We start from the raw sequence: 57,671 nt of genomic DNA on the forward strand, positions 1-57,671 counted from the left end.
TCTCCGACTCGTTGTTGCAATCACCAACTACGAGCGAGGAAACGAACCGGGCTGTGAGAAGCTATGAGATGGATTCTATGACACGCTCAAATAACCAAAGAACGCCGGGCAGCAGTACTTGAGAGCGTCAGTTGGCGAGATCCTTCACAGTGTTCGCGATATCGTTGAGGAGATAAAGCACAGAGAGCCCGATGCCGATCCAGATCCAGGTGACTGCAGTACCCCACTCGTTCGTGAACTCGAGTGCGGCCCATACACCGAAGAAGGTCGATCCGAGAAAAAGGCCAACGACGACGAGAATGTTCTTTATCGGTGGATTCCCCCAGCAATACAGCTCGGTCCTAGTTTCGTTCGCTGTGCTCAACCTGTTGGCCAGCCATACTTTGAACACGTGTGGTGAGCGGTATCTGTCTATTGGTTTTCTTAAACGGACATGGAAGGAAGGGGGGAGCGAAACGCACTGGTAGGTGTTTAATAGGGCTGCACGACCCGAACAGGTGATCGAACATGAACGGGCGTATTCAGCGGTTACGGGCGTTGTAGGGCTACAGCGGTGGAATTGCTTGCTCTGATTCCAACCGGGTAGGAATCGGCTGGCAGTGCATGTGTCGTGTCTCCGTAGCAGCACCTGTCTATGAGTGACCAGGCAGAACTGCCACCTGGCAGGCTTTCACGGCGCGAGGTCGTCCTCGCTACTGGTGTCGCGAGCGTCTCGGCCCTTGCGGGGTGTATGTCCGACGAGACACCGCCACCGGAACAAGAGTCACCATCGGCGTCGACGGTGACAACACACTCCTCGCCTGCGCTCGAACGCTGGGTGGACGAGGTCCCACGGCCGGGTGTCGTCGACCCAACTGACGAGAAAGACGGCCAGCCCTACTACGAGATCGAGATGACCGAAATCGAGCAACAACTCCACCGCGATCTTCCACCAACGACAGTCTGGGGGTACGACGGCCAGTTCCCCGGGCCGACGATCGAGGCTCGACAGGGCGAACCGATCTACGTCCGCTGGCAGAACAAGCTACCCGACGAGCATCTGCTCCCCGTCGACACGACGATTCACAGCGATATTATCCCGTACGAAACGCCCGGCGTCCGCACTGTAACCCACCTCCACGGCGGAAACATCGAGTCGGAAAGCGACGGCAAATCGCAGGCGTGGTACACGCGTGACTTCGCGGCGACCGGCCCCGAATTCGAGCAGAAAGACTACTACTACGTCAACGACCAGCCAGCCGCAACGCTCTGGTACCACGACCACGCGCTCAGTATCACCAGACTCAACGTCTACGCCGGCCTCGCCGGCTTCTATCTCCTCCGAAGCGACGAGGAAGATGCACTCGAGTTACCCCAGGGCGAGTACGAAGTTCCGCTCGTCCTCCAGGACCGGAGCGTCACCGACGACGGCTCCCTGTTCTACCCGGCGGCTATCGCGGACGAACAGAGCGGACGCGGGAAGTCCCATCCAGAGCCAAGCATCGTGCCGGAGTTCTACGGCGACACGTCCGTCGTGAACGGGAAGGCCTGGACGCGCCTCTCCGTCGACCCCACCACCTACCGGTTCCGACTCCTGAACGGGTCGAACAGTCGATACTACACTCTCACGCTACTCGAGTACGATGAATCGACGGGCAAGACCGGCAACGAGGGGCCGGCGCTCGTCCAGATCGGAAACGACGGCGGACTGCTCGCAGAACCGGTTCCCGTCGACGACCGACTCGAGATCGGTTCCGGACAGCGCGCTGATGTTGTCGTCGACTTCTCCGAGTACGCGGGCGAGACGCTGCTCCTTCACAACGACGCGCCCGCGCTGTACCGTGGCGACATGAGTTCGGCCGATGATGACATCGTCCCGCTCCACGAGATTCTGCTCGTCGACGTTGCGGATGGTTCGGGTGCTGCGGACGGTTCGGGCGCTGAAGACGCCACGGGCGGGACGACAGAGGAGAGCGAGGCAGCACCAGAAGGGACGACAGAGGCAGTCCCGAACGAACTGGCGCACGTCCCCGAAATCTCGCTTGAGGATGTCGACACGAAACGGTATCTCACGCTCACGGCAGACGAAGACGAGCACGGGCGGATGGTTCATCTCCTCGGCACGGAGGACGAACCGGACGGGCTTGCGGTCGACGATCCGGTGACCGAGGAGCCGACAGTCGGTGACACCGAACTCTGGAGTTTCGCCAATCTCACGGATATGTCCCACCCGATGCACCTCCACCTCGTCCACTTCCAGCTACTCGGCCGGCAGCCACTCGGGGAGTATCAGTCGACCGAGGACGAGCTCGATCTCGATGCACTCGAGTCCCCGAAGGCGTACGAACAGGGATGGAACGACGTGATCACGGTCCATCCGGCGGAGGTGGTCCATATCCTCGTCCACTTCGGGGAGTACGAAGGGGTGTTCAACGACCAGACGGGGATGTACATGTGGCACTGCCACATGGTCGAGCACGAGGACTACGATATGATGCGTCCGTTTGCGGTTCGGCCGGCATCGGAGTCAGAGAAAGACCCAGCGTCCGAAGCGCAGACTGAAGCTGAGACACGGGTTGCGTCCGAGTCCGACTAGGGATCGGGGCCAACGGGCGCAGCCAGCACGTACTGGACTGGACCGGTTCGAACACTCGCTATCGGTGCAAGGACGGGATGGACGAAGCTGTGGCCCTGACGTATTCCTGGCATCCAGCGAGGCACTGACGCAGCGACTGCTGGGGAACGCGAGCAGCAATGAAGAAGACCCAGCCGACACTCGCTGCTGTCTGTCCCTCCTTCTGGTAGCTCCCGGAGACACCTGACGTCTTCAGTGACCGCTCCCGTGCCGTCGCTCGGTGCGGACCGTCGACGACCGATCGAGCGACAGACTCACGAGTAGCCGGACGCGCTTACACCCCCATTGTGCTGGATTCCTGTGTCGTCTGGAGAGTCGAATCCCTTCTCAGGGCAGTGTGTGACTGCCGCCGACAGTTTCAGCCGTCGACGCCACGTGTCACCGGGCCGTTCCGGTCGTCACAGTCACGTGTTATTGGGCTCTCTCAGTCGTTGCGGCCACGTGTCATCGCGGTGTCCCGGTCGTCACAGCTACGCGTCATCGCGGCGTCCCAGTCATCACAGCCGCTCACCTGGAATCGCCGCATCCACCGGCAACAGGACGCGACGTTCGGTGTACTCGAGTCCGTTCTTTCGCTGGCTGGTGCGCCTGATCGCCAGCCGATTCCGCGAGAGATCGAGCAAGGCGTCGATCGTTCGCGAGACGAGTTTCTTCGCGTATGTGTCGCTGATCCCCGACTCCTGTCTGCGGATCCAGTGTTTCATGTCGCTCGCCGTGACGTACTCGCGGACGTTCTTGCACCCCTGTTTCCACGGGTTGTCACCGACGCCCGGATCGGTGCGCGCCTTCCAGAGCGCCGCCGCGAGCCGGGTGGGAAGCGAGGATGTCGTTGCACGACGCATTTCGTCGTCCATCCTCGCGAGTTGCTGCACCGGGAGCAGATCGCCGTGGGCAACGGCGACGTCGCCACCGCGATCGAGCGGGTCATCGCTCTCAGGCAGGCGGACGTACTGCGCGCCGTCGTCCTTGGTGATCCGCTCGAGACGGCCATCGGTGACGTTGATCGCACTAGGGTCGACGTGGTCCTCAAGCAGGTGGGCACCCTTCTCGAGTTCGCGCGCCTGGAGTTGGCTGACGCGGTCTTTGTTCGCCGCGAGTTTCTTTTCGTGGGCGTCCAGTCGGGCGTCGATTGGCTCAATGGGAGGTCGTGTCTCCTCGAGTTCAGTGACGCGGCTCTCGAGACGTTCGTTTTCCGTCCGGGTGCGGTCGAGTTCTTGCTCAAGGTGCTCGATCCGGGTGGTTTTCTGTTCGAGGGTGGCCTCAAGTGTCTCGAGTCGTTCGCGGAGGGACTCGAGTTCGGCGGCGAGTGAGTTGGTGGTCGATTGGTCGGGGGTTGTGTTGGTGTCGGTGGCGGTGGAGGTGTCGGTGTCAGTGCCGGTGGTGGTGTCGGTGACGGTGCTGGTATTGGTGTCGGTACCGGTGTCTGTGTCAGTGTGGGTGGTGTGCTCGGAGTTGGTGCTCATTGTGATCGTGGATGTATCGTGGGGTGTGTCGGTGGGCAGTTGGAAGGCGAAACAGCGGGCGTGCCGTGGACGACCGTGCGGGCTACTGGCCTCGACGGCGCAGCGCGAACGATAACCGATCTACGTGTACGCAATTGGGGCGTGAGTCGTGGCAGTGGCCCAGTTCGATCGTCGGCACTCAGTGACGGTGGGGCAGGCGTTCTACTGTGGTGAACCACCGTCGGCGAGAGGCGCTGGACGGTCGTCCGTGGCTGTCGTGGCCGAGTTCGGCGGCTGGTAGGCACAGCGCTGGCCGGGATAGTACCGCTGTGCGAGGACCTTCGCGGCGTTGTGATCGGCGGAGACAGTACCGACGAAACAGCCGGGGTTGGTACAGCGGAACGTGGGGCTCTGCGTGCGCTTGCCGATGACGCCGCAGGCGTGACACTCCTGCGAGGAATAGGACACCGGCACGGTCGTCACCTCGATGGCGTACGCGGCGGCGACGGCTCGGAGTCGGAACTGCGCCGCCGGAAGGAGCCACGCCGTGCCGCGGTGGGCGTTGGGATCCGTCAGCCACGCCCAGAGGTCGGGCTCGAAGTGGCTGTTCTCGGTGACCAGCACGGGCCGGTCGTACGCGCTCGCGTAGTCGCAGATGGTTCGCGCGGCGTCGTCGAGACGCTCGAGAAGCGCGGTGCGGCGTTGCTCGACGTACGCAGTGATCGTCTCGCGGTCGTGCTCGCTGCCGAGCAGGTGGGCGACCTGTGCTCGGAGCTCGTCCAGGCGGGTGCAAAGGTCGTCGCCACAGATTGCGTAGGCTCCCTTCCAGTCCGGCATCGTGGCCGGGCAGGCGGTGTAGAGGTTGTACTCGCCGAGGTCGACGCCGATCGCGGTCGCAGTGCGGTCGGCGGCAGTCAGTTCGGGAGCGACCCTAGGCATGGCGATCACCCGCGGACGAGGGGGTGGACTGGGATGGGTACTCGAGTGATGCGTCTCGTCGGTCGGGACCTTGAAGGTCCCGTGGATGCTTGTCGGACATGGCTTCCGTACCGTGATTACGGGAGCCGCTGCGGGCCGGTGTCGCAGCACCGACTCGCGTTTTGCCGCACTTCCCAACGAATAGTTGGACGTACGGAATCTCCCGTTAGCCAATCATTATAGACTCCACTGTAATAAATGTAGCTACGATATCGTAATAGATAGGTTTCGATATAGCAACCAAACTCTGGTATTTCGATGGATGTAAGCACTGGTTCTGCGAGTTCGAACTAATGAGAAAGCCCGGAGGTTGGATGCAGAATCCGACTGACGACAGAGTGTTAGAGATTCTCGACACCGGGTTACTGCTTGGTCCAACTGCAATTGCGAAGAACATCGACAAACATCGTGTTACAGTGAGTGACCGGCTGAGAGAACTCCAGAGATATGGGCTCGTAGAGTGCCCCGAAGAAGGGTATTACGAAATTACTGAGCAAGGGAAGAGGTATCTTGAGGGTGAACTCGACGCCGATGAGTTAGGAGAGTCGACAAATGAAGGTTGATTTGGGATCAATTCGTGTGGTCCAATTTTTGATGGATTGTTGTTCTGGTTGCCGCTATAATTGATGTGATCGGTTGAATCTGCTGTGTTGGTTCTCAGAGGCCAAATAGGTGTTCGTGAACACAGAGCGTTTATATCAAAAGAACCAGTCGTAAAGCAACCCAATACCAGAAACATCATTGGCTAAAATTGTTACTCTCAATGAGTATACAGCACTGTTTCAATATGCACACAACAGATCAGGGTTCGTGTGCATATTCGAGAAACCAATTTTGTCGACGTACAACCCCTGAGTGGAAAAAGATACGTAATTTTGATATAGATGGTAGGTATGATCCCTAATTGATATATAGTCCCGTCAAAATAACCAACTATGACCGGTTCTAAGAACGAAGAAAAGAATGAGTCAGAACACGACCAGAAATCATGCTATAATATAATATCCGTATCTCGAACACCAGAAATATCACCGAATGGTACAATAGAAATTGAATTATATTATACTGGATTTGGTTACCCAGATAAAGGGAAAATATACCTGAATTTTGGAGGAATCAATCCAGATAATGAGGGAAAGATTGTCTCTTCGATGAGAATAGGAGAGACAAATGATGGCTCAAAAGTGGTTGCAACAGGCGAAGATTACTTACACGAAAATGAATTTCCTGATGATGAAATATCAGGGTTTGTACATTTAATGGAACCTAGTCATTTTGCACCTGCTAAGATCCCCGACAGTACTACAATAGAGGATGTAATCGCCCCCAATATGGGAGAAAACAAGCATTCTGGACATCCTCCTTTAGTTGTTCATATTCCGTGTTCAGGTTTGACACCTGGTGACTACAAAATAACAGCTACCCTGACATATGCAGATGGAGAAAAGGTGGAAAATAGCACTGATTTTGTAGAGGTTTATGTTCAAAATTGGGTAGAAAGAAACCAATTTGAACTTCGATTAATTGCAGTGGTTTTAGGTTTAACAGGTCTTTTATTTGCTATCGCTTCTTTCGGGATAGATGTATTGACTTACCTCAATATTGGCTGACTGCCGATCGGGAAAGAGTGCAGGACGTATTAAGTCTGAAAATATCTCCGTTCTGTTCTTTAATTGGAGACACTTGCGCGGAGACAGGATAGAGGCGCTGTGATTTTTGCGCTGTCGCCTTGGAGACAGTGTAGAGGTAGGGCGGTAAGTTGGACGGTTGGCCTTAGCCACAACCTCCGCCCAGCAGTGTGGTTCACCACCCAGTTCGAGTTACTGGGGACTCGATACGGGTGAGTCCACATTGATTCACACCCTTGCCCGCCAGATCGCGTGCGTGTCCTTCCCCGCCCGCACAGCCCCCCAGTAATCCAACCACGGACACTCCCACCACACCGCGCCGCGACCAAACCTATCACCCAGTGAAACACAACCCACTGCAGAAACGGGCTCGACAACTCCCAACACACCACCCACGTCTCAGTTCGGTACTCAAGTCCCGAAGACGCGCTCCGAAATCGAGTGCCAGAGACGAGAGATTCCTGTCACGGACAGCGACTCTATCACCGCGCTAGCCGACAGAATCGTCCCACCTACGTTTCGAGTATACGTCTCACTGAAGAAGGTCGACGCATTCGGTCGCGAATACGCCGTCTACGTCGACGGAGAGTTCGCAGTTGATATCTCGTCTCGCAAACGGAAACCTCAATATTTCGGAGTTATTTCTCGAAAATAGAATACTCTCGTGCGTCCGTTTCGTGCTGAAGAGTCGCGTTATACCCGATCCGTTGCAATTGACGCAAGTACCGTCAATGGTATCACCGTTACCGTAGCTGTTCATGCAGAGCGGAGTGAGGAACTCGAGATTCTCAGTAGCATCTACTCGGCTGCTGAGGACTATCCGTTTTACCCGTTCCGAGACAAGTCGCACGATCTCGAATATCGGAATTCGACTAGCTTCTTCGAGGAAGTGGTTCAGACGAATGCTGAGCGGCTGCGGTCGACTGTCCACCTCGGTGGAGATAACTCCGGCCCAGAGCGTGTCGAAGCTGTGCAGTCTGCCACGCTTGTAAACCAACTTGATCTAACGGATACGCTTGTCATTCTTGATGGCGACGAACAGAAAGCAAAGAGATTCGGGAACGCAATAGCGGGAATTTCAGATGAAGTACCACCGGTTGCAACGTGTATCCAATCGGAACTCTACTACCCGTCTTCGCTGTTGGCCGATCTGTGCGCAACCTGGCTTGCACACGAGATTGATCATCCGCGCCACTGCTCAGAGGTAACGCCAGAGACACCAGTCACCAAAGAGGCACTCAGCTACTACTGGGGTCCTGCGTATAACTCGGTGGTTACTGCATCAGAGTCAGTCGTGGTCGAACCCATCCAACAATATCGTGCAGAGACTGTTAGAACGAGAGTGAACTGCTGGTTCGAAGGCTATATGGGCGGTGGAGAACCGTTTCCGACAGATCGCTCAGTGAATGCTGTCGTAAGATATGCAGAGCGACAGGGGTACGACGAGCTGGCGGCGAAGCTCGCTGAAATTTAGGAAACAGGTGCAGTTCCTGTGCCCACGTCCGTCGTCAACGCCCATTGGTTTGCACCGCCGGGCTTGCGGGCCATGGTCACACAGGCTCCACGCAGCACCTCTGCGCTCGGCTTATTCTATGAGGGGTGGGCGTATATAACTAGCCTTTCGAACGAAGATCGAGTTTAGTTACGGCTGAAGGATGAAGCGGAGTGGTTTGCAGTTGGCCTATCGAAAATCTCCCCCTCAGTTGTTGTAGCGACTCGTTCCACATTGGCTTCAGCTACGTTGATCCAGTTCCCATCAAGGGCGTGCATCCTCCAGTATGGGACCGGTACCAAGGATGAGTCCGTTGAAGAGAGGTGCAAACGTCCCCGATACCGAGTTCCCAGACCGCCTCACTACTCACCAGCTCAATATGCTGGTCCGCGAATTAATATATCTTCGCGGTGTAGGGGTGGACGACCGATGAGCAACGTAAACGAGGAAGCAGAAGCTGACTGGAAGGAGGAAACAACCACCTTTCAGCGAGTAAAATCCGTCGTGAGTCGAGCGTACGACGGACAGACTGCAGGGGAGATCGCAGAGCGTGCGCTCGTTGCTGAAAACACAGCTCGAACCCACCTCGAGGACCTTGCCGAAGATGGGTTCGTTGAAACAGCGACTGACCCAACGACGAAAGCAACGCTGTACGCTCGATCGTGGGCCTCGCTTACGTTCGAGCAAGCCACTGATATCCTCGAGAACACAGATTCGGACACGCTACTCACGAGGGTGCAGGAACTGCAGACCGAGATCGAGGCGTACCGACGGGAGACCGGTCTCGACGATCCAACGGACATCGCCTGGGCCGAGACCGACGCTGATGAGGAGACGATCCAGCAATGGAAAACCACTCGTCGGAATCTAAGCTTCGCAAAAGTCGCCCTTGCGCTGGATCAGGCAGAAGACAACGTCCGAAAAACCGTGACGACATAGATGGCATCGTTCGACGATACTGATGAGTCACACAGCCTCAGAGGAGTGATCGATCGGAAATCCTTGCTCGACGTTCGCGACATCGCCGAGACCCAGGAACCGCTGGCGACAGCTGAACTCGACGACTATATCGATCCCGGTGAACTCACGATCACCCTCGACGACGGGATCGGTGACCACACAACTGGTCGATTCGACGTGCGGTGGTCGACTGAAGACGACTACAATATCCACTACTCGGATCCGTCCCACGACTTCCGATGGGACGTCCACCTCCACAGCTACACCGAACCCAACGATGACGGCCACCATCATCCACCACCGCGTGCATCGAACGATGATGACGACGTAGAAGACTCCTGTATCGACGTGCGAGACGTCGAAACAGTCTCCAGGGCAGTACTCAAGGCCTGGAGGCACGCCTACGAGAACGACTCGTTGGACGTCATAAACGGACTCGAGAATCCTCCGTAACTGTACGTCGTGATAGAACCCTTCTAAGAGACCCTTCTCGAACGAGAGGAAGAGAGTTCCCCGTCCCTTTAGGACCGTACAAGATCGGATACCATCGCGTCACACTACGCTACTACCGGAAGAACGCTACACTACAACCCCCACCCGTGTGGATGCGCACGTTTGAGAGATCAGTATCCACGTGGTCCCTGTTGGCACCCCGAAGCGGGGCGGACATCTATCGGCTGAAGAGGGTGCTTTTGATTTGGTCGTAGAGTGATCCGGATTGAGTCGGGTCAGTCATCCCGCGCAACTCCGCCCAGGTGATCGGGAGGTCGGGCCGGAACTCGTGGGAGTAGCCTGGGATATCGGCCTGGAAATCATGGTACGGTGGGTACAGATCGAAGTTTTCGTACTTGCCGGTAAAGCGGTACTGGCCATGACCAAGCACACGGTACTGTTCAGGCGGTTCCATTCCTCTCATGAGATAGCAGTCCCGAATCTGACAGCGGAGGTTGTAGTCGAGATAGTCTCGGAAGGAGACAGGATCGATTAGCGGCGCTGGGACGACATCGAGGGAGGCGTCAGGATCTCTGTCAGGACTGTCTCCGTGCCAGGTTGTGGTCCGGTCACCTCTTGCGACGTAGTACTCGATTCCGATCCCAGAGACGGACTCAATCGCACCAGTGTCGTCGAGATAGATCTCCTGTTTATATCGGACTGCGTTGTCAGAACCGATCATCTCGGCGGGGAGTTCGTGTGGGCGAGTCGTCTCACCAACGTCGACATCCGGGTCGTCGCGGTAGTGACTCAGACTCTGCTCGAGCAAGTCGCCGAAGAAGTGGTCGATATCGTCAGTCGAAAGCGCCTGAAGTGCCTGACGAACGTCCGCAAAGCGGTCGGCGTTGAGGTCCCACGGAATGGTGTCGTAGTCGGTCTCCTGGGCGATGTAGTACTGGGCATACTTTCGGGCATGCCCGACGTGTTCGCCTTCACTGTGGGTGCGTTCGGCGGCTTTGTCTGGATAGCCGTCTTGATTGTGGGCAGTTATTTGTCCGTCTGACTTTCGAATGTCTATGATATGCTCTGCGCCACCATTATCACGCAGATTTATCCCTATTAACTCGTCTGTCTCACCAGTGATTACGGCTTTCATATTTATACATGCCCTCCTTCACCAGCGACATTGTCGCCCTCGCCAGTATCGTCTTCGAGGTCGAACTCCTGATCGGTTTCGAGACCAAGTTGGTCTCGCAGGATCTCTTGTACTTTGCCGGCGACCTGTTCGCCGAACATCGTACTGAGGAGTGCTCCAAGGGGAGCGCCAACGAGACCACCAGCGACTGCCCCGCCTGGGCCAGCCATTGCTCCAGCCGCCGTCCCAACTGTCCAACCTCTGCTTGCTCCTTTGACCATGCTACTTGTGGAATCCTGCACTCGACTTGCGACATCGACATCGTGGTGCTCGATCCACTGGGCCACCCCTTTCGGAGTCTCGACAGAGTCGACCAGATCCATTAGTTGCTCCTTGCTGAGACGATAGGTTTTGCTCGTCGCCTCGTCAACCTTCTCTTCGCCGGTCTCAAATAACCCGCTAGCCTTTTCGACGACAGCTTCCCCGGGATATCGTTGCACATGCACCTCCGTTCCCATCCGGTTGATCGTCACAGGGCCATCCGCGAGTGCGTCTTTGGCAGCTTCGTCAGCTTCACGCTCTAACTGCGGGTCCGGATCGATCTCGAGGTCAGCGCCCGCCTTGGGCATCATACTGACCGTCGCGCCGCCGTTTTGCTGTTTGACGTGTGCAAGTTCGTGGGCCAGCAAGAACTGTCCCTCCGAACTCTCCGGGTCGTACTCGCCGGAGTTGAACACGACATCGTTCCCACAGGTAAACGCCTTCGCGTCGATCGCGTCAGCGGCCTCCGCCGCTTTCGCACCCGTGTGAATGCGCACGTTCGAAAAGTCAGTGTCCATGCGCTCCTCGAGTGCCCGCTGAATCGGCTGGTCGAGAGGGGTCCCGCTGCCACTACCGAGCACGTCCAACACGGGCTCGGGAATGTCCGAAGGCCTGGTGCCGGTACCCTCGATCGCGCGCTGGATGTGCTGTTGTTCCTCGGGGCCGTAGCCGCGACTTGAAAGTGGTCGCCGGCTCGCGCGCGGAATCGTTGAATCTACTGGGAGATCGGCCAGATCAACGGGCGACCCCAGTTCCGGATAGGGATTCTGGGCCACTGATCCGGTGGCGACTGTCCGTGCTGACGCTCGCTGGATCGACTCCTCGGACCGTCGACGCGACTGTGAGCGCGGCGACTTCTCGGTAGATCGACTCGAAGTGTGCGCTGAGTCCTGCTTCTTTTGATCACGATTCTGGTGCGACGGCATGGTTAGGTCTCCCTCCGATGTACTGTCCAACCCGACCACGTTTCGGTCATTGTGTGAAAGCCTAATCTATACTGCAATAATAATTTCCCTTCCGCTGGAATGTACGATCGAGCGGGACCACCCGCACAAGCAGTCGGGCCAGGACCAGTGCAGTAGTCCTGCTCTTCGGAGTTTGCTCGGAAAATTGTGACCACAAGTTCGGTATTTGGATTTCTACAAACAATCAACAAGGAAACATTTGTGTCAATTCTGAGAGAGCAGTACAAGTGTTGTGAATACGGTTTCTGGGGTTATTGGACACCGACCGCACACCAAACGTGGCGTCATGGAGCAGACCTCGTTGTCACTCTAATGCTGAGTTGGAAGTCCAGCGTCTTGACGAGAGTCTGCGCATCACTCAGTCACTCGAGTTAGCTGTGAGACGTTCGGTTGCCGCTTGATATTCAGGAACGTCTTCAGGAGCAATCCGTTCGATCGACCAGATCAGTGAGTCACCTCCAGGGAGAACGTGTCCGTGTAGTCCGATATAATTACTTTCCTCGGTTGCTTCACCAGCCGTAGAAAACTGTTCATTGACTCCGCTGAGTTCTCCGGTCACTTCGAAATACGCTGCTTCCTCCTCCCAAATAGGAGGGATATACGCTTGGTACGGTGGGGGGGATGTATCATTCGCATCTTGACTGTGTTGATTCGACTCTAGTGTTATCGTTTCAGCTACTGGTTCTGACTCGGCAGCACGAATGGTCACTATTACATCTACACTTCCCTCATGCATGTTCAATACTGACACATATACTAATCCCACATCGTCGGAAGTGAGGGGCGAGGTACACCCAGCAGTACTTGAGACAAGTCCAGCAGCGGCCGTTCCGAGGAGTTTCCGTCGACTAAAATTCATTCAATTAGTGTCTATATCCAACCTAGACTACAATAATGTGGTGGGTATATCCGAAAGGCTAGTTTGGTCTGTTTCCAGTTAGTCAGACTCGCGGCCGGGAACGATACGATTGGGGCCGCCGGAGGAGATTATCAGCGAGCAGTTGCTTGCAAACGTCTTCTATAGTAGCCACTGCAAGTCACTGCACACCTGATCGCACGACGGCAGCGCGGGTCGGAGCGAGTGAACTGAGCGAGAACCGCGAACGTGCGATCAGTGTGTAACTAGTTGCAGTTNCACGACGGCAGCGCGGGTCGGAGCGAGTGAACTGAGCGAGAACCGCGAACGTGCGATCAGTGTGTAACTAGTTGCAGTTGGTACTATAGGCCGGGGGGACCATCACTTACGACGCCGAACTGCAGGTGCTCCCTGAGCAAGCGCTGCAAACTGACGATGAGTAACGACAATATCGGAACACTTTTAAAATTTTAGGCGAGCCTAAAGCGTGATGAGCGACGACAGCCACCGACCGAGGCGAGCGGTACTGCGAACGAGTGTAGCAGTTGCGGGACTGGGTACCATCGCTGGGTGTACGAACGAGGGTAGAAACGAGAACGAAGACACCGAAAACGACACCGGGGGCGGCTCGAGTGGGAGTTACTCCGTAACGATGGAGCCCGTCGGTACCGTCGAGTTCGATTCGGTCCCCGAGACGTGGGCGGCCAACAACGGTAGCTGGGCCGACATGGGCATCGCGCTCGGGCAGGAGCCGCCGGAGTGCGTCTGGCTCACCAACCGATATCGGACGCAGTACTACGACGAGATTCCCAATGTCAGCGTCGACAAAAGCGACATGATCGCATTGTCGGAACAGAACGCCGACAAGGAACTCTTCTATGAAATGATGGCCGACGTTCACGTAATGGATCCAAACTTTCTGATGAATCGGTTCGACGGCTGGGATCAAGACGACGTCGACGAGGTCAAAGAACACATCGGTCCGTTCTTCGGCAATACAATTTTCAATCAGGAATATCCGTGGCACGATTACGAGTACCTTACGCTCTACGAAGCGTTCGAAAAGCTTTCTGAGGTATTTCAAGAACAAGACCGATACAAGGCCTTCGCCGAACTCCACGACGAGTTTCAGGACGAAATTGATGAGATCGTTCCCCCAGAGGGTGAGCGTCCGGACGTCGCAATCCTCTGGCCGACCGAGGCCGAGGCCAACACATTCTATCCCTTCACGATCGACGAGGGAACCAGCTTCAAGCAGTGGCACGACCTCAAGGTCAACGACGCACTGGGGAAAGCAGGAGTTTCGGACTTCGCCAGCGACCGCGGGACGATCGACTACGAGAGCCTGCTCGAGATCGATCCCGACGTGCTCCTGATCCGCGGTCAGGAGGACATGACTGCCGCCGAGTTCCAGGACGAAGTCGTTTCGGAGATGGAGAGCTACAACTTCGCAAGCAGCTTGACGGCCGTCCAGAACGGCGATGTCTATCGCGGCGGCCCGCTCTACCAAGGTCCGATCACAAACCTCGTATTGACCGAACGTGCAGCACAGCAGCTCTACGATGTTGAAGAAGAACTGTTCGACCGGCAGGAAGTCAGCGACATCGTTAACGGAGAGTTCTAACGAGTCACTCCTTCAGTCAACCCTTCGCTACGCATGGATACACTCCACGAACTACGTGATCAGCCGGAGACCACTGAATACGACCTTGTCGTCGTCGGTGGGGGTGCATCGGGGCTTACAGCCGCAATGTTCGCTGCTCGCTACGGGCTCGACACACTCGTATTCGACAGCGGCAGTTCCGCTATCAGGCGGTCGTACTCGATCGAAAACTACCTCGGATTCCTCGCAGTCAAGCCGGAAACGTTCCTCCGTCTCGGCCGTGCACACGCCCGTTACGAAGGTGTCGAACTCGTAGATGACCTCGTGACGGTGATCGAGGAGCGAGACGGGCGATTCCGTGTTCGGACCGAGAACAACACGAGCGTCAACGCATCGTCCATTCTCGCTGCTTCTGCGTACAACGCAGACTATCTCACTGGGCTTAACAACGGCACGTTCCACAACAAAGGGGAGCATCCGGTCGACTGTGATGAGGCTACTGGACGCACATGCGTCGATGGACTCTACGTTGCCGGGTGGCTCTCTGGGCAGCCACATCAAGTACTCATCGCCGCAGGCCACGGTGCCCGCGTCGCGAAATCGGTCATACGCGACCGCCGACTCGAGCAAGGATACTGGGAAGGGATTGCGGATTACTGGGACTGGTCAGTCGAGGTCGGAACATACGGCGACGAGACGTGGCATGACCGCATCGACGAGTGGATCGACTCGACACTCCCGGAAGACCACGCAATTTCCGATGAGCGGATCGAGCGAGTTCGTGAAGCAGTAAAAGAAGAGCGACTGGCATTCGAGTGTTCACCAGCAGAACGCGAGGCTCGAATGGAAGATACCCGACAACTCCGTAAGGTACTGTTTGAGACGGAAGAGCGAGCTCCAAGGACGTCATAGAAGTGTTCTTGTACCGTGATCACGGCCCTTCACAGATTGTCTCCACCAAGACACAAGGCTAGCCCAGAAAGCGAGAAGGGCAATTATTGTTGGAGATTTGATTAGCGGGGAGGGTACCAGTCGGACCATGGTTCGAGCCGTTCGAAAGCAGCACTAGCGGCGATGATGTCACCTTCTCCAAACCTAGGTCCGGCAATCTGCATACCGACAGGAAGTCCATCCGCAACTGTCCCAGCAGGAAGCGACGCAGCTGGGTGTCCGGTAAAATTAAGCAGATATGTTGGACACCACCCGATTCGTGGGTCAACCAGCTCACCGTTGACGCGTTCGGGACCTAATGTTTCCCCATCAGACACGTTCTTGACTGATGGGTGACACACCGTCGGGGAGACAAGCAGGTCATATTCGTCGAAGAGATCTACCAAGGTATCGTGAACTGCAGTCCGGACAACGTTGGCGTGAAGGTATTCGGTTGCGGACGTTCCCTTGCCAGACTCAATCAGATCGACGAGCCCATCACTCACCTGGTCCCTGTGGTCGCCGATCAAGTCGATATCGTCGTGTTCAGTTAGCCACTCGTTCAGTGCGGCCAAATTGGCTCCCACTAAGTCGAGCCAGATCTCGGTCAGTTCGTCATGAGAGTAGCCAGTTGAAATAGATACTTCCTCCACGACCGCGCCAGCACACTCGAGTGTTTGAGCCGCATCAGCGACAGTCTGTTCAACATCATCTCTGACCGGAAACGTTCCGTAATCTGGTGTGTAGGCGATCCGCATACCTTCGATAGAACGCGTGGTAGCCCGAGAAAAGCTTGTATCCATATCAGGGAGACTAGCCGGGTCACGAGGGTGAGAGCCAGCGACCACATCGAGAAACAGGGCAGCGTCACGGACTGTCCGTGTGATTGGACCGTGACTCGACCGGATACCGAGTTCATCCGCAAACGCGTCCGGGCGAGTCGTCTCGGGGACCCGACGGAAGGTTGGTTTGAGTGCGTAGACACCGGACCACGCGGCCGGAATCCTGAGAGATCCCCCGGCGTCTTTCCCGTGGGCGATTGGTACAAGCCCGTCCGCAACCGCAGCGGCACTGCCACCAGATGAGCCACCGGCGTTACGAGTCAGATCGAAGGGGTTTCGGGTCGGTCCTCGGAGCGGGTTATCGGTGATTCCTTTGTGATCTAGTTCCGGCGTGTTCGTGGTTCCAATAACTATTGCACCCGCAGCTTCGAGTCTCTCCACAAACGTTGAATCCGTCTCGCTAACCGACTCTCGAAACGGTTCTATCCCCATCGTGCGGGAGAAGCCGGCTTTCGAGGCTGCTGATTCTTTAAGTGCCACCGGGACGCCAGCAAGCGGCCCAACAGGTGACCCCTGTTCGATGGCATCCTCAATCCTTGTCGCACGGTCTAGAGCTCGGTCAGCAGCGACCTCAGCAAAAGCGTTCAGATCAGAATCCCGGCAATCGATCCTTTCTATAAATTCTTCTACAACTTGTACTGGTGATAGTTCACCCTGCCGGACGTGCCTTGCAATATCTGCTGCGGAGATGAATGATACGTTCATACGTTACGATCGTGCGTATAGAATTTATTTGTTTGTTTCACACTCGGGGCAGGTAATTACACCACCACTAAAAGGGAGCAGTAGGTATTTTACCTCACTGGAATGAATCAGAACTAATGCAAGAATCACTACGCAAACAGTGTACTGATGCTAACGTCGAATTCGTTCGGTTGCTCTGTGTCACGAACGACGGGATGATCCGCGGGCAGGCAGTCAACATTGACCATCTCGACTCGGCTCTTGAATCGGGGATTCCGCTGCCAAAAATGACTCAGTCGTTCAATGCGATCGGCTACCGAGTGAAAGACGCCCAGTTCGACGCTGTTGGGGAGGTCCAACTGATTCCCGATCCGACTACGTTCCGTGTATTACCCCATGAAGATCGGACCGCGGCGGTGCTGTGTGACTTAGTTGAGCACAGCGGCAAACCGTGGGACGCCGATGCACGATCAACGACTAAACAGCTTGTTAGTGAGTTCGAATGCGAGGGGCTCGCACCTACTATTGCGGCTGAACAGGAGTTCCATCTCTACGCTGAACAAGCAAACGGCGACCACGAACCATACGACCCGAGGGGAGAGTATGCGACCGCAAGTATGCGCGCGAGTCGGGCACTTATTCTCAAAATGGTCGACGCGCTGAAAGCACAAGGGATCGACGTGCGGAAACATCACCCAGAGTACACTGCCGGCAAAAACGAAATCGTGGTTGGACACGGCGACGGAATTGCTCCACTTGATGATGCCGTGTTCTGTCGGGAAACAATTGCAGGTGTGGCCGAACAAGAGGGGGTGGCAGCGACGTTCTCACCATATCCGTTCGATGGGGCAACAAATGGCTGTCACTTCCATCTCTCGCTGTGGGACAACGACAAAAACATCTTTGCACCGTCAGACAATAGTGCGGCTCTGAGCCAACGCGGGCGGCATTTTGTCGGCGGTGTGCTCGAGCACATGCCCGCATTACTGGCGTTGACATCGCCGACGGTGAATTCTTTCGCCCGTCTCCAGCCGACCAAGAGTGTCTGTGCGTACAATTGCTGGGGCGTCGGCAACCGAGAAGCAGCCGTGCGTGTCCCAGAAATTCGTCCCGAAAACCGCACGAAGGCGACCCGGATCGAGTTCAGGCCTGCGGACAACACTGCTAATCCATATCTTGCAGTTCTCGGACTGCTCGCTGCCGGACGAGACGGTATCAAACGAGAACTCGATCCCGGTCCGCCAGTCAACAGCGATCCAGAGACCCTTGATGCTTCGACCCGAGATGAGCGCGGGATTGAGCGACTTCCGCGATCGCTCGGCGAGGCGATTGCAGTACTCGCTGCTGACGACGTACTCACTGATGCATTGGGTGAAACGTTGACCAAATCGTATCTAGAAATCAAACGAAGCCAGTGGCATGCCTTCCTAGATCATGCAGACTCATGGCACAGGGAAGTGTATCGCGCGCGATTCTGATTTCTTCTCATCAGAGTCGAAAAATAAAAATGAGCTGCGAACGATATGATGGTTGCTATGACCGACAAGCCCCAGATAGAACGCCTCCAGGTGTTCCCGTTCAAATCACTCGATGGTACCAGTCTGAACCATGTTGAGATCCAGCCGGGTGAGTCTCTCTCGTACGACCGGGAATTCGCACTCTTTGATAGAAACGGTGAGATCTGGAATGCAAAGCGTGACAACCGGCTTCACAAGATTTCCGCCGACTACGATATAGAAGGCGAGAAAATAGCTTTGGACGCCCCATCTGCCGAACCGGCAACTTTTGATTTTAGTGACGAACTCAAAGCGATTGAGACGTGGTTTGAAGAGGTACTTGACGGGCCAGTCAAAATTCGCCGTGACGGTGAACAAGGTTTTCCGGACCGACCAGAGCTCGGTCCATCAGTTGTTAGTACGGCAACCATCGAGACGGTCACATCTTGGTTCAACGATCTTACGGTAGAGGGGACTCGCAGACGGCTCCGAACGAACATCGAGGTATCAGGTGTTCCAGCGTTCTGGGAAGACCGTTTCGTTGGTGACGATGCGCCCGCATTCGAGGTTGGAGGACTCAGATTCGAGGGGGCGATTCCCTGCGGTCGCTGTGTCGTGCCATCACGCGACCCGGATACCGGTGAAGCACTACCGGAGTTTCGAAAACGCTTCATCCAGAAGCGACGCGAATCCTTCCCGAGCTGGGCCGACGAAGACGCCTTCGAACATAAATTTGCACTTACCACAATTACCAGCATCCCGGACGCATCTGCAGGGAGCCAACTCCGTGTCGGCGCGCCAGTTACAGAACAAGATCCGATCTGAATGGCCGTCGCACCACGGACCGGAAACGAGTCGTACTATCAAGTTTGTTTAAACGAATGAAGGCCTTTTGTCGGGACTGTCCGATTATAACCGTTCACCGGCCATATGAGAGAGATATCAAACACATATGAGTGAATCAAATCAACAGAATGAACTTGCGCGGGCAGCAGAAAGCGAACAAGTGTTTGTCGGCGCGAGTGTCGAAACTGCCTCGGAACAGCTCGTGGAACTATATGGGATGCTTGGACTCGATTGGGTGTGGATAGATCTCGAACACAAAAATCCGAGTCCCCGTGACGGAGCGACCATGGAGCGATTGGCCCGTGCCGCTGAGTGTGGCGGGGCCGAACTCGTGGTACGGTTACCCGATGGAGATCCCGCCACGATTCGAAAAGTACTGGACACTGGCGTCCGGAACGTTGCCATCCCGCGTGTCGAAACCGCTGCCGAAGTTGAACGTGCTGTACGCACTAGTCGGTTCGAGTACGACGGTGATCCCGGACGCCGCGGACTCGCACAGGGACGAACAAGCGGTTATGGTGCGGCCTTCGACGGAGAGAAGTCGTACCACGGTATAGAAGACGCGAACGTGCAGGTCGGCGTCCTCGTTGAGAACCGGACAGCCGTTGACAACATCGAAGACATCGCTGCCATAACGGACCTTGGATTTGTCTTTCCTGGTCCAGGGGATCTCGGTGTTTCCATCGGGAAGACACTTGAGTATGAGGATCCAGAGGTCCGCACGCTTTTAGAACGAGTTCGAAAAACATGTGTCCAACATGATGTTCCGCTCATGGGGGTCCACGGCAGTAACTTTGCGGGACCAGAGGGACTCTGCGAGGCGGTCGAACAGGGCTACCAGTTCATAAATCTCGGCAACGAGTTCGGTTTTATCACGAAAATGATTGAAGAACGGTTAGAGTGGATCGAAAAGCCTGGAAACGTATAAAACCAGAATTGTCGCTGTCCTGTCTCGAGTCTTGAAACGCAATAAGTACCTGTTAGATCCCACAGCATCAACGATATAGTACCAACTGCAACTAGTTACACACTGATCGCACGTTCGCGGTTCTCGCTCAGTTCACTCGCTCCGACCCGCGCTGCCGCCGTGCGNCCAACTGCAACTAGTTACACACTGATCGCACGTTCGCGGTTCTCGCTCAGTTCACTCGCTCCGACCCGCGCTGCCGCCGTGCGATCAGGGGTGCAGTGACTTGCAGTGGCTGCTATAGTCGGCCGTCGACTGTGCCCGCTTCCGTTCGACGCGTTGCAGGTAGCCTCGAGTGCATCGATAGTGACCTCGTCCTCGATACTCCACTGCAAGACCCACCAGAATCGGGCACCACGTAGCCGACCGACTCGAGGAACGCGGTCGGGATCATCTCGTAATGTTCCATAGGCGTAGGCAATCCCTCTGGAGGTTGTGTCGACAACCTCCTGATACGGAGGTTAGTTGTCGAAACCGACGCCGTCGCGAGAGAGCGAGAGAGCGATAGTTCGACTTTGGTGTTCCACGCCCGCGAGAGTTTTCAAGAGACAGCCGTGACCAGTGAAGGTAGTCACTCAGACTCTTGTCTGCAATGTCAACTTCAATCCACGGATCCATTTCTTGAGACGGGTCTTCCAACCACGGTACTCAACATCGATATCGATCGATTCGAAGTGATGGTCTTTCGCGTCAATGTAGAGGACAGTGGCGGAGGAGAGCGAGTCAGCGTCGATCCAGAACTGGCTTTTCTCGGCACCACCATCCGCAACTCGTGTCCGCAAATCGCTGTCAAAGGTGTCTGTTCCCTGGCCGCACACAACCGCCTGTTCGTACACAACGAGGTACAGCACTTCGGGAGGTGTCCGAATCACGGCGACATGGTCGCCGTCCTTCGGTGCCGGGAGAAAGACCGTCTGTGGTTGGCGAACCAGCGGGTCTTCGCTGATAACTTCCTTGTTGATATCACCATGGAGGTTCAACTCGATAAAATCTGCGTGCACTCTTTCGCCCGCGTTATCTCCACTCATCCCCACATCCACTCGAGAAGGCCGTGTTCTTCAGGTTGTAATTCGAAGACGATCATTTTCTACGTTCTGCTACAAGCGACTCAGATAAAAAGTACTGTTTACGCAGGTGTCTTGCTCGGACAGATAGATGAAGGATCAGAGCGGCGAATAGTGGGTCGTGTGTAGGGAAGGCAAAGATGAAACGGAGTGATTTTTAGCTGATCTATGGCGAAAATGCCCGACTCAGTGGTTGGAGTGACTCGTTCATCATAGCTTCAGCCCGTCAGTTCAGTGACTACCGAAACATGGCTACAAGCCGTCACCGTCTGGTGAAATTCGCGTCAGTGAACGACCCAGCCTACTTGGAGGCTTGCATCGCCTCGTTGAGAATGGGGGTTAGCGCCCTCTCGTTCAGCGAAACACGATGCGAAAGAGATCCAGCGGTTGCGCTGCCCCGCGAAGAGTTGTGTGCCATAATTCACCACAAGATGTAGTGGTGCTATAGTGGTGCTGAGTGGAACCGTTATCTCCAACAATCGAGATGATCATATGGAACTGAAGTCAGAACATCGCGGGCAAGATGCGACCTGCATTTAGCAGACTGTTCGTATCGACTCTCCAATATCCTGGCAGAACTTTTCCCGTGAATCGCCTCGGGGTCAAGCCCCGAGGCATTCTCCGATGCTGTTTGTAAAACCCACCACAGACAGTCTTCGTTTTGTGTACTTCGACCAGATATTTTCGCGCGAGATGAGGGAGAGGGGCGTAATTTTCGGCACTTCCCCTTGAGTACAGTGTAAAGTGGGCACCACCAGTCACACCACGCTACTACCCAGAGAACGCTACAACCCCCACCCGCACAGTTCCCAAGTAGCCCAAACACGGCCGCCCCCACCACAGACCCGCGAGCAAACCCGCCAACCCAGCGGGACACGACCCCTACAGAAACGTACTCGAGTACCCCCACACCCAAACACCCCGCCGTCGCAGCGTGGTACTCGGATCCGGAAGACGCGTCCAAGGTTGAGTGCCTGAGAGGAAAGATCCCTGGCATGGATAGCGCCACTCTACAGCCAAGCACTAACGACTCGAGGTCTGAGAACGCCACCGGGACCGAGGGAAGTGAGCACCCGTGGCCGGCTTCGATCTCGAGCGCGAGATCTGGATCGTGCTGAACGCCGCGGACGACAGCGACCCGACCACTCGGAAGTGGTTTTTTCGTCGACCGCCAGCCCGGCGAAGCGACGTTGCCGGAGCTGATCACGTGAAAGAACCGAATTCGGGCGACAACCACGAGCAATGACGGACGACTGCGCTCGATTGTAGTCCATACTCACCGGCAATCGCGGGGGACAGCACCCAAGCCGATGTGTTTTGTTCGTGGTCGGCTATCTATAGACTCGCATAGTGGGTTTCAATGGTAATAATTATTTCTAATCAGGACGAGCTCTCTTCAACACAATATCATAATGCCAATCCCCAATAACTGGGTTATGTTCCATGGCAACCAGAGCCAACGGAGAACTACAACAGGTAGAACAGCGAGACGTGGATGTAACGCTCCACGCCACGAACCTCACCAACCCCTCGCACATGGAGTGGACCCACGACGGGCGGTTGCTGGTGGCAGAACGAACCAATGGCCGTCTCGTCGATGCAACCGAGGGTGGCGACTTCGGAGGACTGAGCGACGATGACGACCGCGTTTTTGCCCACGGGATGGAGGGACCCTCCAGTATGGCGATGCTTCCCGATGGCCGAATTCTCGCGAACGAGTGCTGGGCTGGACGGATCGTCGACATCACTGACGGCGGAAACGCTGCCGAGGCTGAGCCGTTTGCCACGAACCTCGCGGGACCGTATAGCATCCTCTACCACGATGCGACTGACTCAGTTTACACCACGGTTAGCCCGTCGAGCAGGCGTAGCCGAATCATCGACGTGACGGGCGGCGGTGATGAGCCAGATGACCATCCAGTACTCGTCGACGACATTCTGGTTCGCGACAAGTTCCCCGGAATGACGCCACGCTCTGCGTGGCCGGACAACTGGGAAGGGCACCAGATCGACTGTGGAAGCTGGGCCGTCCCCGTCGAAAATGACGTACTGTACAGCGTCGGTCCGCTCGGTCAGATGGTACGGGCAGACATCACTGCAGAGGACAGTCCAACAACCCACGCTGAACACCTCGATGCAGAGCGTCTCGTTGCGCGCGGACTCAACCGCGTTGGCGGGTCGGTGTATAACCGGAGCGATGGGCTCGTCTACGCGGCAGAACCCTTCAATGGAAGCGTCGTCGCCGTCGATCCAACCGGCAACCGTCAGTATCGGTTCGATCCCCGCGTTGTAGAAGGGCTCGTTCTCCCGACCTGCGTCCGGTTCGGCCCGGACAACGAGCAGATGTACGTCTGTGGACGCGGTGAAGGAGTCGTGTATAAAATCTCTAACTTCCGGCCATAGACGTGGAACGATAACAGAGAGGAAACGTCCGTCAGAAGCACCTATTTTTGGTAATGAACGTCCCAAAATCTATACCAGACATCCCATCGACTCCGATTTTCAAGTACTATCTGTACAGCATTTTTGCGTGGGGAGGGTTCCATATGCCGGTCGATATCCTGTTGCTTCGCGATCGGGGACTGTCTTTCGGAGAAATTGGGATTGTGGTAGCCGCCGGAACTGGTGCGATGCTGGTCGCTCAGATCCCGAGCGGCTATCTCGCCGATCGAATCGGTCGACGCCGCACGCTGATGCTGTCTGCTGGCCTCATGACACTCGGCGCACTGCTGTTTGGCATTGTTGGAACATTCGCCGCTTTCATCGCCGCGCAGGCGACTTTCACACTCGGAATCGCGTTCAAAGCCGGTGTGTCGGACGCATGGCTCTACGATACGCTCGCCGATCAGGGACGAGAGGACGAGTTTGCACACGTTTCCGGCCGCGCTCGGTTCGCACTGCTAGTGGTGCTCGGTCTCACATCGATCGCAGGCGGATACCTCGGGACAATCGACTACGGAATCGCGTATCTCGCGACAGCGTTGTTCACCGCGTGTGGTCTGTTGATTGCGTTCTCACTCCCGGAACCTGGAAAGGCAAAAGAGGAAGATACGCTTCGAGTGTCGGACGCGATCGCTCTCATACGAAAGGATTTTCTCAGGCCCTCTATCCGTCAGGTGGTTCTGAGTCTCGGCCTGTTTTTCGGCGCGATAACGGCGCTGAACGCGATCTATATTCAGCCCGCCAGCGTTGCGGTCGGGGTACCAGAAGCACATCTTGGCTGGTTTTTCGCCCTCCTGACCGGTGTGGGTGCCATCGCGAGTTATTATGCCGGTGCCATCGAGAAGCGCGTCAGTACAGAGCAATGGCTCTTTTTCGTTACTGGTGGCCTCGGCGTCGTGTTTGTCACAGCACTGATCGTCCCGGTGTTCATTCTTGCTGGCTTCGTGCTCGCACGTGCCGTACACCGAATTACGCAGTCTATCGCGGGCCAGTACATCAATGATCGGGTCGGGACTGCCGGCCGCGCTACCGTTTTAAGCACAGTCGCCATGGTGTACTCGGTGTTTAGCATCCCGATTCGGATCGGCGCTGGTCAGATGGGCAATACGATTCCGCCCGAGACTGCTGGTGCGCTCGTTGGGGGACTTGTACTCCTGCCGACGCTCTATATCGGCAGCTGGATCCTGAAACGGCGCTGGTCGTCGCAATCCGAGAAGCCGACAGAGTTCGTCCCAGAAGGTGAATAAGAACGTGATGATCGATGACGTAGCCAGATAGATGGTTACTCTCACTGCCCGTGGGTCGGCGGTCAGGGTGTTCACGGAGGCCACAGATGACAGCCGATGTCACTCGCTGCCGAAGAGGGCCTGACACAGTTTCAATCGATCACATTGAGACAGTACGAAAGCCTGCTTGGAGAAGTGTAAAACAACAGGTCGTGGTCTATGTTCGCACCTCCGCTGGCGTCTGTCTGTTGAGTGATTGGTGCGGTCGCTGTGTGCTATAGTAGTGTACCAACTGTTCAAGTCATTCTCTGACGCTGGCCCGACTGCCCACCGACGAGTGATGGAAGTGGCCAACCCGCGATACGACAGTGCCGAGGTACCCTCTGGCACCATATTAATAAAACAAAATAGAATACAACAACTCTTATTATATACAACCACAGAATTATTAACATGACCTCGAAATATCGACGGAGGGTCGTTCTTGCGGGAGTAGCCTCGACCGCGATGGGATCGCTCAGTGGGTGTGTCGGTGAGATCACGGACGATGAAGAAACAGACGTCACAGTAACAGACACGGCAGGGAGAACAGTGTCGTTATCGCTACCGCTTGACCGAGTCGTACTAGCACGGATCGGTTTCGAGGAAATTCTTCCCATACTCGGCGTCGGCGACAGAGTAACTGCGATCAGTGAAGGCTATCCACGATATTTGCCACACCACACAGAGATAGCAGGCTGGGAAGACGCACCGTCCGTTGGTTTTGCATTTGACGAAGGAGGGATTAATACTGAAGCGATTCTGAACCAAGATCCAGACGCCGTTCTCGTCTCGCCGGATTTCGTCGACGAACTAAGGGAAACACTCCCAGACAGCAATCACGTCATTGCACTCGATTTCGACAACCCAGATCTTGATGAGACAGCCGAAAACATCGAACTGGCAGGCGAAATTTTCGATCGAGAACAGCAAGCCGAGTCGTTTATTGAGAACCTTCGGTCCTACCAGGACCTCATTCAAGCAGAAACAAAAGGGTTATCGCGGGAAGAAAAACCAACGTTCTATTTGGAAACCTTCGATGAGTACGTCACGTTTGGGACGGAAAATCTTGACGGGAAAGTTGCCGCTAACGCTGGTGGATACAATCTAGTTGAGGACGCCGAAAGTCTCCCACAGGTAGAGTTCGGGGAGTACGAATTAAATCCCGAATGGCTTCTCGAGAACGATCCAGAGTTCATATTTAGACGTGTGTATGCGAACGAAAGCCTAGCTGATGAAGAGAAGGCTCAGAGACGACTCAATGAGTTGATCGATCGACCTGGTTGGGAAAACTTGACAGCGGTCCAAGAGGGGAACGTTTACCTGTTCCACGAGCGACTGGCGTTTTCCATAGCTACGCCGCTCGGGAGGGCTCACTTCGCAAAATGTTTCCAACCAGAACTGTTCACTGACCTGCAGCCCCGGGAACTGTTCAACGAATATCTTGAAGAGTGGCTAGGATCGTCATACCCGGAGCTACTGTTCTATCCAAGACCTGGCGAGACTCTGGAGCGGTGATTGGTGATGAAATCCGAGATTGATTCATACTGGAGCGGCGAGGCCAACGATTACCAGGCCGGAATTAAAACTGAGCTGACGGCTAACAAGAGCGAGTGGCAAGCGATATTTCAGCGTGCACTCGGAGCAACCGATCTTGACGTACTCGATGTAGGAACCGGTCCGGGTGTACTCGCACTCCTCCTTTCGGAACTCGGCCACGACGTGACCGGTATGGATTTCTCACGAGAGATGTTGGAACATGCTGCCGACAACGTAGACGAGTTTGATCCTTCGGTTGGACTAGCGCAGGGAGATGCAGAGAATCTACCATTCAAAAGTGGACAGTTCGATGCCGTCGTGAACCGACACCTCCTATTTACTCTCCCTGATCCCGAATCAGCTCTCACGGAGTGGAAGCGGGTATTGAAGCCAGGTGGAAAACTGGTTTTCGCAGATGGTAATTTCTATGGCAATTTGGATCGGACGCTCAAGCGACGCTTGTGGCGGTATCTAGGTCACTTTCTCGTCCTCTGTACCGAACGTCGGTTGAATGCCAACCTTCGGATGGAAGTCGTGGATGATCTCCCACTCACCGAGGTTCCGCGACCCAAAACAGATGTTCAGCTGCTAGAGCGTGTTGGGTTCGAAGAGATTACTGTGGAGAATCGTATAGATCGACAAACAAAATCAACGTTCGAATATCTGAAGAGTGGCTACTGGGGAGAAGCGTTCCTCGTTGCGGCTACGAAACCATGACCGAAGAGTCGAAGCTGGACTCGAGTTCACATAGCGCTGAATCGGGAGCCACTCATAACCGGCTTCGGGATGGCTATCGGAAAGATGTTTCACGCAAGTTGTCTCGTATCTGGGTATCAGTAGTGGTGCTTGCCGTTCTTACAGTAGCGTCTCTATCTATCGGGTCAGCTGATGTTTCTCCCGTTGAAACGATACGCTCGCTCTTCCAACCGCTCTTTCCGAATTCAGTTCGAGTGTCTGCAGTTACGACGACCATTATTTGGGATCTACGTCTTCCGAGAACGATGATAGGAATTCTTGGTGGTGCGGGCCTCGCCGCTGCAGGAGTAATGCTCCAGGGGATTTTGAAGAATCCACTCGCAAGCCCCTATACGCTAGGGATTGGATCAGGTGCCGGATTTGGCGCAGCTATTGCAATCACTACGGGTATTGGTGCCATCGGTGGGAGCTTTGCCATTGCTGGGAACGCGTTTTTGTTCGCCCTTATTCCTGCAGTCGTTATCTACCTCCTTGTCCATTATAAGGATGCGACGCCGGAAACGATGATTCTTGCCGGGATAGCGATGGTGTATGTCTTCGAAGCAGGAGTGACGCTGATTCAATACTTCGCCCGCCCGGAAGATGTGGAGCAAATCGTCTTCTGGACTGTCGGCGATCTCGGACGGGCAACGGGGACACAAACGGTCCTTGTTTTGATCGTGCTGGTAGTCTGTCTCCCACTGCTATACAAGATGTCGTGGTCACTCAATGCGATGCTCGCAGGAGACCAAACAGCGGCAAGCCTCGGTGTTGACGTAGAACGAAAGCGCATTCAAATAATGGGCTTGGCATCAATAATCACGACGGTCGTCATAAGCTTTACAGGGTCAATAGCGTTTGTTGGATTGGTTGCGCCACATATCGGGCGTATCGCTGTCGGGACCGACCATCGGTATTTGCTACCTGGGTCGTGTATCCTTGGGGCAGTACTGGTGCTCGGGAGCGACATCGTGGCACGAACGGTTCTGGCACCGATCATCATACCGGTTGGAGTAATTACCTCGCTTCTCGGTGGACCGCTGTTCCTGTATTTGGTTCTCAAACGGAGGAAATCGTATTGGTAATGATCGATATTTGTAACATTTCGTATGGGTACGATGACCGAACAGTATTGAAAGATGTTAGTTTGACTGTCGAATCGGGAGAAATAGTAGGAATTCTCGGACCAAACGGATCGGGAAAGTCCACATTGTTGCGATGTGTGAACAACATCCTGCCCCCCGAAACGGGATCGATTTCCATCGACGGAACTGACCTCGACTGTCTCGAGCAGAAAGATATTGCACGAACCATCGGACACGTACAACAAGAGACAGACAGCAGTTTCGAAGCAACTGTGTACGAAACCGTCCTTTTGGGCCGGAAACCATATATTTCATGGAGACCGTCTGAGAAAGATTTTACCGTCGTATCGTCCATCATCGAAAAACTCGGACTCGAACCACTAGCCATGAGGGCTGTCAGCGAGCTAAGTGGTGGGCAAAAGCAGAAAGTGGCCATGGCCAGAGCGTTGGCTCAACAACCGGATGTTCTCCTTTTGGACGAGCCAACGAGCAACCTTGATCTCAAATATCAGGTCGAAGTTCTCGATACCGTTCGAAAGCAAGTAACGGGCGGTATGGCTGCGCTTCTCGTCGTTCACGATTTGAATCTCGCGGCAAGATACAGCGACAAAATACTACTACTGAAAGACGGTGAGAGCTACGCGTTGGGAGGACCTGATGTGTTGAATCAACACAACCTTGAATCCGTGTATGAAGTCGACATCAGCATTTTTGAGCAGGATGAGAAAAAAGTTATTCTACCAAAAAGCACGTCACCAGGCATCTGAGGTGCTATTTCGAGATTTGTCTACTCGAACAGGACCGAATGAGCGACAGTTGCATCAAATGCGTTGCCGCCATCTTTGAGTATGGAAATACCTGCTTGTGCAGCGAGTGGCTGGCTTGTAACAACAATTCCCCGCAGCGCATACACCGTAGATCTCCGGGACGAAAACCTATCGTAGTCAACATCTGTGCCAGTAGTGTCCGATGGCAATTCAGTATAGTCTGAGACAGACAGGCCACAAGTCATCATCCCACATACCAGAATCCTGGTTGTCAAAATACTATTATACTGTTACGGTGGCGTCAAGAGCATGTATCATTGCCAGTGTGGTGTAGAATGTAGGGCCATAAGCATTTATAATCCATCACAGAAAAATGCAAAAGAACGGAGAGAACTGCATGCAGTGGTTGCTCATGTCGCTGCGTCTCAAATCGTGAAGTGGTGTTATTGGTGATGATTCGATATCTACCGCTCCAGTAAACCAGTTTGATCTAACGGGTGCACTTGTCATTTTTCGTGACGACGAACAGAACGCAGAGAGACCCGGGAAAGCAGGAAATATCCCAGATGAAATTTAAGTCCCGAAGATGCATCCACGGTCGGTTACCAGAGAGGATAGGTGTCCTGCCACGGTTGACGGCGCTCTATCGCCGCGCTGGCCGACAGAATCGTCTCCTCGTCGAACCGAGAGGCGATCAGTTGGGCACCAATCGGCAGTCCGTTCTCGGAGAGGCCGGCCGGCACCGAGGCGGCAGGGTGACCACTGAGGTTCAACGGCCACGTGAGGACCCAGTCCAGATACGGATCGATGGGGGTCCCGTCTATCGACGACGGACCGACCTGTCCCGCCTCGAAGGGCGGACACGCGAGTGTCGATGTGAGAAGGAGATCGTACTCGTCTAGCACGTCCTGAATCGCGTCGTATACCTGTGTGCGAACAACATCGGCTTGTTTGAACGCGACAGCGCTGTGGTCGGAGCCGTTCTCGAGGAGGTCGACCAACGTCGGGGTGACCGACTCGCGATGCTCACCCAAGAGATCGACCCCCTCGTTCTGTTTGAGGGTCTCGGCGGTCGACGCCAGTGTGGATTCGAAAAGCAACGTTTCGGCGTCCCGCATGTCCTCGAACGAAATAGGGAACGTGGGGTCGACGCGCTCGACTGTTGCCCCGCCCGCACGAAGGGTCTCGGCTACCTCGTCCACCTGCTTCTCGACCGCGGGTTCGACCTCGAAGAGACCGAAATCGGGACTATACGCGACAGAGAGCGACTCGATCGGCTGACGCGTGGCCGAGAGATACGCACTCCCACTGGGTGGCATACTGACTGGATCACGCGAGTGAACACCAGTGATGATCTCGAGCAGCAATGCTGTATCCGCGACCGTTCGCGTGAGGCCGCCGAGGGCCATGAACGGTGCACTCCCTTCGAGCGCGTCCGGCCTTGACGCCTCGGGAACGATTCCCGCCGTCGGTTTGAGACCGTACACACCACAGGCGCTCGCAGGAATTCGTATCGAACCTGCGGCGTCGGAACCGAGAGCGATTGGAACGGTGCCAGCCGCGACAGCAGCGGCACTCCCGCCGGAGGATCCGCCAGCAGTCTTGCTGGGATCGAAGGGGTTGGTGGTCGTGCCGTGCAGCGGATTCGAGGTGTCGGCAGCGTGGCCGAACTCGGGACTGTTCGTCGACCCGACGACGATTGCGCCCTCGTCCAGCAACCGCTGGACGATCACCGATGTCTCGTCGGCGACCGACTCTGCAAAGACAGCAGAACCGTACGTACAGGGCATCCCCTGGATCGTGGAGTCTAGGTCTTTCAGCGCAATTGGGACGCCGTGAAGACGGCCGAGCGGTTCGCCGGATTGAACTGTTTGCGTCGCCGCTTTCGCTTCCGCACGAGCGCCCGCCTCACGAACGTGGACGAATGCGTTGATCGACTCAGTTGTCCGCTCGATTCGTTCGTACACTGCATCGACGGCGTCCGTTGGCGTGATATCACCGCGTTCGATATCCGTCGCGAGACGTCGTGCGGAGAGAGTAGATTGGTTCGTCATTGGGTCTGTCCCTCGAGAGTTGCTGGGGAGTCGCGTCCACGATGTACCTGAAAATGGCTCGTAGCGCCGGCTCTGAAGCGAGTCGCGGTCAGGTCTCGAGTAGTCTCGACCGTGCTGTCCGAATAGCGTCGCAGTCGTGTCATGGGTGGGACAGCCACTCATAGATACACCGCGATTGAAGCGATACCCGTTTACTAGATCAATGTATTATAAGGAGCCGACTACTCGCTGCAAAGAGTTCAAAAAGTGCAAAGTTCACAGACTTCGAATGAGATTCTGTTGACCACGTCGCAGACGTGTTGAGACTGCCTGCGTCGAAATTGCTAACTCGCCTGCGACCTCGTCCATCGTCACCTGCCGCGGAATGTCGAAGTACCCGAGCTCGAGTGCACACACGAGCGCCTCACGCTGGGTGTCGGTTACACCCGATGCGCCATCACTCATCGCCCCGTCCGCTTCGGAGAGCGTCCGTAAGCGAAACGGGATCCCTCGCTCTTTGCAACCCTCTCGATATCGCCGCAGGCTCTCTCGTGAGGGGAATTGCACCCGCATGTCGAACCCATCTCGCGTCGCCGTTGCGTCTAGCACGACTCCATTATTCTCGAACAGGAGTGGATAGGGCAGCCCGTCTTTCAGATCTTCGATGTGAACGATGGCGTAGAGACGCCGGTCGCCGGTTTGAGCGAGACAGTCGTACTCACGAACCAGGTCGTGGTCGCCGAGCGCGTCGTCGAATGCATCGAAATCGTCTCCCCACGCCCAGATGAGAATCTTCCCTCGGTCACCAGAATCGGGATAGAGCGCCGTATTTCTGATTTCCATTTCCGGGACCGCCTCCAAGACCGGAGGCAGTATCGGGGTCCGTATCGTGTATTCCGCAACAATATTCATGATACCGTTTCTTCGCTGTTCTGCGTTAAAGCTGATTACTCTCGTCGTTCCGAATCGAAAGGAAAGTGGATACTACACGACCATGGAGAGTCTCGGGACCGAAACTACCAAAATCGACGATACTATTGTGCTTTCGCATAACTGGATTCCGACACTGCACAGATTTCCAGTCACAAACCCAGGTGACAAAGGCAGGGAAGGCAGATTGTGAACCAGACTAGGCGTCTGGCACATCGTGTTCGACCACGCTCGACCGAACGACCTCGAGTTCGTCCACGCCAGGAACCTGCTGCCGAGGGTCTGGGAACGAACACTCGGCGACGTCGAACGTGATAGTCTCATCCGTCTGCCGACAGCGGAGATAGACCGGCACGATTTCGATGTCGAGTGGAACGCTGTCCGCGACGGCAAGGATTGGATAGACCAGCTTGTGTTTGGCGAGCGTTGCCCGCGGCCCGGTTTTCGCTTCAACCACGAACAGCGTCGGGTCGCCGTCACGGCGCTCGACGAAGAGCGTGTCAGTTTCGACCTGCCCGGTTCGATGTGTGACGGTGGGCTCGAGTACACTGTGCGGACGGAGATCAAACGTGAACGTCGACCGGCCGGTGGCGGGTGGGGTGAGTGCACCTGTCGTGTCGAGATCGAGTGCGTGTGAGAGCACACCGGAGGCGAGGCCGAGATTGACGAGCGAGGTTTCAGAGAGCGACGGCAGCACGCTAAAATTCAGGAGCTGTGCCTGCTCGACGACACTCGGCACTGGGTCGGAAGCCAGACCGCCAAAGAGGACGTCGTCGTGGAGGAAGAAGTCAGCCATCCCGTTCGGGCCGTCGACCAGCACAAACGCGGTGCCCGTCCCGTTCGGTGCGGACCCCATCCGAAGCACCATTGCGCCCGCCTCGCGTAACTCCGGGGCGAGATCGGCGAGCGAGTCGACCGAAATGTATCGCGCTGTCCGGGTGGCGTCGAGGTCGTGTGTCGAGACGTAGTCGCGAAACGACCGTGGGCCAAGCACCTGCTGGGCTGTGGCCGCTAACTCGTCCAGTGCAGGCCCGAACACCGACGACATTGCTCGAAGAGGGGGATCGAACACACTTGTTCGCACTGATATCGAACCGGATGGGGGGGGGATAGTAGCTGCGAATGAAGTGGAGAGCAACCGCGAGACCAGGGACCCGTCCCGTGTTCGAAACCGACGCCTGAGTGAGAGAGGATACGCCCGCGCCACAAACCGCGGAACTGGTGACACTGCTCCCGAGAGCAATGCGAGTCTGTAATAGCGCCTCTGATTCCGTCTGCAGTCCACTAGTAGGCGTTAGAAGTGGCTACTCACGGGTGGTACAGAGAGGTGATCGCAGTTGAGCGCAATTGACGCTGGTACTGTATCACGCACGTCAAAATTAGTTCAGAGGACCTGGTGGCGCTGCCGACAGCCACTTCGACAACGATTGATTGCAGCAAAGATGCTCAAGGTGTGGCGACTCGAGACCAATGCGGACGAAGATTGTGATAGCCAACGACTGTGTACGGCGCTCCGCCCACAATTTCGAGTGATCTGCCCAGTATTATGTCATACCCAAATATAATATAGTTCCCGGAGTCAGGTCGCACTCGTTGAATCGAAAGAAAAGCAGTCACGACACTCGAAGATCGTACCCAAGAGAAAGAAAGACCACCCTCCGTGTTGGTCAAGCAACTCATCCGAGGCAATGCGGGATCGTGACCCTCAGAGCTCACACCGGGCATATTTTGTGGCACGATCGAGGGAGACTACTGGCATTCATGTCCGTCACTTTTTGAAGTTATCGCGGAAGCTGTTGATCGACAATACCCGTTTCAGTGGCGATGAACAGGGTTTTGGAGTATCACAGTGTCGAGCATTTGAGGAACTGATAGCGACCAAGAACCGAGACCCGGTATCGTCGGATTCGCCGAGAGATTGCTGACGAGTACCGAGAATCAAACCGAGCGTCAGCAGATGGGTCAGAGATTGCGGTTGGGGAGTAACAAGCACATTCCAGACATTTTCTACGTAGTAACAAGTACATGAGAGAAATAGTCGCTCAGCGACACGCCAGCGTCGAGCCGCTCAAGTCAGCGACAGATCGATCGTCAGTGAACGCCGGAGTATACGGATTTAACCAGGCAACACCATCTGGACACGGTATTGTTGCTAATGGCCGTTGTACCGGCCCTGTCTACGCTTTCGAAGGCATCAGACAGGTCCTCGACAGCGAATTCGTCGGACCAAACCACTGTAGTAACAGCGGTTATCGAGTAGACCCTTCTAACGGTTCCTGGAAAGAGTATCGACAGCACTGCGTACTATGTTTCCACCGGATTCGCATATACTAATGAGGGATTCTACGGGGTCTGTGATGGAAATGTATCCTAGGAACGTTTCGTGTCGGTCGCAACTCACCTTCGTGTTCCCTGCGGCAATCCGTTTCTGGTCTGCGTTCTCGACGCTCCGCCACCGCTTCGTTGACCTTCGGCACTTGAACTGTGGTCAAGACTGAGTGATTGTTCGGTTTTGGTTCTTCCAGTCTTGATGTATTTGTCACCCGTTTTTGACGATCCTCTCCGAATACCATACAACCCAGCACATATCAATTGGACTGTATTCGAGTATATCGCCTATACCGAGATGCTTATCAACCGCTATGAGAAGAGTTGAATAGAGGCGAGTAGCAGCACCTCGTCAATAGAGATAACTATGCAGTCACGCAACCCTGCAACCGCAGACGTCATTGCAACGTACGACGAACACGACGACGAAACGGTCGAGAAACGGCTTGCGGCCGCCCAGAACGCCTTCGAATCGTGGAGTGAAACACCGATGGCTACTCGAGAGGAACTGCTGGCAGCCGTCGCCGATGTGCTCCGTTCGAATGTCGAGACGTACGCGACGGAAATAACGCGCGAGGTTGGGAAACCGCTCGACCAGGCGGTCGCCGAGGTCGAGAAATGCGCGTGGGTCTGTGAGTACTACGCTCAGCACGCTGGGGAACACCTACAGGATGAACACATTGGCGCTGTTCCGGGGGCAAAGACGTACGTCACTTACGAGCCGCTGGGCCCAGTCCTGGCAATCATGCCGTGGAATTACCCGTTTTGGCAGGTGTTCCGCTTTGCAGCGCCACACATTACCGCAGGAAACGTAGGTGTCTTGAAACATGCTCCGAACGTCCTTGGCTGTGCACAGGCAATCGAATCGATCTTTACCCAGGCAGGCTATCCTGACAACGTTTTCACGTCTATACAAATTTCTACCGACCGTGTTTCCGATGTAATCAGGGACGATCGGATTCGGGCGGTCACGCTAACCGGCAGTACACGTGCCGGCAAGGCGGTCGCGGAGACGAGCGGGTCTGAACTCAAACCCGGCGTTTTCGAGCTCGGAGGGAGTGATCCGTTTATCGTCCTAGACGATGCACCACTCGAGAAGGCAGCAACGGTCGGCGCGACAGCTCGAACGCAGAACGCAGGGCAGTCGTGTATCGCTGCGAAGCGGTTTGTCGTCCATACAGACGTCTTCGATGACTTCCTCGACCGGCTGACCGCAGAACTGGAAGCGCTCACTATCGGCGACCCAACCGAGTCAGAAACGGATATTGGTCCACAGGCACGATCGGATCTCCTCGAGACGCTTCATGAACGAGTTACCGCGTCTGTTGCCGCCGGTGCGAACCTCCGTCTCGGCGGCGAACCACTCGACCGACCCGGATATTTTTATCCACCAACGATCCTGACTGACATCCCTGAGGACGCGCCAGCGGCGACAGAGGAATTGTTCGGTCCCGTTGCTGCCGTTTTCTCGGTTGACAGCGAACAGGAAGCGATTCGAGTCGCGAACAACAGTCAGTACGGTCTCGGAGCGAGCGTTTGGACAACCGATACGAGCCGCGGCGAGTCCATCGCTCAGGACCTCGAAGCGGGAAATGTCTTCGTTAACCAGCTCGTGAAATCCGATCCGCGAGTCCCGTTTAGCGGAACGAAAGATTCCGGCTATGGGGCGGAGCTTTCACGGCACGGTATTCGAGAGTTCGTGAATATGAAGACGGTTTGGATTGAAGAATAGGAGACAGCTTCGACTGTGACCGATGAGTCGCTCGACATGGAGATTGCCGTTCGAGTTTCTATCGGATCCTACTAGCCCTATATAACGAAATATATCTTCGAATGCATTTTCGGTTGCCGCAATGAACTGGACAAGAGACAACAGTAGCGGATACGCAGAATCTGTGAGCCCCCAATCCGTTTAGGACGGTTTCTGTAACGATTACCTGAATACGTCTTCGAAGGCGCTATCAAGCGTTTCGACGGCCGTTCTGATCTCGTCTTCATCGATGCAAAATGGCGGGCAGAGCATGAGCTGATACTCCGGCCGTCCGGTAGTCAGGAGAACGCCGTGTTCTTTCGCGTGGTCGACCACAGCATGTACTGGATTCTCGACGTCAGTTTCGGTTACGCTATCGACGAACGGTTCTCCAGTGCGTGGATTTTCGACGACGATCGTCCAGAGGAACCCGCGTCCTCGAACGTCGGTAATGACGTCGTGCTTCTCTTCGAGAGACCGTAGTTCCCGCTCTAAGACGGGGGCACGTTTCTGAACATCGTCAATAAGATGGTCTTCGTACTCCTCTACAGCGGCCAGCCCGGCTGCACACGCGACTGGATGTCCGGCAAAGGTTTGCCCGAGGTTCGTTCCCTCGCGGACATGCTCACCGACTGTATCGGACATGATAACGCCAGCGAGTGGAGCGTACCCGCTAGTAACACCCTTCGCGAACGTGATCATGTCTGGTTCAACGTTCTCCGTCTGTATCCCGAACATCTCACCGCACCGCCCAAAGCCCGTGATCACCTCGTCTGCGATCAGGAATATGTCGTACATGTCACAGAGTTCACGAAGACGTTCGAAGTAGCCTGGCGGAGCAGGATAGCCGCCACTCGAGCCGGCAACTGGTTCGATGAGGAGTGCAGCGATAGAGTCTGGCCCTTCGTTGCGAATGACGTACTCCACGTGAGACGCTGCCTTCTCACCGAGTTCTTCCGGTGAATCGGCGTCGAACGGCGAGTTGTGTGCCACCGGTGGCAGAAACTTCACCGCGCCCGTTGCCGTGGCGTGTGACTCGACGGCATTACGCGTTCCCGGTTCACCGGTGAGTGCTCCAGCACCGTACGTACTCCCGTGATACGATCGCCACCGTGTCAGGACTTTTGGCGCATCTTTTGCCTTCCGGGCGAACTGTACCGCCAGCTCGTTTGCTTCACTACCAGAGACAGAGAACACAACATCTGTAAACGATTCTGGAGCAACTGTCGCCAACTTGTCCGCGAGAGCCGTCCGCGAATCGTTTCCCTGGGACGACGAAACGTATGGAACCGCCTGTAGCTGTGCATTGCAGGCGTCGATAATGTGTTGATTGCTGTGACCCGCATTGGTGCAATATAACGACGAGATGAGATCGAGATATTCGTTTCCATCCTCGTCGTAGATGTACGCTCCGTTCCCGTCGGTGATGACAAACTCGTCACTTTCCGGGTCGTGCCAGTGGGAGATACATGCCGATTCGTGGGTTGACTCAAAGCCACCTATGTTGTTCGACATCCAGTATAGGAGAAGTGATTCGGACTACATATGACTTACTATCGTCAGTGTTGGACGGAGCGGACCGGAGTTGAAACCGACAGTTCAGTTGTGGTAGCTCACGCTAACTACTATGTAGATAGACACACTCGAGAAGCCCTGACTCGTGTTTTGGTTCCGCAATGGGGTCCCGGTGGTAGAGACAGCATTCGCTCTCGAGTTCACTTAGTTCAGTGATCTTCCATCCCCAGTACCCCATATATCAATTCTTGTCCAATAAAAACACCCAAGGTTGACTCTAGTCCTGCTTGTCCGGTTTTATTTGGATGGATTTAAATACCAGTGTGTTTGACAGTGTCATATGACATCCGGGACGTTCGGAATTTGGTCAGTTATTCCACTCATCGTTGCAATCAGTCTTGCGCTTACGACAAGAAAGGCATCTCTAGCCCTATTTCTCGGCGTCTGGACTGGTGGGTCAATTTATCACTATCAGGAGAGTACAACGCTTCTCGCTGACATCTTCACAGACCTCGGTATTCCTGCAGCGGAGCCACTCAGTCTCGTGCTGGGTGTGTTCGTTGCTGGTATTTGGGGACTCGTTCAGAGTACGGACTGGGTCGTCGCATCGGTTGGTGACAGTATCTTCAACATGCAGATCGTGATCTTCTGTTTCCTCCTGGGGTCGGCCGTCGCTATGATCTGGCGATTGGGAGGCACGCACGCTGTCACCACGTGGGCGACGGAGCGCGTCGATACCAAGCGCAAGGCAGGTCTTGCAGCGTGGATGATCGGCTTAGCGATGTTCTTCGACGACTACGCCAACTCCGCTATCGTCGGAACCACGATGAAAGACATCTCCGACAAACTGCAGATGTCTCGAGAGAAACTCTCGTACATCGTCGACTCAACGGCTGCACCCGTTTCCACGCTTACCTTGTCCTCGTGGGCAGCGTTTCAGATCTCTATGATCGAAGCCGGCTATAGTGCCACCGACCTCACTACGGCCGAGACACCATCGTCGTTTATGATCTTTCTCCAGTCGATTCCGTACAACATGTACTCGATTCTGGCGATGGCAATGGTCGTCATTATCGTCGTCAGCGGACGGGATTATGGTGAGATGCTCACTGCAGAACACCGGGCTGCGACGACCGGCAAGGTTACTCGAGATGATGCCGAGCCGATGCAGGATGTCAACCAGGAGCTTGGAACCCCCAATCTCGAAGATCCACGCCTCAGGGTGTTTATCGTACCAGTGCTTGCCCTCGTTGTATCGATGGTCGCTGGTGTGGCCTGGTCCGGGTACTCGTCCGGTGCCGAGTTCTACGATGTCATCATCAACGCGGATTACGCCTCGTCGCTCGTCATCGCATCGGTGATCATGGTTGCGACCACGTACTACTACGCGTATCGACTCGATCTACAGCCGATCGGCGAGAGTGTCGAGACGAGCATCGAGGGTTTTGCACTCATGATACACGCCGTCGCGATTCTGGTCTTTGCCTGGGCGATCAGCGAAGTTATCGTTGCCCTCGGGACGGGTGAGTACGTTGCCGGATACGCTACAGCGTTCCTCTCAGCGGAGTTGCTGATCGTCGTCGTACTGCTGGTGGGTTCGTTTATGGCGTTTACCGGTGACTCGTGGGCAGCGATGGGGTCGTTGACCCCGATCGCGATCCCCATCGCTTGGGAACTTACAGGGAGTCACACAATGGTCGCTGTCGTTGTTGGTGCAGTCTTCTCGGGGGCCATTTTCGGCGACCACACCTCACCAATCTCTCCGTCCACGGTACTCTCGGCGACGTTTACGGGTGCAGATTTGATCGATCACGTCCGCACACAAATCTATTACGCGGTTCCGGTCATGCTAGTCTCGATCACGTTGCTCCTGGTCTGGGGGTACGGAAGCCCTCTCTGGGGTCGCTCAACCTGGGCGGCCGTTGCACTGCTCCCCGTCGGCATCCTCCTGTTAACCGGGATCGTGTACGTGCTCTCGCGGTTTGACGCGAGACGAAAGGGTATCGACCCAACGACCGCGTGGACCGTCGAGCAGACACGAGTTTCGGAGACATCGACCAACGATCCGCGTCATATAGAGCACGAACAACCACTGACGGAGGGTGGGCGAGTCGAAAACAGTCCAGATACCGACTGACCCCAACTCGTGAAGACGTGTTGGGTACCTGTAGATGACTTCTCGGGGGGCTGTTCCCTGGCATGACTCGGTTGTAGCCGTTTCCACTGACGACCTCATCCAGTTGTCGTCGAGTTGCCGCTCGCGGGAGAACTTACATTTCGTGCGGATTATCTCCTGTGACTACTGATGGAACAGGACTGTGCGATAAGTATGGTGTAGTTTAAGGTGAATTCGAAGGTAGGCCATACAATAACAGAGTCTATGCGACTTGCAAATGGGCGATACAACGTAGGCGTCGATCCGTTCTCTAAATTCGGTCCAGACGGCAGTGATGGCTTATTCTCGAGCCGTGCTTCCAACGACGAGTGCGGCACTGATCAGTACGATATTCTTTGCGATGTACTGCCCCTCTAGGGAGAGGCCGATGGGAAACTGGGTAAAGACCACATCGGGGAGCAGGAGAATCGGCAGCATCGTTCCGGGCATTTGCAACAAGAGGAGCAGTATGGCCAGGCGTTTGAGTCGATTGAATACGAGTAACAGCCCGATGACCACCTCCCAGAAGCCTAAGAACGGGACAAACAGGCGAGGCGGAACCCAATAAACAGTATTCGCGACGAGTTCAAACGCCGGACTAATGCCTGCGACCTTTAATAACCCGAACCAGACAAACACGGCTCCAATAGAAAATTGCAACAGTCGTATGCCGTACTCTTTCAGTAGCGCTACGATCCGCTGATCTATTTGGTCAAATTTTGTATCCATGGCTGGAATGTCGAATACTTCCGTTATCGTGTCACGCTACGAGACCCCCACAGTACGCACTGCACACACCCGCTACTCTCGTAGCGACGGGTGCTACCTAGTCGAACAAATATTTATTTCTATTGTTGTGTAGTTGTGAAGCGTGTTGGTCTCGGCCTCTGTGCTGTCTCTCCCAACGTCTGCGCTGTTCGACCACTGGGAACTCACTCCAACCTCGCAAGGCTGTTTTTACACCCATACACTCGTAAAGCAACCGCGCACCCACGTGAATGAATGTGGTTCCACACATCATGTATTTTCTGTTTTTAATTCCACTATATGCCCTAATATTGGACTGTATCTAACACAGCAAGGACACTAGCGAGTCGGCACTCAGTTTGCGGACAGTAACACGAACCACGACGCAGGAAGAATGTAAATTAGCCGAACCCACTTGAAAGGGGTGGAATAGCTGATCACTTCTGCTTACAAGGACATGGCTGACGACCTTAGTCGCTGATCAGCATCCCAGTATATTAATTAGACCTGATTAGGATAAGTCTTCCTATATCATCTATGGGCTAGCCTATGGGTGTGGAAGTAGGATATAGTTCATATCTACAGGACCCTGTCAAGAAGACCTCATTTGGCGTGGTCCTGGTACCAAGTGGCGCAGACGAACAGAGACAACTTCTGGATGGGGCGGACAATCGGCATCAGATCTGTCGTCAGTTGACATCCACTGACTTCGGTTTCCCACTCAACAGCGTTTACTGTTTCTCCGTGGGGCACACGTCAAACACCCTCCCCCACGGTAACAGCGCTGTCTCGACGACTCGCGGCCACCTCCATCCTGCTCTGTGTCGTTTGGCCGGATTCTCACGTACGAGTATGAGTAACTTTCATATAGTGAGAGAATAATGAACAGATGCTGGCGTTACGATGGCATCGTACGATCAGGTCGTAGCTCATTGACGGACGGTGACATCTTCACCCGACTCTCCCATAGCACGGGACTGCCAGCACCCGACGCCCGGTGAGAGCCAAGCATTCCCTGGTACTCGTGGCTCTCTCCTTGACATATAGTAGCCACTGCAAGTCACTGCGCACCTGATCGCACGACGGCAGCGCGGGTCGGAGCGAGTGGAACGAGTGAAAACCGCGGAAGTGCGATCAGTGTGTAACTAGTTGCAGGTGTTACTATATTTGTAGTCTGTAGTCAATCGAGACGACGTATCCGTACACACAGGCTTTGCTCTCATCAGTGCCACGCGCTTCGAAGGAGAAACTGGACGATCAGAACGTTCTGGAGGGGAATCCACCAAGTCCCATAGGTTCACCAACTTGCTGTCAGTTCTGCCCGTAATGTCCGGAATACATCGGGTCCAACTGTGAAACGGAAGACGCAGTTTTACGGTGCTTATGATTAAATGGCTAGAAGTCCCAATTGAATGTCTCGTAAACACACCACCTATATCAATCAGATTGTATATTGTATCACAATGTTCTACTGAGAGTCGAACGGCAATAAACGACTGAATATCTTTGTTGGAGTAGCTGCGTAGTCAGAACATGAGTTTCGATACGAGTCACAGTATCAATACTGTCAGAGAGATCTGTGGTCAACTCTTTTCGAACGATAGTACCCTGAGAACGTTTTGCTCGTAGGTTGGAGTTCCGTGCGGTTGGTCATCTTGACGAAATCCCTAGTGAGGAATTGCAAGATTCCCTCGGTACGTGGAGGGCAAGAAGCCAATACAACAGCTCTTGGCGGCACTAGCATACAAAACGGCGTTGCATAGACTGAACGAGCCGAGTAGTACGACGTTCAACGGTGGATAATAGACAGTTGGCTTACGCGATTTATTGGTGCTGAGTCACTTGAGCAGGCTGTTATTAATGACCAATAGTCTGATAGAAAGTGAAACCCTCCAGAAAAAGAGAACAAGAGTTGAAGAAACAGTTCATGAATCACTAAGGATGTCAGGAGTGTGCTACCAAAAATCACGTCCTACAGCCGCCGAATCAGATGCTGAGGAGCAAGAGGCGTTCCGTGAGGAACTCAAAAAAGCGGCGGGAGATGGACGCCGCAGTAGTCTGTATCAATCAAACCAAGAAATCCATGCAAGTTGAGCCGCGTGCCACGTGGTTTCCGCACGGCACACGGCCGTCCTCGAAGGCCGTCCGTCGAATTGTCTGGACAACGCGACAGGACGTGTCTATTGGGCGCGATCACTGAGGACGGTGATCGCTTTTTCTCTCGATTTGAAGAGTACGTGACTACCGAACACGCAAAACAGATCATGCTTGCGTTATGCAAAGAGTTCGAAGATGAACTGATCATTGTGCTGGATGGAGCGCCGTATTTTCAGGCGTCGGCCGTCACGGACCTGGCAGCCCGTGACGACCTCGCCCTTGTGAGGTTCCCGGCCTATTCACCTGATCTAAATCCGGCCGAGGAGTGCTGGAGATAACTCCAATCAGCACTTAGCAACCAATTTTTTGACTCACTTTCTGAACTTACAACAGCGGCTGATACCGCTCTTGATCAACTCTCGCTTCCAAAAATAAGCAATTATTTCTAATGACTACTATAGTTCAGACAAAATTGATCTCGATCGACTCGACTGTTACACCTTGAGGTGGCGATGTTGGTCCGCCAACATACGGGCCAAAGTCAGCAGAAGCAGAACCGACTTCGGCACTTGCACCAAGTGTCATGGAGGCATAGAACAGATATTGTTCGTTCGCATCAATTGTTGCAGATTGAGTGACAACGAACTCGTCCTCGTATGATGCTTTGCCAACACTCTTCCGTTCATTGATAATATTCACTCGTTGAACCCCTGGAACAGAAGTCGTTTCATACTGCGCATCTATTTCGACAAATGTACTACTTAGTCCTAATCCAGCTTCGAGTTCCCCATTATATTGGCCAGAGTAGGTTATTATCGCATCTTGGCTCGTATTTTCATCCCCAGTCACATCGACCGAGGCCCCCATTAATACAAAGCTTTGTCCAGACTCCGTAGTGATGAGGCTACTCGCCTCGATCCCGGCTTCCATTCGGTTTGCGCCAGCGTTGACCCCCTGACCAGTAGTCGCGTTCCCTGATTGGCCAGTTGATGTGAACTCGAAGGTAGAGAAGGTTGCATCTTCACCTAACTCAAGTGATTGCTGTGACGCTACGTCTTCTGTTAGCTGCTGTGTTTCTTGTTGTTCTTCATTCTCTGCTGCTACTGTTGTCACACTTCCAGTTGCTAGTACTGAGCCCACTGAAAGGATTGTTCCAGTACGTTTGAGCGCCGATCGTCGGTTTATGTCATTCTCAGACATGAAAACACCTATTCTGAAGAACATTATATGTTTCCCCCAGAAGATCAATTCGTGAGAGACAAGCTATAGACCACCATCCATAATATAACCACATCTAGTATTCAAAACAATATGAGTGTTAGAGAGCTGTTTAGTTTAGCACTTCCGCTGGTGTCTGTCCATTGAGTGACTGGTGCGGTCATTGCGTATTACAGTAGTGTGCGAATTATTCAATTCATTCTCTGACGCTTGACCGACTGCCGACCCACGAATTATGAAAGTGGCCAACTCGAATTTTGAAGGTGTAAACCCATTTTTCATCAAGTTTCGAACAATATAGTCGAGTGGATTGCACAACCCTAATCGAGAGAGCAAACAGAAAGACATAGCCACCGGCGAGAAACACTGTCTCGGAGAGATCGTATTTCTCGGTCAATCAATGCAGGAATGCAGCGGCCAGATCGGTGTCTCGCCGGCCGAACACTGCGACATCAAGAATTAGTCGTGAGTCTATGTCTATTGCAGCAGATACCCAAGACAAGTTGCCGGTGATCTTGATAGCGGTCTCATCGATGACGGTCCGCAACGGCTTTGCCGTCGGTGGGTCTGGTACGCTGTCAGCCAGCCGCTGTACTCCATGCCAGATTGCTTGATGAAAGCGTTCTACGCCGAGCAAGCGAAGAGTCGTTTATGTCTCGCGGAGCGAACAACCGGTTGCGTGGAGACGGACGGCGAACACCTGATGGGTGTCGCTGTCCGCTCGCGTTCCCAAGATTCAGCAAATTCCGCCGCGTAGCGCTCGCTGGGCAGGTCTGCAGGAAACATTCCAAACTAACTCTACGACCTGCTCGTTCCTCAAACTGTACTAACTATAGTAACAACTGCAACTAGTTACACACTGACTGTACAGCCGTCGTTTGATCAGGTGTGCATTGACTTGCAGTAGCTACTATAGACGGTGCCCCGAGTGGCATGTCAATAATCGTGCAACAAGAAACGAAACCCAACGGATAGACACCACATAGTTCGGTGTCGGACAGGCGACGTATCCATTCGATGGGAACCCCAAGCTTTTGCCCGGTCTTCCAGAACTAGTCGGTATGACCGGTGGGCTCGAACCAACAGAAGCGTACGACGGATCGATTACGGTTCGGCTGCTTGACGATACAGCAAGGGCGGAAGAACACGGGTGTGGTTCGTACGAGGAAGCGATTGCAGTCGTCAAAGCAAACCAGCATGACGTGACCGTCGCGAAAATAGAAGACCGAGACGAGAACGTCGTCTTTACGTCCGCTGATATGGACATCGAGGATTGGGAGCGTATCTGGCGACAGGAAAAGCGTCGACAGTCAGTACACGTTGAGGCGTACGACTGCACCTACGACAGTGTCTCCTGTTTTGCTGACGATCTGTGTGTGCAGTGTGAAATCGACAGAGTACAAGACCAATACTGACAACCGCTCTGCCGCGACAACGGCCCACCGATAGACATCAAAGAAACGACGAAGCGCTCACCGAAGCGCAACTCTGGGGAACGCATCCGTATGCTCGCCGTCCTGCACGACGAACTCACCGTTGACGAGCACGTGCGGAATCCCATCTGGATAGGCGGCTGGATCGACGAACGACCCACCCTGTCCCACCGTATCGGGGTCGAACACCGTAATATCCGCCCACATACCCTGTTTCAGCACGCCGCGGTCCTCGAGTCCAAGTCTGGCTGCGGGCTGGCCAGTCATCTACAGTTTGTCGTGCTCGGCGACGACGCCGGACAGTTCGGCGAACTCCTCGGTGTCGGCAAACGCGCCGGGGGTGTAGCTGAGGCCCGTCAAGAGACCGACAGCACCGTCCGAGAGCGCCTCGTCGAGGAGAGACTTTATCGGCCGTCGTCTTGCGGTCCTCGTAGCCGAGAACGGGAGTTCGGGCGTTTTCGTGGCCGATCAGCGAGCCGACGTTGAGCGACACGCCGCCAGCCTCGGGGTCGTCGAGGTATTCACCCATCGTTTCCCACTGGCTCGTGTCGACGACATCGCCGACACCACGATAGGCGAACCCTTCGTCGACGTCCTCCGCAGCGAGTCCGTACTGTGGCGCTGCACCCGTCTCGCAGTTGCCGACGATCTCGACGGTGATGTCCTGGCGGACCTTGCTGTGGGCCGCTCGGTTCGCGGGGAGCGTGGAATCGGAGTGCGTGTAGATGTCGATGAAGCTCGGTGCGACGACGTGACCCGCTGCGTCGATCTCTGTTTCGCCAGATCCGAAGACAATACCAATCGCAGTGATTCGGCCATCCCGAACAGCAATATCGCCGTCGAACCACGGGGAACCGGTTCCGTCGATAAGTCGGCCGTTTCGGAGAAGTGTGTCAAATTATAATATGGTCGATGGATTCCCGGCCGGGAGCTATAGTAACAACTGCAACTAGTTACACACTGACTGTACAGCCGTCGTTTGATCAGGTGTGCAGTGACTTGCAGTAGCTAGTATAAACCCACCCTTGTAGCTAGGCTGGCGCGGTCGATATGTGGACGCCCGAAAGGGAGGCAACAGACACGACGGACCACTACTACGGCGACGAGGAATGACAGATGCCTACGAGCGCGACGCAGTCATCAAGAGCATCGGTCTTCTCGCGGATCACGACTACCGGACGTACGTCTGTCTGACTGATCGCACACACCCGTTCCACGACGAGGAAACATCTACGCGGCAGCCGCGACGACGACGAAGCGGCCGGTTGCTATCCCGCTCGCAGACGGTGACTTTGCCCCGGGTAGGCTACCAAGAAAGAGCTACGTGAATCCGTGGACAGTCGTTACGATTCGGCATGTCGACATGGAACGCAAAGAGAGACAGTTCGTCGAGTCGACGACAGAAACGACCGCTATCGAAGCTGCGGGATATCTCCGTGTCCGGTAAGGACGCTGTTCCCCTGTTCAGTACCCTTATGAACGGACGACCCGATTCAGCAATCGTGGGTCAACAGCTCTGTTGAAACCCTCAATAGATGATACGTACTGGCTGATGAATATAGAGTATCTATGCAGCACGAGGTATCACTTTACTCCGAAACGTGAAACCTGAACGACTCGAAAGTGAATCGACTTATTGACCGCTAAGAGTCCCACCAAGCATCGGATTTCTATAAAGTCGTGAGGGATATAGGGTGCGCATCTTTCAGAATACAATTCAGACACAACCACTTCACTCAGTTCGGTAAGTTCCATCGTATCTTGAGTCAGAGTAGCATGCACATGTTATATTGTCCCATAGCATATAGTGACGCACCTAGGTCAAGCATGAACCCCTCGGACGACGATATCGCCTTTCTCGCGAACTCGGAAAACCGCGTGGCTCTCCTTCGGTGTTTAACCGATGGCCCCCACGCCCGGGACGGGCTGATGACGAAGGTCAATGTATCCCGAGTGACGCTGGGGCGTATTCTCGACGAGTTAGACGAACGCAACTGGATCAGTCAAAAGGGACAAGTATGCAATATTACCCCACTTGGGGCCTGGGTGCACGAGGAATATCAAGCCTTCAGTGAGATGATGACTGCCGAACGGACGCTCCGCGAGGTATTTCAGTGGTTCCCGGACGAAGAGTACGGATTTCATATCAGCGAGTTGGCCGACGCGGAGATCACGGCCGTGAGTCGAGCGAACGCGTCAGCCCCGCTCTCACAGCACGTGCGCCTGTTCGAGGACGGTGGTCAATTCTGGTCGTTTTCGTTCGCCATCACCCGGCTCTTTCTCGAATCGTGCTGGCGACACGTGATGAGCGAGGCCATCACCTTCAAGTGGGTATTCACGACACAGGTCCTCGACGTACTCAAGAACGATCCGGAACTGTCGCGCCACTCTCGAGAGATGCTGGACTCCGGCCGGGTCGAATACCGTCATTTCGAGGGAACGATCCCGTACATCGTGCTCGGTTCCGAAGGGAAAGTGAACCTGCGGCTGGCCGATGAGGAGGGCTCGCCGACCGCGCTGATCGAGAGCGAGGCTGATGCCGTCCGCGAGTGGGCCGAATCGACCTTTGAAGACTACTGGCACGAGGGGACTCCCGTCGGGATCGATGTGTTCACCGTCTAGTCGATGAACAGGGTGTGAACATCCAAACTCCTGCAGACAACTGCGTGTCACGCGAAGTTATCGTGGCTCTCACCGATTGTTGCTCCTGACGGTGTCTGCAATCATGAGCGATACACGCTGGAACGGATTCGGAATCGACGATCCGGGCACGAGTACCCATGGGGATGCACAACGGACGATAAACGATACTCTCGGCCTGCTAGATGACCGGTATTCGCCAGGGTGGTCAGGTCGATGACGGGTGAAGCCATGCTTGCCGAGTCGACCTACAAGACACTCGAGGACGAGATTCATGGCGACGTCCTCCGGCCTGGTAACGAGGGCTACGACGAGGCACGCAAGGTCTGGAACGCCATGATCGACAAACACCCGGCCGTCATCACCTGCTGTGCCGGTACCGCTGACGTCATCACGTCTGTGAACGTTGCACGCGAACACGACCTACCGATCGGCGTGAAGGGGAATGGACACAACGTTGCAGGGAACGCGGTCTGTGACGACGGTCTCACGATCGACCTCTCCGGAATGACCGCGGTCCGCGTGGATCCGACGGCCCGGACGGCTTGGGTCGAACCGGGAGCGACTCTAGCGGATGTCGACCACGAAACCCAGGCGTTCGGGCTCGCCACGCCGCTCGGGTTCGTCTCCGAGACCGGCATCGCCGGACTCGCCCTCGGCGGCGGATTCGGGTACCTGTCGCGAACGTACGGAATGACGGTCGACAACCTCCGCTCGGTGGACATCGTCACGGCCGACGGCGAGTTGCTGCACGCGAGCGAGGACGAACATCCCGACTTGTTCTGGGCGGTCAGAGGTGGCGGCGGCAACTTCGGGATCGTTACCTCCTTCGAATTCGACCTCCATGAGGTCGGTCCGGGGGTCCTAGCGGGGTTGATCATCCATCGTGCAGCGGATGCCCAGGCGGTGGTTCGACAGTGGCGAGATTACGTCGCCGACATCCCTGACGAACTCACCGTCTGGGTCGTCGTGCTCACAGCGCCTCCCGCGCCGTTTATTCCCGAGACCTCTCACGGTGAACCGGTGGTCGCCGTCCTCCCCATCTACGCCGGGGACCCAGACGACGGATGGTCGCTGGTTGAGCCGCTCCTCGAGTTTGGCGATCCTCTTGGGGACAACGTCGCGGTGCGTTCGTACGCGAAGTGGCAACAGTTCTTCGACGCAGCCAATGCTTCCGGTGCCCGTAACTACTGGAAATCGCTGAACTTTACCGAGTTTACCGACGAGATGATCGACACCGCCCTTGAGTATGGGCTGTCGCGGCCCACAGACGATACTAAATACGCCATGGCCCACATGGGCGGTGCCATGTCTAGGGTCCCTGTGGACGCCACCGCTTACCCGCACCGGGACACGGAGTTCCTTGTAAACGTCCAGGTGCGTTGGGACGACCAGGAGCAGGACGGAGAGTGCGTCGAATGGGCGAGCGAGAGCTACGATGCACTCGTCGAGTACTCGACCGACGGCACGTATATGAACTTCATCAGCGAGGAAACTGGACGCGAGGGGTTCGCGTATCGGGAGAACTACGATCGACTCGTCGAGGTGAAAACCGAGTACGATCCGGAAAACGTGTTCCGGTTGAATCAGAACGTAACACCCATGACGTGAACAACCACTCTCTGTTGCATACCTTCTCTGGATGTTGCACACTGTATTGATAGCAGACATATTGAGTTCATTCTACTGCATCGCCTCGTCAACCTGTACTGAGCGATCATCACCATCACGATCGATTCATATCCCGTTCGACATTCGCGTGCTGTATCTTACACAGTCTGGACGAGCTACCGAATTGTTATCAGAAGCGCTGTGACCGATATAGAGGGTGGATGGAGAGGGTGTCATAGAACAGTTCTCATACCAGAGAGCAGGGTGAACGCTGAGGTGGTATGAGCCCAGCGACCCTGCAAGAGAATCCTACGNCTCTCCTTCGAGTTTCTCGAAGAGTTCGACGTGTTCGCCCCGGCGGAGACGGGGCGAACACGAGATCACGAACCACCCGAGATGATGCGTGAGTTTCTGCACTGCTACTACAAGGATATCTACGGCATCCGTCCGGTTGCACGAGAACTGAACAACACAGTCGTCTGACTCAGCTGTGGCTTCGATCGACCGCCGTCGAGAGACGCGGTCGATCGCTCCCTCACTGATCTCGAACACGTCATCGACGAGATTTTCGACCACCTCGTCGAGCAGGCCGCCTTGCGGGGCCTGCTCGACTTGACCTACTCAATTGATTCGACATACGTGAGAGCAATGCCTGCCGATCCTGACGCATCAAAATACTATGATCCAACGGCTGAAGAGTACTACTACGGCTACGGCTGCACGATCGTTTCGACCGGGTCAAAGATCCCGATTACAGCGGAGTTCACCGAGAGCAAACAAGCACCAGAGGAGACGGCGATGCGCGTCACCCGTGACGCGCTCGCCGTCGCTAAACCGATGTGGATGCTTGGTGATAGCGCGTACGATACACTTGACTGGCACGACCACCTGCTGGCCGCAGGGATCGTGCCAGTCACCCCCTACAACCCACGCAACACTGATGAACCGAAGGACATCGAGTACAGGGCCGAAGACCGCATCGAGGAACACAGCGAAGACGTTCAGCTGAAGCAACCGACGCTAGACAAGACGTATAACCGCCGAATAGGCGTCGAACGAACCAACGAATCAGTCAAAGACTGCGGCCTCGGGCGTGTATTCGCCCGAGGCCGCGTCAAGAGCGAGACCCTAGAATGTACCACCGAAGGGTGTCCCGTTGATACCGTGTGTCGTGACCGAAGTGCAGCTGTGAGTATTGCCCAGCGAGTCAATTCCGGGGACATAAGCGAGGTGAGCAACCACGCAGATGATTGAAGACGTTGACCGCGACGTGTTCGTACGGACTCAGACCGATCTACTGGTGGCCGGCGACAGAACCATCACCCACTGACACGACGCCCGTAACGAGAATGACGAGGACGGCCCGTAGATGTACAACACATGATACGCGACGCACGTTCGGTGGTGGATATGTGCTCGTCTTTCAGCCCGGATAACCGTCAGGACTTGGCCTCTCAGCTAGTCGAGATACTCGATCAGTTCGATTCGGATCCCACCAGGCGCGACGAAGAACGCAATTCGTGAATCGCCGTACACCGTCGGCTCCATGACGATCTCGACATCGTCGTCTGACAGCGTCGCGATGGCGTCCTCGATACCGCCTTCGACGACGTAGCCGAAGTGCAAGAATCCAAGCGGCTGTTCGTCCACGAGGCCAGCCGCCTCGTAGGGAGCCTGGTCGAACAGGTACACGCGCTTGTCGGCAATCTCGAGGACAACTGCGTCGACAGCGAACTCGTCGTCCGACTCCGCTGCTCGACGCCGGTCGACGATATCTGCGTTCAGGTGCTCGCGGTAGAACGCTGCAGCAGTCTCCGGATCTTCGACTTTGATGGCGACATGGTAGAACGACTCGAGTGCCATAGCACCACCTGTCCGAGCGCCGGGATGAATGTTATTTCAGATCGTTGCCCTGTCAGGGCAGTCTGCGTGCCAATTGGGTCGCAACAGATCGAGTCGGTAGAGAGTGAGTGAGAGTGGGGAAAAGAAGGGATTAAACAGTGCGGTGATGCGACAGTCCGCCGACAGCGGTCACCGGACGACGACGACTGGCGTCGGAGACCGCCGGACGACCTTCTCTGCAACGCTGCCGAGCAACACCCGTGAAACGCCCTCGCGGCCATGACTTCCAATGACGATCGAGTCGTACCCGCCCTCTGCAGCCTGGCCAACGATCACATGCTCTGGCTCGCCGATGATCAGCTCGGTCTCGAGGTCTCGGTCCTGGTCTGCCGCCATCGCTGCGGCCTCGTCGAGGATCTCACGACCACGTTCCTTTACCCGTTCCGCGTTCGGAATTCTGTCTTCGGGCTCCTCGAAAGCCGCCCAGTAGCCCCGCGGTGCCAGAACCACGTACAGCGCGGTGAGGTCGGCATCGGGGAACGTCTCGAGGGCGTACTCGAGTGCCTTCTCCGAGGGCATCGAACCGTCGTACGGGAGGAGGATTTGCTCACTCATACGCGAGTGTACGCGGTGGAACACCATAGAGGATGAGCACCGCTCTCAGTGAGTGGGATCCGGTTGGGAAGTGACCTACTTCCGACTTCGCGTGACAAAGCGAGAAGAAGACCACACCAAGTATTGCAAAACTCGCCCAGGAAAGTGGCGCTGTTGTGCTGAATCGAAAGCGCAAACGAGCAGTGGTTTCGTGATTGGGACAGACATCGCACTGTAGCAGGGGATCATTTTATTTCGCACATCGGTGGAGATGTCGATGTGATGGGGCGAAACATCACTCGGCGAACCGTAGTACAGACACTCGGTGCGGCGGGAGCGATCGGCGTGCTCGGCGGCGTCTCTAGCGCTCAGGAGGATGAGAATGGCAACGGAGACAACGATGACGATGAGGAACGCCCCGCCGAAGACACCGATGTCGAAACGATCGCAGCCGATCCGACGGATATTCCGGACCCCGTCGACTGGGACGACCCCCAACGCCACGAGATCGACATCCACACCGAAGAACTCGTCGCGGAAATCGAGGACGGCGTCACCTACGATTTCATGACGTTCGGTGGCGAGATCCCCGGCCCGTTCATCCACGCTTGACAGGGTGATACGATTCACCTCACGTTCGACGTCCCGGACGATCTCAACGCCGACATCCACAACATTGACTTACACGCGGTGTACGGCCCCGGCGGCGCAGCAGCGGATACGACAATCCACCCGGAGACGGGCCGGTCGAGGTCGAGTTCCGACTCGAGTACCCTGGCGCGTTCTACTACCACTGTGCCCCCGGCGAACACAACGTTCACATCAGCAACGGGATGTTCGGTACGATTCTCGTCGAGCCAGAAGACGGTCTCCCCGAGGTCGATCGCGAACTCTACCTCGGCCAGCACGAACTCTACACCGATCGGGAGGCGGGCGAGGAGGGGCATCATCAGATCGATTACGACGCGATGGCATCGGAGGACCCGACCTACGTGCTTTTCAACGGCGAAGTGGGTCGCTTCACCGAAGACGGTGAGTACGGTCCGATTCAGGCCGAAACGGACGAAACGATACGCGTGTTCTGGTGTAACGGAGGTCCAAACCTGCTGAGCGGACCGCATCCGATCGGCAACGTCTGGTCACAGTGGTACGACTACGGCGATGTCGATTCCGAGCCAGTCAGCCACGTCGAGGGAGCCGCTCTCCCGGCGGGGACGACCGGTGTCGGCGTCATGGAGACACCAGTTCCCGGCCCGATCAAACTCGTCGATCACGCGCTTACTCGAGTCGTCCGAAAGGGACTGCTCGCTGAGATTGCAGTCGACGGCGAAGCGAATACTGAGATTTACAATCCAGATCCATGAGTACAGCCGAGAGGGAAGAAAGACGAGCGAGTGAAAAGACGAGAGGATGAAAAGATGAACGAGTTGGAGAAGGGCCGGCAAGCTTAGTCGGTGGCTTCGGCCTCAACTTCGGCTTCGGCGTCGGCCTCGGTTCGGGCTTCGGCTTCGGCCTCGGCCCCTGCCCCCGCCCCCGCTTCGGCTTTAGCTTCAGCTTCTGCAACAGAGTGTGCTGCAGACGCTGTGACATCACGAGTTTCGAGCCATTCCTCGGCGTCGAGCGCGGCCATACTTCCCGTTCCGGCGGCCGTAATCGCCTGTCGGTAGTCCGGGTCCATCACGTCACCGGCACCGAAGACGCCCTCGACAGCGGTCTCGGTCGTCATTCCCGGTTCGGTTCGGATGTAGCCCGCGTCGTCGAGTTCGACGGCCGTCTCCGTGAGGAACTCCGTGTTCGGGACGTGGCCGACACCGTAGAAGATGCCGCCGACATCGACGGTTTCGCGGCCGACTTCGCGACCCGACTCGAGTTGCCCCGTGGGATGGCCGTCGGGGTGGTGGACCAGCGTCGCACCGGTAACCCCGTCCTCCTGAGAACCGTGGATTTCGAGCAGTTCGGTGTTCCAGCGGAACTGGATCGCGTCGTGGTCGCGGGCACGCTGGGCCATGATGTCCGACGCGCGAAGCTCGTCGCGGCGGTGAACGACCGTCACGCTGTCGGCGAACTTCGCGAGGAAGAGCGCCTCTTCCATCGCCGAATCGCCGCCGCCGATGACGAGCACGTCGTCGCCGCGGTGGAACGCACCGTCACAGGTTGCACACGTCGAGAGCCCGTAGCCCATCAGGTCGTCCTCGCCGTCAGCGCCGACCCAGCGAGCGCTCGCGCCGGTCGCGACGATCAGGGCTCGCGTTCGAATCGTCTCGCCGCTTGCCAACTCGAGTGCGAACGGCTGCTCGGTGAGCGTGGCAGTCTCGACGACTCCGTGTGTGAATTCGGCACCGAAGCGCGTGGCCTGCTCTTTCCCGTTCTGGATGAGTTCCATCCCGCCGATTCCCTCGGGGAAGCCGAGGTAGTTCTCCACCTCGGTCGTCAGCGTCAGCTGGCCGCCGGGTTCGGGCCCCTCGAGGACGAGTGGCTCGAGGTCCGCGCGGGCGGTGTAGACGGCAGCCGAGAGGCCGGCGACGCCGGAGCCGACGATCACGACGTCTCGAACGGCAGTCTCAGTTACGGGCGTGTCCGTGCTCATTCAGTGTAGTTTTCGACGAGCGTCTGGAGTCTGTCAGCCGGCAGTGCACCGGTGTGCTGTTCGACCTGCTCACCGCCGGCGAAGAGGGCAAGCGTCGGAACGCCGCGGACGCCGTACGCGCCGGCGAGCTGCTGGTGTTGGTCGACGTCGACCTTCGCGATCGTTGCGGCTGTCTCTGCCGCAAGGTCGTCGAGGACCGGTTCGAGCATCTTGCACGGGCCACACCAATCTGCGAAGAAGTCCACGAGCACGACATCGTGCTCAGCGACGACATCGTCGAGATTATCTTTCCCGTCGATGTGAAGCGGTTCAGTCGGAGAGTGGGCCGCCGATCCGCTGTCGATATCAGTTGTCATCACGCCAGTCTATGGGCTGGCAGCGTTTAAAGGTTTTGTACAACTTGCACAATATAGGACACAATAGTAGCTACCACTGAGCGGCGACACAACGGAGTGGATACTCGAGTACCACTCGAAACGAGACGGGAAGGCTGTCCTTGGAAACGGCGTCATGGAGACGCGGGCGTGGCGAATTTACCCAGGAGGGGCGATAAGAGGTGATAGTGAGCTAGACAGGCGTCGGCACGTCCAACAGTAGTTCGAGTGATGCGGTAGTGTCTGAGAGAGGCAAGACAGGGGCGGTACAACTGGAGCTGGTTGCAAATACCGCAGTTGCTGGAGAGACCGCCAGATTAGACCGTCGAAGCGGTCAATCGTGTGGGTGGAACCGCTTGACTGCACGGTCGACAGCGGTTGTCTGCCCAAGGAACGTCACACGGTCGCCATCTCGTAGCTGGTGATCACCCGTCGGAACTTCGGTCGCGCCGTCCCGGTGGGTGAGCAGGCCGACAATAACACCATCGGGAATTTCAGCGTTAAGATCGGCGATCGTCTTCCCGACAAGGTCCGTCGCCGTCACCTCGATCTCCTGAACGTCACCGGTTCGGCCACGTTCGTTCATCCACGCCGACAGCGACGGCCGTTCGATGACGTTCTCGAGTGACCACGCCGTCGCCATCGACAGATCGATCGCGCTGACACCGAGCGATTCGAAGGCACCGACGTTGTCCGGCTGGCTGACCCGTGAGGCAACCGTTTCGACGTCGAACGTCGTCTTCGCGAGCTGGCAGACCAGCAGGTTGACGTCATCGTCGGGTGTGGTCGCGATGACCGTTTTCGCACTGTCAGCAGCCGCCGACTCGAGGACATCGGCGTCAGTGCCGTCGCCCTCGAGTGCGGTGAGCCCGCGTTTGCGGGCCTCCTTTACTGCGTCGGGGTCGTGATCGACGAGTAGTACGTTCTCTCCGTCCTGTTCGAGCCGTTCTGCGAGGGAGAGTCCGACTCGTCCCCCGCCGATGAGTATCGTGCGCATTGGTGAAACCTCGAGGTACTGTGCGAGCTGTCGTGCGAGGCCGGCCTGGAGGACGACCGTCGCGAAGATGATGAGAAAGACGGTGCCCGCGAGCAACTGCGCCTCCTGTGGCCGGCCGAGCGCCTGTAGTTCGACGGCGAACAACGTTGCGACGCTGGCTGGAATGATTCCCCGCGGGCCGACGGCGCTGAGGAACAGCCGCTCGGTATCGGTAAACCGCGCGGTAGTCGTCGAGAGATAGATGACGGCGGGTCGGAGCACCAGCGTGACTGCGACGACGATAGCGAGGCCAGCCAGCCCGAGCGCGCGGATGTCTGCGAAGTCGATCAACGCCGCTAGCGCGACGAAGACGAACGAGAGGACGACGACCGAGAGATCGTCAAGGAAGCCGATCACGTCCTCGTGATACGGGAGGTCGACGTTTCCGAGCACGAAACCGGCCATTGCAGCGGCAGCAATATCCGTCTCGCTGGCGATCGTTTCGGCCCCGGCGTAGGCAACGACGATCCCGGCCAGCACGATCAGGCGAGCGTGTAACGGCGCTGTGCAGGGCCGTGAGCCACCGTAGTCGAGGACCAGCCAGACGAGTCCGGCGATGATCGCACCGAACCCGAGGCCGATGAACAGCCGCAGGACAAAGTCACCGACGAGTGCGGCCGGCGTTCCGTTCCCGGCAATGAGGACCTCGAAGACGACGACGGCCAAAATCGCCGCCGTCACGTCGTTGAGAATACCCTCGCCCTCGAGTACCGCTGCGACGTGATCCCGCACGGTGACAACCTGGAGGATGGGACCGATCACTGTTGGCCCGGTCGCGATCAACAGCGCGCCGACCAGCAGGCCGACCTCGATACTGGTCTCGAGAAACACGACGACTGCGGCCGCAGTTCCGAGCCAGGTGATCGCAGCGCCGACGGTGACGAGCCGGAAGAGTGCCGTCGGGCTCTCGTGGAGTTTCGCGAGCCGGAGGTGGTAGCCGCCCTCGAAGAGGATAATCGCGACGCTCACGCCGACTATCGCCGAGAGGCCGCCGCCGAACGTCTCTCGAGAAACGAAGCCGAACACCTCGGGACCGATGGCAATCCCCGCGACGATCAGAAAGAGGACGCTCGGTATTCGAAGGCGATCCGCGAGGACGCGGGAGGCGACACCGAGGGCGAGCACGAGCGCAACGGTCGCGACGAGCATCACTGTCGAATCCGTCCGTCGATGGCGTCCGGATTAGTCGTGTCCGTACTGTACATCATCGAGTGCATCAGTCACCACTGTCAGGGTTTGGCTGCGTACTCGTCTCGTCCGCATTGATCGACGTGAACACCTGATAGAGGATCATCAAGGCGACGGCGAACGATGAACCGACGAGCAGGAGAACGCTCACCAGGTCGAGCGCGCCGGTTCCCAACCAGTTCGCGAGTTCGCTGAGGCCAATGCCGACGCTTGCGAACACCATCATCAGCCCGAAGTAGACGATCACCTCGTCTTCGTCGACGATCGTCGTCGCCGCCGAGCCGATTCTGGCACCGAGAGCACTGCCGACCAGGAGCAAGGAAACGACCGTCAGGTCGACGCTGCCGGACATGCCGTACGTGAAGGTCCCGAACGCACCCGAGAACAGCCCGGCGAACAGACTGGTCCCGACCGCGGCAGTGAGCGGCGTGCCGATCAGATAGTAGATCACAGGCATACGGATGAATCCACCACCGACGCCGATCAGCCCCGAGATGAGACCGAC

44 protein-coding genes and 6 pseudogenes (1 of these 50 running past the window's edge) are annotated in these 57,671 nt (G+C 55.9%); 27 read left to right on the forward strand and 23 right to left on the reverse strand.

The features are described 5' to 3' along the window. Positions 1-127: 127 nt before the first annotated feature. Positions 128-364: a hypothetical protein gene (locus C482_RS15610; protein WP_241431942.1), complete on the reverse strand. Its 237-nt coding sequence runs from the start codon at positions 362-364 to the stop codon at positions 128-130. A 270-nt stretch (positions 365-634) separates the two neighbouring features. Between C482_RS15610 and C482_RS15615 the strand changes: the two genes are divergently transcribed. Beyond that, positions 635-2,575, forward strand: coding sequence for a multicopper oxidase family protein (locus C482_RS15615; protein WP_006168691.1), 1,941 nt, complete (start codon positions 635-637; stop codon positions 2,573-2,575). Between the two features lie 536 nt (positions 2,576-3,111). Here the strand turns inward: C482_RS15615 and C482_RS15620 are convergent. Both C482_RS15620 and C482_RS15625 read right to left on the reverse strand, forming a co-directional pair. After that, positions 3,112-4,077 (reverse strand): hypothetical protein, encoded by a 966-nt coding sequence (locus C482_RS15620; RefSeq protein ID WP_006168692.1) that lies wholly within the window; start codon positions 4,075-4,077, stop codon positions 3,112-3,114. A 201-nt stretch (positions 4,078-4,278) separates the two neighbouring features. Next, complete coding sequence (locus C482_RS15625) at positions 4,279-4,995, reverse strand: zinc ribbon domain-containing protein (protein ID WP_006168693.1); 717 nt, start codon at positions 4,993-4,995, stop codon at positions 4,279-4,281. A gap of 332 nt (positions 4,996-5,327) precedes the next feature. Here C482_RS15625 and C482_RS15630 point away from each other — a divergent pair, with 332 nt between their 5' ends. From C482_RS15630 to C482_RS15645, 5 genes are all read left to right on the forward strand, one after another. Continuing rightward, positions 5,328-5,597, forward strand: a complete 270-nt coding sequence (locus tag C482_RS15630) for an IclR family transcriptional regulator (protein WP_006168694.1) — start codon at positions 5,328-5,330, stop codon at positions 5,595-5,597. A gap of 372 nt (positions 5,598-5,969) precedes the next feature. Then, entirely contained in the window at positions 5,970-6,644 is a 675-nt protein-coding gene (locus tag C482_RS21280) for a hypothetical protein (RefSeq protein WP_152422028.1), read from the forward strand. Positions 6,645-7,326: 682 nt separating this feature from the next. Further along, the gene (locus C482_RS15635; protein ID WP_006168695.1) at positions 7,327-8,136 is read left to right on the forward strand and encodes a hypothetical protein; all 810 of its coding nucleotides are present in this window, start codon (positions 7,327-7,329) and stop codon (positions 8,134-8,136) included. A 447-nt stretch (positions 8,137-8,583) separates the two neighbouring features. Next, positions 8,584-9,093 carry a winged helix-turn-helix domain-containing protein gene (locus C482_RS15640; RefSeq protein WP_006168696.1) on the forward strand — a complete coding sequence of 170 codons (510 nt, stop codon included), beginning with the start codon at positions 8,584-8,586 and terminating at the stop codon, positions 9,091-9,093. Beyond that, entirely contained in the window at positions 9,094-9,567 is a 474-nt protein-coding gene (locus C482_RS15645) for a hypothetical protein (RefSeq protein WP_006168697.1), read from the forward strand. A 217-nt stretch (positions 9,568-9,784) separates the two neighbouring features. Here C482_RS15645 and C482_RS15650 read toward each other — a convergent pair whose 3' ends face one another. Together C482_RS15650 and C482_RS15655 are read right to left on the reverse strand one after the other, a co-directional pair. Continuing rightward, positions 9,785-10,702, reverse strand: coding sequence for a hypothetical protein (locus tag C482_RS15650; RefSeq protein WP_006168698.1), 918 nt, complete (start codon positions 10,700-10,702; stop codon positions 9,785-9,787). Positions 10,703-10,704: 2 nt separating this feature from the next. Further along, on the reverse strand, positions 10,705-11,928 hold the full coding sequence (locus tag C482_RS15655; RefSeq protein ID WP_083858636.1) for an eCIS core domain-containing protein: 1,224 nt from the start codon (positions 11,926-11,928) through the stop codon (positions 10,705-10,707). 1,385 nt (positions 11,929-13,313) lie between these two features. On the opposite strand from C482_RS15655, the gene C482_RS15660 reads away from it, so the two are divergent. After that, positions 13,314-14,447, forward strand: a complete 1,134-nt coding sequence (locus C482_RS15660) for an ABC transporter substrate-binding protein (protein ID WP_006168700.1) — start codon at positions 13,314-13,316, stop codon at positions 14,445-14,447. Positions 14,448-14,480: 33 nt separating this feature from the next. Continuing rightward, positions 14,481-15,338, forward strand: a complete 858-nt coding sequence (locus tag C482_RS15665) for an NAD(P)/FAD-dependent oxidoreductase (protein WP_006168701.1) — start codon at positions 14,481-14,483, stop codon at positions 15,336-15,338. 101 nt (positions 15,339-15,439) lie between these two features. Here C482_RS15665 and C482_RS15670 read toward each other — a convergent pair whose 3' ends face one another. After that, positions 15,440-16,903 carry an amidase gene (locus C482_RS15670; RefSeq protein WP_006168702.1) on the reverse strand — a complete coding sequence of 488 codons (1,464 nt, stop codon included), beginning with the start codon at positions 16,901-16,903 and terminating at the stop codon, positions 15,440-15,442. Between the two features lie 116 nt (positions 16,904-17,019). Here C482_RS15670 and glnA2 point away from each other — a divergent pair, with 116 nt between their 5' ends. The 3 genes from glnA2 to C482_RS15685 all read left to right on the forward strand — a co-directional run bounded on the left by glnA2 (position 17,020) and on the right by C482_RS15685 (position 20,152). Then, positions 17,020-18,360: a gamma-glutamylputrescine synthetase gene (gene glnA2, locus C482_RS15675; protein ID WP_006168703.1), complete on the forward strand. Its 1,341-nt coding sequence runs from the start codon at positions 17,020-17,022 to the stop codon at positions 18,358-18,360. 48 nt (positions 18,361-18,408) lie between these two features. Beyond that, positions 18,409-19,203: an MOSC domain-containing protein gene (locus tag C482_RS15680; RefSeq protein WP_006168704.1), complete on the forward strand. Its 795-nt coding sequence runs from the start codon at positions 18,409-18,411 to the stop codon at positions 19,201-19,203. A 127-nt stretch (positions 19,204-19,330) separates the two neighbouring features. Continuing rightward, the gene (locus C482_RS15685) at positions 19,331-20,152 is read left to right on the forward strand and encodes an HpcH/HpaI aldolase family protein (protein WP_006168705.1); all 822 of its coding nucleotides are present in this window, start codon (positions 19,331-19,333) and stop codon (positions 20,150-20,152) included. 614 nt (positions 20,153-20,766) lie between these two features. Here the strand turns inward: C482_RS15685 and C482_RS15690 are convergent. Further along, on the reverse strand, positions 20,767-21,231 hold the full coding sequence (locus tag C482_RS15690; protein ID WP_152422029.1) for a hypothetical protein: 465 nt from the start codon (positions 21,229-21,231) through the stop codon (positions 20,767-20,769). Positions 21,232-22,698: 1,467 nt separating this feature from the next. Between C482_RS15690 and C482_RS15695 the strand changes: the two genes are divergently transcribed. Next, a complete protein-coding gene (locus C482_RS15695) occupies positions 22,699-23,658 on the forward strand; it encodes a hypothetical protein (RefSeq protein WP_049896847.1) in 960 nt (319 codons plus the stop codon). A gap of 53 nt (positions 23,659-23,711) precedes the next feature. Beyond that, complete coding sequence (locus C482_RS15700) at positions 23,712-24,944, forward strand: MFS transporter (RefSeq protein ID WP_083858637.1); 1,233 nt, start codon at positions 23,712-23,714, stop codon at positions 24,942-24,944. Between the two features lie 196 nt (positions 24,945-25,140). On the opposite strand, the pseudogene C482_RS21285 reads toward C482_RS15700, so the two are convergent. Further along, positions 25,141-25,275: pseudogene (locus C482_RS21285) on the reverse strand (integrase core domain-containing protein); the annotation flags it as partial. A gap of 101 nt (positions 25,276-25,376) precedes the next feature. Here C482_RS21285 and C482_RS15705 point away from each other — a divergent pair. The 4 genes from C482_RS15705 to C482_RS15720 are packed head-to-tail and all read left to right on the forward strand — an operon-like array spanning position 25,377 to position 29,088. Continuing rightward, a complete protein-coding gene (locus C482_RS15705; RefSeq protein ID WP_049896849.1) occupies positions 25,377-26,480 on the forward strand; it encodes an ABC transporter substrate-binding protein in 1,104 nt (367 codons plus the stop codon). A 6-nt stretch (positions 26,481-26,486) separates the two neighbouring features. After that, a complete protein-coding gene (locus C482_RS15710) occupies positions 26,487-27,218 on the forward strand; it encodes a class I SAM-dependent methyltransferase (protein WP_006168710.1) in 732 nt (243 codons plus the stop codon). Further along, positions 27,215-28,321, forward strand: coding sequence for a FecCD family ABC transporter permease (locus C482_RS15715; protein WP_083858638.1), 1,107 nt, complete (start codon positions 27,215-27,217; stop codon positions 28,319-28,321). Before C482_RS15710 ends, C482_RS15715 begins: the two co-directional genes overlap by 4 nt. After that, entirely contained in the window at positions 28,321-29,088 is a 768-nt protein-coding gene (locus C482_RS15720) for an ABC transporter ATP-binding protein (RefSeq protein ID WP_006168712.1), read from the forward strand. Before C482_RS15715 ends, C482_RS15720 begins: the two co-directional genes overlap by 1 nt. A gap of 41 nt (positions 29,089-29,129) precedes the next feature. On the opposite strand, the pseudogene C482_RS22460 reads toward C482_RS15720, so the two are convergent. The 4 genes and pseudogenes from C482_RS22460 to C482_RS15735 all read right to left on the reverse strand — a co-directional run. Beyond that, positions 29,130-29,333, reverse strand: a pseudogene (locus C482_RS22460) (hypothetical protein); the annotation flags it as partial. Between the two features lie 357 nt (positions 29,334-29,690). Continuing rightward, entirely contained in the window at positions 29,691-31,142 is a 1,452-nt protein-coding gene (locus C482_RS15725) for an amidase (protein WP_006168713.1), read from the reverse strand. 255 nt (positions 31,143-31,397) lie between these two features. After that, entirely contained in the window at positions 31,398-32,033 is a 636-nt protein-coding gene (locus C482_RS15730) for a helix-turn-helix domain-containing protein (RefSeq protein ID WP_049896851.1), read from the reverse strand. A gap of 217 nt (positions 32,034-32,250) precedes the next feature. Then, entirely contained in the window at positions 32,251-33,099 is an 849-nt protein-coding gene (locus tag C482_RS15735; RefSeq protein WP_006168715.1) for a DUF6997 domain-containing protein, read from the reverse strand. Positions 33,100-34,746: 1,647 nt separating this feature from the next. Here C482_RS15735 and C482_RS15740 point away from each other — a divergent pair. After that, positions 34,747-36,111, forward strand: a complete 1,365-nt coding sequence (locus tag C482_RS15740; RefSeq protein ID WP_006168716.1) for an NAD-dependent succinate-semialdehyde dehydrogenase — start codon at positions 34,747-34,749, stop codon at positions 36,109-36,111. A 201-nt stretch (positions 36,112-36,312) separates the two neighbouring features. Here C482_RS15740 and C482_RS15745 read toward each other — a convergent pair whose 3' ends face one another. Further along, positions 36,313-37,644: an aminotransferase family protein gene (locus C482_RS15745; RefSeq protein ID WP_006168717.1), complete on the reverse strand. Its 1,332-nt coding sequence runs from the start codon at positions 37,642-37,644 to the stop codon at positions 36,313-36,315. Positions 37,645-37,984: 340 nt separating this feature from the next. Here C482_RS15745 and C482_RS15750 point away from each other — a divergent pair, with 340 nt between their 5' ends. Beyond that, complete coding sequence (locus tag C482_RS15750; protein WP_006168718.1) at positions 37,985-39,781, forward strand: Na+/H+ antiporter NhaC family protein; 1,797 nt, start codon at positions 37,985-37,987, stop codon at positions 39,779-39,781. 318 nt (positions 39,782-40,099) lie between these two features. Here C482_RS15750 and C482_RS15755 read toward each other — a convergent pair whose 3' ends face one another. Continuing rightward, a complete protein-coding gene (locus C482_RS15755) occupies positions 40,100-40,528 on the reverse strand; it encodes a DoxX family membrane protein (RefSeq protein WP_006168719.1) in 429 nt (142 codons plus the stop codon). Between the two features lie 1,201 nt (positions 40,529-41,729). Between C482_RS15755 and C482_RS21290 the strand changes: the two genes are divergently transcribed. Then, positions 41,730-41,873: an ABC transporter ATP-binding protein gene (locus C482_RS21290; protein ID WP_275039635.1), complete on the forward strand. Its 144-nt coding sequence runs from the start codon at positions 41,730-41,732 to the stop codon at positions 41,871-41,873. A gap of 351 nt (positions 41,874-42,224) precedes the next feature. Next, positions 42,225-43,092, forward strand: a pseudogene (locus C482_RS20615) (IS630 family transposase). A gap of 13 nt (positions 43,093-43,105) precedes the next feature. Here C482_RS20615 and C482_RS21295 read toward each other — a convergent pair. Both C482_RS21295 and C482_RS20620 read right to left on the reverse strand, forming a co-directional pair. Then, complete coding sequence (locus C482_RS21295; protein ID WP_152422030.1) at positions 43,106-43,843, reverse strand: hypothetical protein; 738 nt, start codon at positions 43,841-43,843, stop codon at positions 43,106-43,108. 178 nt (positions 43,844-44,021) lie between these two features. After that, positions 44,022-44,647: pseudogene (locus C482_RS20620) on the reverse strand (IS6 family transposase). A 275-nt stretch (positions 44,648-44,922) separates the two neighbouring features. Here C482_RS20620 and C482_RS15770 point away from each other — a divergent pair. Further along, positions 44,923-45,276, forward strand: a complete 354-nt coding sequence (locus C482_RS15770; protein WP_006168721.1) for a hypothetical protein — start codon at positions 44,923-44,925, stop codon at positions 45,274-45,276. Between the two features lie 57 nt (positions 45,277-45,333). Here C482_RS15770 and C482_RS22465 read toward each other — a convergent pair whose 3' ends face one another. After that, positions 45,334-45,561 (reverse strand): amidohydrolase family protein, encoded by a 228-nt coding sequence (locus tag C482_RS22465; protein WP_006168722.1) that lies wholly within the window; start codon positions 45,559-45,561, stop codon positions 45,334-45,336. 193 nt (positions 45,562-45,754) lie between these two features. Between C482_RS22465 and C482_RS22470 the strand changes: the two genes are divergently transcribed. From C482_RS22470 to C482_RS15795, 4 genes and pseudogenes are all read left to right on the forward strand, one after another. Next, positions 45,755-46,198 (forward strand): hypothetical protein, encoded by a 444-nt coding sequence (locus C482_RS22470; protein WP_006168724.1) that lies wholly within the window; start codon positions 45,755-45,757, stop codon positions 46,196-46,198. A gap of 923 nt (positions 46,199-47,121) precedes the next feature. Beyond that, on the forward strand, positions 47,122-47,916 hold the full coding sequence (locus C482_RS15785) for a helix-turn-helix transcriptional regulator (protein ID WP_006168725.1): 795 nt from the start codon (positions 47,122-47,124) through the stop codon (positions 47,914-47,916). A gap of 234 nt (positions 47,917-48,150) precedes the next feature. Next, a complete protein-coding gene (locus tag C482_RS15790) occupies positions 48,151-49,545 on the forward strand; it encodes an FAD-binding oxidoreductase (protein ID WP_006168726.1) in 1,395 nt (464 codons plus the stop codon). 281 nt (positions 49,546-49,826) lie between these two features. After that, positions 49,827-50,661: pseudogene (locus tag C482_RS15795) on the forward strand (transposase); the annotation flags it as partial. A gap of 342 nt (positions 50,662-51,003) precedes the next feature. Here the strand turns inward: C482_RS15795 and C482_RS15800 are convergent. Both C482_RS15800 and C482_RS15805 read right to left on the reverse strand, forming a co-directional pair. Next, entirely contained in the window at positions 51,004-51,408 is a 405-nt protein-coding gene (locus C482_RS15800) for a VOC family protein (protein ID WP_006168727.1), read from the reverse strand. Positions 51,409-51,576: 168 nt separating this feature from the next. Then, the gene (locus C482_RS15805) at positions 51,577-52,002 is read right to left on the reverse strand and encodes a universal stress protein (protein WP_006168728.1); all 426 of its coding nucleotides are present in this window, start codon (positions 52,000-52,002) and stop codon (positions 51,577-51,579) included. Between the two features lie 261 nt (positions 52,003-52,263). On the opposite strand from C482_RS15805, the pseudogene nirK reads away from it, so the two are divergent. Beyond that, positions 52,264-53,345 (forward strand): annotated as a pseudogene (gene nirK / locus C482_RS22880) (copper-containing nitrite reductase). An 83-nt stretch (positions 53,346-53,428) separates the two neighbouring features. Here the strand turns inward: nirK and C482_RS15815 are convergent. From C482_RS15815 to C482_RS15830, 4 genes are all read right to left on the reverse strand, one after another. Beyond that, a complete protein-coding gene (locus C482_RS15815; RefSeq protein ID WP_006168729.1) occupies positions 53,429-54,568 on the reverse strand; it encodes an NAD(P)/FAD-dependent oxidoreductase in 1,140 nt (379 codons plus the stop codon). Then, the gene (gene trxA, locus C482_RS15820) at positions 54,565-54,924 is read right to left on the reverse strand and encodes a thioredoxin (RefSeq protein WP_006168730.1); all 360 of its coding nucleotides are present in this window, start codon (positions 54,922-54,924) and stop codon (positions 54,565-54,567) included. Before trxA ends, C482_RS15815 begins: the two co-directional genes overlap by 4 nt. 352 nt (positions 54,925-55,276) lie before the next feature. After that, positions 55,277-57,127 (reverse strand): cation:proton antiporter domain-containing protein, encoded by a 1,851-nt coding sequence (locus C482_RS15825; protein WP_006168731.1) that lies wholly within the window; start codon positions 57,125-57,127, stop codon positions 55,277-55,279. A gap of 67 nt (positions 57,128-57,194) precedes the next feature. Then, positions 57,195-57,671, reverse strand: the 3' portion of a protein-coding gene (locus tag C482_RS15830) for a sulfite exporter TauE/SafE family protein (RefSeq protein WP_006168732.1). Its footprint extends 561 nt past the window's final position; 477 of the gene's 1,038 nt are visible here — the last part of the coding sequence; its start codon lies beyond the right edge, outside the window; it ends in the stop codon at positions 57,195-57,197.

This window comes from Natrialba chahannaoensis JCM 10990 (assembly GCF_000337135.1).
Lineage (GTDB): Archaea > Halobacteriota > Halobacteria > Halobacteriales > Natrialbaceae > Natrialba > Natrialba chahannaoensis.

What these genes read in the sequence shown, in the direction of transcription:
- C482_RS15615 (WP_006168691.1), top strand. Translation starts at nt 635, where the DNA reads ATGAGTGACCAGGCAGAACTGCCACCTGGCAGGCTTTCACGGCGCGAG.
- C482_RS15620 (WP_006168692.1), bottom strand. Translation starts at nt 4,077, where the DNA reads ATGAGCACCAACTCCGAGCACACCACCCACACTGACACAGACACCGGT.
- C482_RS15625 (WP_006168693.1), bottom strand. Translation starts at nt 4,995, where the DNA reads ATGCCTAGGGTCGCTCCCGAACTGACTGCCGCCGACCGCACTGCGACC.
- C482_RS15630 (WP_006168694.1), top strand. Translation starts at nt 5,328, where the DNA reads ATGAGAAAGCCCGGAGGTTGGATGCAGAATCCGACTGACGACAGAGTG.
- C482_RS21280 (WP_152422028.1), top strand. Translation starts at nt 5,970, where the DNA reads ATGACCGGTTCTAAGAACGAAGAAAAGAATGAGTCAGAACACGACCAG.
- C482_RS15640 (WP_006168696.1), top strand. Translation starts at nt 8,584, where the DNA reads ATGAGCAACGTAAACGAGGAAGCAGAAGCTGACTGGAAGGAGGAAACA.
- C482_RS15645 (WP_006168697.1), top strand. Translation starts at nt 9,094, where the DNA reads ATGGCATCGTTCGACGATACTGATGAGTCACACAGCCTCAGAGGAGTG.
- C482_RS15650 (WP_006168698.1), bottom strand. Translation starts at nt 10,702, where the DNA reads ATGAAAGCCGTAATCACTGGTGAGACAGACGAGTTAATAGGGATAAAT.
- C482_RS15655 (WP_083858636.1), bottom strand. Translation starts at nt 11,928, where the DNA reads ATGCCGTCGCACCAGAATCGTGATCAAAAGAAGCAGGACTCAGCGCAC.
- C482_RS15660 (WP_006168700.1), top strand. Translation starts at nt 13,314, where the DNA reads ATGAGCGACGACAGCCACCGACCGAGGCGAGCGGTACTGCGAACGAGT.
- C482_RS15665 (WP_006168701.1), top strand. Translation starts at nt 14,481, where the DNA reads ATGGATACACTCCACGAACTACGTGATCAGCCGGAGACCACTGAATAC.
- C482_RS15670 (WP_006168702.1), bottom strand. Translation starts at nt 16,903, where the DNA reads ATGAACGTATCATTCATCTCCGCAGCAGATATTGCAAGGCACGTCCGG.
- glnA2 (WP_006168703.1), top strand. Translation starts at nt 17,020, where the DNA reads ATGCAAGAATCACTACGCAAACAGTGTACTGATGCTAACGTCGAATTC.
- C482_RS15680 (WP_006168704.1), top strand. Translation starts at nt 18,409, where the DNA reads ATGGTTGCTATGACCGACAAGCCCCAGATAGAACGCCTCCAGGTGTTC.
- C482_RS15685 (WP_006168705.1), top strand. Translation starts at nt 19,331, where the DNA reads ATGAGTGAATCAAATCAACAGAATGAACTTGCGCGGGCAGCAGAAAGC.
- C482_RS15695 (WP_049896847.1), top strand. Translation starts at nt 22,699, where the DNA reads ATGGCAACCAGAGCCAACGGAGAACTACAACAGGTAGAACAGCGAGAC.
- C482_RS15700 (WP_083858637.1), top strand. Translation starts at nt 23,712, where the DNA reads ATGAACGTCCCAAAATCTATACCAGACATCCCATCGACTCCGATTTTC.
- C482_RS15705 (WP_049896849.1), top strand. Translation starts at nt 25,377, where the DNA reads ATGACCTCGAAATATCGACGGAGGGTCGTTCTTGCGGGAGTAGCCTCG.
- C482_RS15710 (WP_006168710.1), top strand. Translation starts at nt 26,487, where the DNA reads ATGAAATCCGAGATTGATTCATACTGGAGCGGCGAGGCCAACGATTAC.
- C482_RS15715 (WP_083858638.1), top strand. Translation starts at nt 27,215, where the DNA reads ATGACCGAAGAGTCGAAGCTGGACTCGAGTTCACATAGCGCTGAATCG.
- C482_RS15720 (WP_006168712.1), top strand. Translation starts at nt 28,321, where the DNA reads ATGATCGATATTTGTAACATTTCGTATGGGTACGATGACCGAACAGTA.
- C482_RS15725 (WP_006168713.1), bottom strand. Translation starts at nt 31,142, where the DNA reads ATGACGAACCAATCTACTCTCTCCGCACGACGTCTCGCGACGGATATC.
- C482_RS15730 (WP_049896851.1), bottom strand. Translation starts at nt 32,033, where the DNA reads ATGAATATTGTTGCGGAATACACGATACGGACCCCGATACTGCCTCCG.
- C482_RS15735 (WP_006168715.1), bottom strand. Translation starts at nt 33,099, where the DNA reads ATGTCGTCGGTGTTCGGGCCTGCACTGGACGAGTTAGCGGCCACAGCC.
- C482_RS15740 (WP_006168716.1), top strand. Translation starts at nt 34,747, where the DNA reads ATGCAGTCACGCAACCCTGCAACCGCAGACGTCATTGCAACGTACGAC.
- C482_RS15745 (WP_006168717.1), bottom strand. Translation starts at nt 37,644, where the DNA reads ATGTCGAACAACATAGGTGGCTTTGAGTCAACCCACGAATCGGCATGT.
- C482_RS15750 (WP_006168718.1), top strand. Translation starts at nt 37,985, where the DNA reads ATGACATCCGGGACGTTCGGAATTTGGTCAGTTATTCCACTCATCGTT.
- C482_RS15755 (WP_006168719.1), bottom strand. Translation starts at nt 40,528, where the DNA reads ATGGATACAAAATTTGACCAAATAGATCAGCGGATCGTAGCGCTACTG.
- C482_RS21295 (WP_152422030.1), bottom strand. Translation starts at nt 43,843, where the DNA reads ATGTCTGAGAATGACATAAACCGACGATCGGCGCTCAAACGTACTGGA.
- C482_RS15770 (WP_006168721.1), top strand. Translation starts at nt 44,923, where the DNA reads ATGACCGGTGGGCTCGAACCAACAGAAGCGTACGACGGATCGATTACG.
- C482_RS22465 (WP_006168722.1), bottom strand. Translation starts at nt 45,561, where the DNA reads ATGACTGGCCAGCCCGCAGCCAGACTTGGACTCGAGGACCGCGGCGTG.
- C482_RS15785 (WP_006168725.1), top strand. Translation starts at nt 47,122, where the DNA reads ATGAACCCCTCGGACGACGATATCGCCTTTCTCGCGAACTCGGAAAAC.
- C482_RS15790 (WP_006168726.1), top strand. Translation starts at nt 48,151, where the DNA reads ATGACGGGTGAAGCCATGCTTGCCGAGTCGACCTACAAGACACTCGAG.
- C482_RS15800 (WP_006168727.1), bottom strand. Translation starts at nt 51,408, where the DNA reads ATGGCACTCGAGTCGTTCTACCATGTCGCCATCAAAGTCGAAGATCCG.
- C482_RS15805 (WP_006168728.1), bottom strand. Translation starts at nt 52,002, where the DNA reads ATGAGTGAGCAAATCCTCCTCCCGTACGACGGTTCGATGCCCTCGGAG.
- C482_RS15815 (WP_006168729.1), bottom strand. Translation starts at nt 54,568, where the DNA reads ATGAGCACGGACACGCCCGTAACTGAGACTGCCGTTCGAGACGTCGTG.
- trxA (WP_006168730.1), bottom strand. Translation starts at nt 54,924, where the DNA reads ATGACAACTGATATCGACAGCGGATCGGCGGCCCACTCTCCGACTGAA.
- C482_RS15825 (WP_006168731.1), bottom strand. Translation starts at nt 57,127, where the DNA reads ATGCTCGTCGCGACCGTTGCGCTCGTGCTCGCCCTCGGTGTCGCCTCC.